The following is a 55,224-nucleotide window of genomic DNA, read 5'->3' as shown; positions in this document are numbered from 1 at the left end:
AGGAAGCGACCGCCTCCGCATCGGCCCGCGCTGTCGCAAGTCCGCGCCGCCGACACCATTGGTCCCAGATCTTCAGATCCGACAGGAAGGCGCGGATCGTGTTCGTCGACCAGGCCCGCGCGGCCGCGGCGACGAGCTGCGGATCGGCGAGCCGGCGGGCCGGCGCCAGCGCCTCGACCTGCGAGACGATCTCGCTGATCGGGGCCGCTTCGGCACGGTGGAGCGCAGGTTCAGCCATGGTTGCGCGCGAAGCGCAGCGTCTCGTCTGTGCGCACAAGCTGCACGGCTCGCCAGGGAGCCGAGGCCAGCGCATGCCGGGATTTGATCGCCCCTACCCGCTCGAGATAGCAGATGGCGCTGTTGATCCGGCGCGGTTCCCATCCGAGCGCTTCGGCAAGCCGCTTGGTGTCGGCGGCCCGCTCCTCGCCCGTCACCATCCGGTTCGCCAGCGTCCGTCCATCCTCGCTGGGGCTGAACGGCATGAACGCCTCGTCAAAGTCCACGAACAGCGCCGGCTGCGGAGCATAGTGCCCGCTCACGTTCAACTCGCGCAGGTAACCGCCGTCCTTCAGATCGAGCAGCGCGATCCTGAGATCATCCGCCGCGATGTCGAGCTCGGCCGTGAGGTCCTCGAGGGTCACCACGGGGTCGACGGCCAGCGCATGCGCGCTGGTCTCGACGACGTGCTTGCCGACCGCGACCGCCGCCGGCGACCAGCCCTCCAGCCCGCTCGGCGCCGTCTGGACGTAGCGGGGCGCGGCGCCGAGCGCCGGCTTGCGGCTCACGCCGTGCAGGCGGTCCACCAGCCCCTTGAGGTCCGCCTCGCTTGCGGGATCGACCTTAAGGAACAGCATCGCCTGCAGGAAGGGCGACAGCTTTGCGGGATCGAGATCGACGACGAGCGGCACGAACCGGCTCTTGCCACCGACCTGCTGGACGAGGCCGACGTCGATCTCCTTTGCGACCCAAGGCTTGGCGATCGACTTGTCGGTCAGCACCACGACGAAATGGGTCATGGCGCCGAGGCCCTCCTCCATCTTCTGCCGAAGGCTGTCGCCGGCCTCGATCTCCCATTCGTCGAACCAGACGTCGACGCCATTCGCCATCAGATACTCTGCGATCGGACGCACCCGATCCTTGTCCTCGCTCGCATGCGCCAGATAGACTTTGGGGTGCGGGGCGCCGTCGGCGGCATTCATGACTTGAACCTTTCCCGGGTCGACCCCCAGACGCTTTTCGAGAAGCCGCGCGAAAGCCGGCGAGCCGGTGGTGCGGATCGCCACCCGATTGCCCGACAGCCGATCGACGAAGACGTCGGCATTGTGGCCGGTCTCGGGGTCGACGATCGACGCGGCGGCGCCCCTCGCCTTCTCCTCGAGCGCCTGCATGCCGAGCGCGATCGCCTTGGCCTCAATTTCGGCGGCAAACCTGCTGGCGTCAAACGGCCGGCCATTGTGGGTGAACCTGATCATTGGCTGGTGCGCTGAACATATCGGCGCAGCTCGACCAGATCCTCGTCGGCGAGCAGGATCCCCATCGTCGGGTAGTCGTCCTGCAGCGACTTGCGCACGCGGCCGTCGTGAACGCATGGGATCAGCAGCGCGAAGGCGGGGTTGAAGCGGCGGCGCTCCCAGCCCGCGGCCTCCTCGAGCTTCCTGGCGTTCCCGCCCAGTTCGGGCTGGTCGAGCAGCAACCGGGCGAGCACGACCGAATCCTCGACCGGGTCGTGCCCGGTGATCGCCGGATCGCTGGCGATGAACAGCTCTACCGTTGTGCGCACCCGCGGCAGGTGCGGCCCCAGCACGTGCGAGAGCGTCACGAGCCCGTCGGCCTCGAGCTCGGCCAGCGCCAATCCCAACGTCTTGCGGCTCTCCTGCGGAAAGGCCTCTAGCAGCTCGTCGCCAAAATGCGTGGGCAGGCCCTTGGGGCTATGCTCGGCCATGTGGCGGCCGAGCCGCTGCGCAAGGTCACTCAGATGCTCGTACACGCCTCGTCTTCCCTGTTACGCCCCGGTGTCGAGGCCCGCCGGCGTACGGACAGCCGGCTCCTAATCCTTACCGGCATATAGAAGCTTCAACAATGGGGGTGTTGATAAGGGTCCATTATCAACACTAGGCGTGACTCCACGCTATACTCAAAGGGCGATCTCGGGATATGCTTGGGGATGGCTCGCCGCTCTTCCGCGCTGACATCGCTGCCGTGGAGCGACGGTCTCGCCGCGGCGCTCGAGCAGGCGAGCGCCGCCGTCGGGCGGCTCGATGCGCGGACTTCCGCCACTTCGGGTGCTCGCGCGTGGCAATTGCGCGCCGCCTGGACCGGCTACGCCGCCGCGCTCCAGCTCCAGGGCCACGAGATAGACGAAATCGATGTTTTTTCGTGGGGCTGCGCCCTCCCCGTCCCCGGCCGGCCACGGATCGCGACGCTCGACGATCCCTTCGAAGGCTTCGCCAGATGGCAGGCCCAGTTCGCCGGAAACACCCGGCGCCACTGGCGCGAGGACCTGGGCGCGCGGGTCGAACCCGACCCGAGCTACGCCGGCCCCCGGCTGATCCGCGCGCTCGAGGCTCTGCGGCAGATCAGCATCGCCGAGAAATCGAAGTGCAGCATACGCACGGCGGCTGTGCAGCGCATCGGCATGGGTCCAGAAAGCGCGGCTTAGCTCTATACTGGGTGCGATCTCGGGTGCAGTCATTCTCTTTCGCCGGAAAACCGGTGAAGGGGCCGTTCCTGGTAATGATCGTCGCAGGCGAGTATCCGGAAGCGCACGGCTACGCACCATTGCGCGCATTTGCCCAACCGATTTATTCGAGCCGTCGCTTCATCCCGGTCAATTCCGAGTTCGAGCGAGACGTTCTGCGCGCGCTTCTGGAAGCGAGGCGCGAGCTAGCCGAGGAGGGCCTTGATATCTTTGTCGAGAAGCCCGTCTTTGATCACCTCACTCCCGCCGGCCCCTGCCGCCCCGACTTCCTGATCGAAGCGCGTTCAGGCACGACCGGCGAGATCAGGCAATGGATCTTGGAGGTGCTGGAGTTCGGCGAGCCCGAGGTCCACCAACGCGAAAGGCTTCGGCGAGTAGCGCCACTGTTGACTGTCACCCCGGCCGACCGCAACGCGGCGCACCTGGTAGCCCGACTCTCAGACGCCTTCGCCCTTTAAACGATCAGCTCCACCTCAACGTGAATCCGAACGAACTGACGATCGCGAGCGTCACGGGCGTCGAAAGCAGATAAAGCTTCTGCCACCGCCACCAGGATTTGGGGAGGAACAGCGCCACATCCTTGGCGCTGCGAAGCTGCGCCCAGGCCTTCTCGCGCCAGAGGCGACAGGCGAGAACAAGGATCGCCAAGGCCATTGCGATCGCGCAGCACAGAGCGGTCGCAGTATAAAGCGCCATCCAGTTGATCATTTCAGCATCGCTCAGATGCGCCATGGTCTACCCCATCGCTGCCAAACGAAGTCTCGCCTGTTCAACTGCGTTCCAACCCGCCGCGCGACTTATCACTTTTCTTTATCATCATGCTTCTCCGGTTTCTGCCGGTCCGCTAGCCTGACGCGCTTGACCGACGCCGCTTCGGCCAACGCATGCAAAGAAGCACGGCCCCGCCAAGCCAAAGTCCGAGGCCGCCGAGCGCAAACCCTAGAAGCCATGGCGTGTTGAAGTCCTCGTGATTCTTCCAATCCATGATGTGAAGGCTCCAGAAGAAGTCATAAAGCCGCCACGTGCCTGTCCTCACCGCCGCAATCCGGCCGGTATCGGCCGCCACGAAGATCCGAGTGGAGTCCGGATCGGCGAACGTCACACGCCAGGCGGGAAGCGTGCCGCGATATTCGGGACTGGCGCGATCGATCAGTTCCACGTTCACACTTGGGTGATCGTTGCTCCGCCAGGCGGCCCTCGCTACCGCTTGGGCTTGCGCCGCAGTTGGGGCGGGCAACAGTGCGCCCGTTCTCGCGTCGAACAGCCGCGTCCCTCGGGCCGTTGTCGCCTCAGCGACCGGGCGGCCAAGCCACATGCGATAGCTCACGGTCTCGATCCGCGTCCCGGTCGCCGCGACGATCACTGATGGTGGGACGAGCGCCACGCCGCGAGGCAAGGGCGCCACGGCTTTGCGGTCCACAAGGTGATCGCCATGCACTCGATCGATGGGCAAGAAGCTCATCAACGCGCCGCTCGCGAACCACAAAAGAAGCTGCGCGCCGACAATGATCGCGAGCCACTTGTGAGTGCGGCTCGCGAGAAGGTGCAGCCGAAGTTTGGTGCTTCTCAGGGTCGAATCTCCATCCTTGCGTGTCTCATTTCGTGCCTGCCAGATTCTTCATCATCCCGCGTGGCCGACAGGTGCGCCCGCGACCAGCGCTTGTACGGCTCAGCCGTCATCCCCGAGAGTTAGCGCACGAACGCCACCGTGTCCCAGACAGGGGATCCGGTGCGTCTTGCCCCCCGCCGGCTCGGCCGTCAGCTTACACCATGCTTGATAATCCAGGGCTGCTGAGCGGGCGTGAGGCATTGCGCCACCCCTCGCCAGTTCGGGGCTTGCCATTAAGGGCCTTGGCTCACCTCCGATTCCTCCGCGCCGGGGCGATAGATGACAGCCGCTGCACATCTCTCCGTAGAGGCCGACACCGACTGACACCCGTTGCGCCGACGCAAAATCCGGCCGCGCCCTTGGCAATCAGCCCGCTGGCACGGCGGTCGAACAGGTCAGTTGCTTGTCCGGCTTACAGATAGCGCCCGATCGCACTGCCCGGGCTCGGTCACGTCCTGAACTTCGGTGACGTTCAGGACGTGGCTGCGATCTCGATCGGTGGGCGGCCCAGCTTTTCGAGGGCGATCGCGTGACGGGCTAACCAACGACGGGATCTTTGACCCACCCCAAGGCATCGTGCAGCTCTGATATGTCGGCGTCGATGATCGCGTACAGGTCTTTATCTTCCTCGCGAAAGAACATGCGCGCCTTCGCTTCGTCTTCGGCAGGGGGAAGCATCGCTCCCAGGCGCTCCGGCCATTTCGCGTCTATGAATCTCATGAGCCGCTTCCAGGCCGCGGATCGGGTCTGATGGAGGCTCAGGAAGGGAACGCCGTTTACTACAATCGCAAGGATCGTCACCTGCATGGTCACATACGCCCCCTCGATTTCGTCATGTTCGTGATGATCTTGCGGAGGAGGACAACGTCTAACCTCCTGGCAGCATGTTGTCGTGTTCTCGAGAACCCTCGCTAACCGGCCCGTCCGTCTGATGGCCTGCCATTCGAGCATTTCCTGTGAAGGCCAGTCCTGCAATCTCCCGCTTCCAACGCAAGCTGGGGAAGAAGGCGGGAACATGGGCCATGTACTGGCGGTAGCTATCGCCGTAGGTCGCGAGCGCGTATCTCTCCTCATGCTTAGCCAAACGAATGTACATCACCACCAGCACCGGAAACATGGCAAGCGTCAGAAGCGTCGGCCATTGTAGCAAGAAACCGAGCATGACGAGGATGAACCCTACGTATTGAGGGTGCCGCACCCGGGCGTAGACCCCCGTCATTGCCAATTCGTGTTTGCGCTGACTCGTGTGAAGCGCCATCCACGCGATCGAGATTAGCCAAAAGCCTACACCAATCAGCACAAAGCTGGCGATGTGGAACGGGCCGAAATGCGGATTGATGCGCCAGCCGAACATCATTTCCAGGATGTGGCCAGCATCGTGGCTCCACCAGTCGACGCCGGGGAAATGCGACTGGAGCCACCCCGACAGCAGGAAGATGGTGAGCGGGAAGCCATACATTTCGGCGAAGAGCGCGACGATGAACGCACTGAACGCGCCGAAGCTGCGCCAGTCGCGCCGCGTTGCCGGCTTGAAGAAGCTGAACGCAAAGAGGATGAAAACGGCGGCATTGACCAGCGCGAGCCCCCACAGACCATAGCCATAGTCGGCGTGCGTCATCGCGACTCTCCTTCGATGCGGCCGTTGGGATTGGCCGGCAAGCCGGCGGGTGCCTGGCCGGGCTCATGGCCATGCTGATGCCCACCTTGGCCGTGGTGCATGAACAGGTGCATGAGCGGGCAGGCGAGCAGGATGAGATAGGGCAGCACACCCAGGAAGTGCGCGGTATGCTCGGTAATGAGGAAGAAGCTGGCGACGAGCAGGAAGCCGATCAGAACGATCTTGCCGCGCTTGCGCATGCGATGGTCATGTTCGCCCATATGCCGTTCTCTTCTAGTCAACCTCCAGCCTGCATAGGCTCGAGTCCAAGGAGCAAGGTATAAGTAGAGAGCGAAGTCCGAAGGGCATCGCGCAAGCATGGGTAAGGTGATCGATCGGATCGGCCACCGGTGTTCGCGCGACGCAACTGTCGGGAGCAGCAGTCGTGCTGCGGCTTTTGCGTATAGGCGTGCGGCGTCCGCGAATCAAAGCTGCGCTCACGAACATAATCGTGAGAGGCAGGCCCGCGTCCATGCACAAGAGAAAGAAACGGCACCATTCCCGCAACCAGTCCGGCGTGACCGTCCTCGAGCGCGAAGCAAGGATCGATCTGGCTAAGCGCCCGGCCGATGGTCTCGGCGTCGCCTTTCTCGGCGCATCGGGAACGGTCACAGGGTCGCGTTATCTGGTGGACGATGGTGAAACTCAGATCGTTGTCGATTCCGGCCTGTTTCAAGGACCCAGGGATCTGCGCCGCCTTAATTGGGCGCCAATTCCACCCGAAGTCGCCGATGTCGGCCAAGTCCTGCTGACCCACGCTCATCTCGATCACTCGGGCGCGCTACCGCGCATGGCGCGCCTGGGCTGGGACGGTACCGTCCTTGCCACCCGGGCGACCGCGGCCCTGTGCGAGCTCCTTCTTCCCGACAGCGGTCATCTGCAGGAAAAGGATGCGGAGTTCGCCAACCGGCACGGCTTCTCCAGGCACCAGCCGGCGCTGCCGCTCTACACCCAGGCTGACGCGCGTCTGGCATTGCAGCTCTTCCGGCCGATCGAGTTCGGAGCGTGGCATGCAGTCACGGACGGCATCAGGGTGCGCTATCATCGCGCCGGCCACATCCTCGGCGCGGCGTCGATCGAGATCGACTGGAAGGGGCGGACAATCCTCTTCTCAGGCGACATCGGCCGTTACGGCGATTCGGTGATGAAAGATCCCGAGCCGCCCGCGCGCGCCGACTATGTCCTGGTGGAATCGACCTATGGCGATCGGCGCCACGAGCAGGTCGATCCGACAAAGACGCTTGGAGATCATGTCGAACGATGCGTCGAGAGAGGAGGGACGGTGGTGATCCCGGCCTTCGCCGTGGGACGGGTCCAGTCGCTTCTCTATCATTTCTCGCGTCTGCGCGCGCAGGGACGCCTCCGCGACATCCCGATCTTCCTCGACAGCCCGATGGCGATCAACGCGAGCGGGCTGATGTGCGATTTCATGGACGAGCATCGCCTGGCCCGCGCCGAGTGCGAAGCGGCGTGCAGCGTCGCGCACTATGTGCGCGAAGTGGAGGAATCCAAGGAACTCACCGCCAACCCCGCCCCAAAGGTCATCATCTCGGCCAGCGGAATGGCAACGGGCGGCCGCGTGCTCCACCATCTCAAGCGCTTCGCGCCGGATGGGAAGAACCTCATCCTCTTCTCGGGCTTCCAGGCGGCGGGCACCCGCGGCGCCGCCATGATCGGCGGCGCCCGGACGATCAAGATCCACGGCGAGTATATCCCGGTCGAAGCCGAGGTCGCCAACCTGACGATGCTCTCGGCGCATGCCGACAGCGACGAGCTCATGCGCTGGCTCGGCTCGCTGCACGAGGCCCCGCGCCACGTCTATGTCACCCATGGCGAGCCGACCGGCGCCCACGTCCTGGCGAAGCGTGTCTCGGAGGAACTGGGCTGGGCATGCAGCGTACCGGCGCTGGGTAGCTGGGGCATGCTCGCGTGAAGCCCGGGATCATCGAGAACGCCGAAGCAGAGTCTGTCGCGACGACGCTGCGGGCACGCCGCATCGGCCTGTCGGGTGCCGGTAGCGATCTGATTGCGGTCATGCGCCACGACTGTCCCGTCTGCCGCTCGGAAGGTCTTGCGTCCCGCGCGCAGGTCGCGCTGCGCGCCGGCGGGCGGGAAATCGTCGTCTCGCTGCTGCACAGTTCCGCGGAGGCTCCAGCGCCCGGCGAGATCGGCCTCTCGGAATCCGCATGGCAGCGGCTCGGCGTCAGCGAGGGCGATCCGGTCGAGATCGCGCACGCCCAGCCTCTCGCCTCGCTCGCCGAAGTGCGTCGGCGTATCTATGGCAATCGTCTCAGTGACGGGGCTTTTTCAGCGATCATCACCGACATCGCCGAGCGACGCTATAGCGATGTCCATCTCTCGGCATTCGTCACGGCCTGCTCGGCGGTCCCGCTCGATACGGACGAAACGATCAGCCTGACCAGGGCGATGGTCGATGTCGGCGAGCGATTGCAGTGGCCCGGAACGGTCATCGTCGACAAGCATAGCGTCGGTGGATTGCCGGGCAATCGCACCACGCCGATCATCGTCTCGATCATGGCCGCGGAGGGCCTGATCATGCCCAAGACATCGTCGCGGGCGATCACCTCGCCGGCCGGCACGGCGGACACGATGGAGGTGCTGGCACCTGTCGACCTCGACGTTTCCGCAATCCGCAAGGTGGTCGAGCGCGAAGGCGGCTGCATCGCCTGGGGCGGCGCCGTCAATCTCAGCCCTGCCGACGACGTGATCATCGGCGTGGAGCGCGTGCTCGATATCGATGCCGTCGGGCAGATGGTCGCCTCGGTGCTGTCCAAGAAAGTCGCGGCCGGTGCGACCCATCTGGTCATCGACATCCCGGTCGGGCCGACCGCCAAGGTCCGCGGAGCCGCTGCCGCCGACACCCTCGAGCGCGCGCTGAGCTCGGTCGCCCAAGCCTTCGGGCTTCGCACGCGCGTGATGCGCGGCCCCGGCGCGGAGCCGATCGGACGGGGCATCGGTCCGGCGCTCGAGGCGCAGGATATCCTTGCCGTGCTCCAGGGGCAGCCTGGCGCCGAGGATCTCGCCCACCGGGCCTGCGAGCTGGCGGGAGGACTGCTTGAGCTCGCGGACGCGGCCCCGGCCGGCGAAGGCTATGCGCGTGCGCGGGCGTGCCTCGAAAGCGGCCGGGCCTGGGCCAAGTTCCAACGTATCTGCGAAGCGCAGGGCGGCATGCGGGCTCCACCGGTCGCCCGGTTCCAACAGGATATGATCGCTCCCTATAGCGGCCGCCTGGTGAGTATCGACAATCGCAAGCTCGCGACGGTCGCGAAGCTTGCCGGCGCGCCGATGGCCAAGGCCGCCGGCGTCGCGCTGCAGTGTCGGCTGAACCAGATGGTGGATGCCGGGGCTCCCTTGAGCACCATTCATGCCGAGAGCCCGGGCGAGCTCGATTATGCGGCGGCCTATGCGGTGAGCGACGGGCCGATCTTCGGGATTGAAGCGCTATGAACCGTCCCGTGCTGTTCGCGCTGTCTGGCAGCGAGGCCCTGGCACAGCCGCTATCCGCCGCACTCGATGCAGAGGTCGGCACGATCGAGCATCGTCAGTTTCCCGACGGGGAAACCTATCTCAGGGTCGTAAGCGACATCAGCGACCGCGACGTCATCCTGCTGTGCAGTCTCGATCATCCGGACGCCAAGCTGTTGCCGCTGCTGTTCGCAGCCGACACCGCGCGCGATCTGGGCGCTCGCAGGATCGGGCTCGTCGCCCCCTACCTCGCTTACATGCGCCAGGACATTCGCTTCCATGCCGGCGAGGCGGTGACGTCGCGAACCTTTGCCGCGATCCTGTCCCGCCATCTCGACTGGCTGGTGACGGTCGATCCGCATCTCCACCGCTATCATGCGTTGTCGGAAATCTACCGCATCCCGACCCAGGTTGTTCATGCTGCGCGGCTTCTGGCCTCGTGGATCAAGCGCAATGTCGCTCGTCCGCTGATCATCGGTCCGGACCTGGAAAGCGAACAGTGGGTCTCGCAGGTGGCGGCCGATGCCGATGCTCCGTTTCTCGTGTGCGAGAAAATCCGGTCCGGCGACCGTGACGTCACCATCTCGATTCCGAATGCCCCAGCGTTTCTCGATCGCCAGCCGGTGCTGGTCGACGATATCGTGTCATCCGGCCGGACCCTCGCCGAGGCGGCGCGCCAGCTGGTCGGCATGGGGTTCGCGCGACCGGATTGCGTGGTCGTGCATCCGCTTTTCGCCGGCGATGCAGCGCAAGTCCTGGGTGGGCTCGTCGAGAGGATCGTGAGCACGAACGCTGTTGCGCATACCTCTAATGATATCGACGTGATGCCGGCGATTGCGGAGGCCGTTCGTCACGGAATTTGAACGGTGCGCTGCGCGTCAGTTCTTCAGTACTCAATGCTCAATGCACGATGAAAACGAACGCCCGGCAAACGCCGGGCGCATTCCCATCCATTGACCCTACACGAGCCCGAACCAATCTTCCGGGAACTTCGCTTTCGGAGAAAGTCGCGGCAGGAAAGGAGGATATGTCATGTCGCACACACGCTCTTTCCTTGATCCCTTCATCGTTGCTCGGACCCGCAGCTTGAGCCCGAAGTGAAGCCCGCCATCCTTGCATCCTGGGCGCCCGATCGCTCCGCCGTCGAGGGCCAACCGGCCCTCCGTCGCCCGCCAGCATCCCGGTGCCGGTCGACGATGTGATGGCAGCGCTGCGCTGGCTCGATCGCGCTGAGCACGGCGCAGGCAACCGGCATATATCGCCCGGTTCAGAGACCCGGCAATGAGCCGCGGCGCGTTGCGGCGCTGGCGTCAACGGGGCAGCCGGACCGTCACGGTCTCGCTGGCCTTTGCCGACATCATGGAGATTGCGCTCGCGCTGCTGTCGCTCTCTCCGGATGAACTGGCGCGGCTCGATTGGAGCTTTGCCGATCGCAAGCGCCTGCTCGATCATCTCCTGCAGTCGGGCAAACAGGCGCAGTCAGTGGACCGGGACCAGCTCGACCAGACATTGCTGCGCCTCGCGCTTCCCGCGCGCGACGTGCGACGCCTGAAACGCTTTGCGCAGCGCGAACTGCCAAAAACGGCCACGAACGCGGCTGTGATCGAACGGCTGAGCGCCGTGCTCGAGGCAGCCGATCCGGACAGGATCTAGCGCGGCTGTTCAATGGCGCTACGCCCGCCGCATGTTCCCGGAGCGCGCGCGTGCGTGCGTCATAGGCGCGCGCGAGCTGCGCGTGAACGATGATCGCCTCTGGGATCGCCGCAGCCTCGGCCGCCGCCCATTCCTGAGCCGCGCGCCTCATGCAATAATCCAGATCGTCGTCGACACTGCTCAAACCCGTCCACCTCCCAGAAGGCCCGGATACGCGCCGAGCCGAAATATCAGTCCTGTCGATCGGCAATAGCGCTCGGCCGCACCACGATCTTGAAATCGCAGTTCGACATGGGCAAGCGGATCGCGGCCGCCCGTCCACCCCGTCAACGGATCGATGAAGGGGGGACAGCGCGGCTCGAAGCGGACCCGCCACTGGCCGCGCCGGGCCCGTCCGCCCTGATTGGTCGCGATCGGCATCGGCTCGATGATCGCCACCGCATCGGGCGGGAAGGCGCCGGTGCAAACGGCACAACGCCGGCCATTATCGTTCGGCGGCGTTGACGACCGCCTGCGTGGCCCGGAACGGGTGTTCCGGGCCAGCTCGTCATGCGGCGCCGCCATTGATCGGAATGCGGCGACGATGATCGTCCGGCACCTCCGATCGGGGCAGCGCGACGGTGAGCACGCCGTTCTTGAACGTCGCGGTCGCCTTGTCGCGGTCGATTCCGCGCGGAAGGCCAATGCGGCGCTCGAAGCGGCCGTAGCTCCGCTCGGAATAGCCGCGGTCCTTGTCGTCGACCTCCGCACGCTTTTCGCCGCGGATGGTCAGCGCGCCTTCCTCGATGCTGATGTCGACATCCTTTTCCTCGAGCCCAGGGAGCTCCGCAGTCACGCGAATCTCCCTATCGGTCTCGCCAAGCTCGACATGCGGCCACGCGGCGCCGCGGTCGAAGCCGCCGAAAGCCGGCACGCCAAAACCGCGAAACACGTCATCGAACAGCCGGTTCACGTCGCGATGAAGCGAAAAGAGCGGGTGGGTTGCAGCCTCGCGATCGCGCTCGGCGCCGATGGCTGCGGGAAGCCGGTTCTCCTGCCGGCTCCAGGGGATCAAATCACGGAACGCCATGACGGCTATCTCCTTGTCTGGCTAGAGTTGGGGCATGACCCGCCGGCCACCGCCCCCACGGGGACGGTGCCGGCGAGCCGATTGTGATCGCGATCAGGCCGCTTGGGCGTCCTTGGGTGCCTCGATGCGGTCATTGGCGGCACTGCCGCCGCCGCTGATCTCGATCTTGCGCGGTTTCATCGCTTCGGGAACGACCCGCTTGAGCTGGATCCGCCGCTCGAACGAACGGGTCGCGATGCCGCGATGCAGATAATCGCCCTGATCCTGGTCTTCGGCGCGCTGGCCGGTGACGGTGAGCTGATTCTGCTGGGCAACGACCTCGATATCGTTCGGCCGGAAGCCAGCGACGGCCAGTGTGATGCGATAGCTATCCTCGCCGTCCCTCACGATGTCGAACGGCGGAAAGCCGTCATCCTCGCGCTGGCCCGCTTCGAGCATGTTAAGCAGGCGGTCGAAGCCAACGGTGGAGCGCCGATAGGGCGCAAAGTCAAACGTGCTTCTCATTTCCAAATCCTCCTCAGGAAGCGATCTGGGCATGAGCTGCGCCGGTGCAGGAGAGCCGGCGCCCTCTATGTCCCACCGGACCCGAACACGGCGCCCGGCGAAACCGAGTTAGAAACTCGCGACGCCATTTCAAGAGATGGAAAGACACCAAATGCGCCGGTGAAAACGCCCGTCCATCGGTGCCCTTTGCGGATGCTTTTCATAAAGCCGCACGCGAGCGGAATGGCCATCCGTCCCGGACATCGGCATTATGACGCTGCTGACACAGCATAGCTATCTACCAGCTTCCTGACCTGACAACATCGCGCGTCGGGCTTAGGAGCAAGCAGCGCGCCCATCTCCCAAGAGCACGTGCACACTCCCGGCGGCCGCGTCTCCCGGCGCCTTGCCGCCGGGAGACCAGATGGAAACGTCCGCATCGCATTGGCAAGAGCCGTCATATCGCGACGGTGGGCCGACGAAGGTTGCGATTACCCCCAGCCGTGCATCTGCGCCGCTTGATGTGCTGCGGCATTTCGGCCTTGACCTTGGACCATGGTCCTACCCGTAAGAGGCCTCCCCGATTGCGGTGCCCCGCGGCACGGCGCATCCTGATCGATATCCGGGGACTATGGGTAACAAGCGTGTCGTTCACATCGTCGATGACGAAGAGACAATTCGAAAAGCATTGGGATTCACGTTGCGAACCGCAGGCTTTGTCCTCGAGGTCTACGCTTCGGGGCCGGAATTTCTGTCGGCCCTGGGTGACGCCGAGAAAGGCTGCGTGATCCTCGACATGCACATGCCGGACATGGACGGCCTTCAGGTCCAGGCGGAGCTGACAAGACGCGGCATCGGCATGCCCGTCGTGGTGCTGACCGGAAATGGAGATCCTACGCTCGCCGTCCAGGCCATGAGGGCGGGTGCAGTCGATTTTCTCGCCAAGCCGGTCGAGAAGGCCGCGCTGCTCGGCGCAATCGACCGCGCCTTCAGCCGGCTGGAGAATATAGCCGGCCGTGCCGCCGAACAGGCCGACGCTCTGTCGAAAGCCGCGAGACTGACGCAGCGCGAACGGGCTATCCTGAGAGGGATTGCGCGAGGTCATCCCAACAACCTCATCGCAGATGAACTCGGCATCACGTCCCGCACGGTTGAGCTGGATCGGGCCAGCCTGATGATCAAACTGGGAGCCCAAAGTTTGCCCGACCTGCTACGGATCGCCTTTGCTGTGGATGTAGGCGGTTCGGCCAGTGCCGACCGGCGTTAGGCTTCACGCCCGAGCCATGCCGTATACTATGCGGATCGGGCCAACGCCAGTTCAGCAATGATCGGACAATCCGGCCGCTCGTCGCCGTGACACCGCTCGGCGAGATCGACCAGCGTGTCGCGCAGCGCCGTCAGTGCCGCGGCCTTGCGCTCAAATTCCTCGGCGCGGGCAAGGGCAAGCCGCTTCACCTCCGCGCTCGCGCGACCCATATCCGCCCAAAGGCCGAGCAAGGTGCGGATCTCCTCGATCGGGAAACCCAGATCTCGCGCATTGGCGATGAACCGAAGGCGATGGAGGTCACTCTCGCCATAGTCGCGATAGCCTGCACCCCGGCGCGGCGGCGCCGGGATGAGGCCAATCTTCTCATAATGGCGGATCATCCGCTCCGAGACCCCGCTTTGCTTCGACGCCTCCCCGATGTTCACAGCGCTTTCCGGTTGAGGCGCAGCGCGTTGGTGACCACGCTGACCGAGGAGAGCGCCATGGCGGCGGCCGCGATGATCGGCGAGAGGAGGATGCCGAACAGCGGATAGAGTGCGCCCGCCGCGACCGGCACGCCCGCGACATTGTAGATGAAAGCGAAGACGAGGTTCTGGCGGATGTTCGACATGGTCGCCTGGCTGAGCCGTCGCGCCCGGACGATGCCGGTAAGGTCGCCCTTGAGCAGGGTGACGCCTGCGCTCTCGATCGCGACGTCGGTGCCCGAGCCCATGGCGATGCCGACATCGGCGGCGGCTAGCGCGGGGGCGTCGTTGACACCATCGCCGGCCATGGCGACCACCCGTCCCTCGCGCTTGAACTTCGCGACCACGGCGCTCTTCTGATCGGGCAGCACCTCGGCCTCGACCTCGTCGATGCCCAGGCGCCGGGCGACCGCTTCCGCCGTGGTGCGGTTGTCGCCGGTCAGCATGACCACGCGAATGCCCTCCGCCTTGAGCGCGGCGAGCGCTTCGGGCGTCGTGGCCTTCACCGGATCGGCGATCGCGAAGGCGCCGCCGACCGTGCCGTCGACGCCGATGAAGATCGCGGTGGCGCCATCCCGGCGCAGTGCGTCGGCCTGGCTGGCGAGCGCCTCAGTCGCAACCCCTTCGTCGGCAAGGAACCGCGCATTGCCGAGGACGATGCGCCGCCCTTCGACCGTGCCGAGCGCGCCGCGCCCAGTCGGCGAGTCGAAGTCGATGACGTCGCTCGTGGCGATGCCGCGATCCTTCGCGGCCTCGACGATTGCCAACGCGAGCGGATGCTCGGAGGCCCGCTCGACCGAGGCGGCAAGCCGCAGCAGTTCGGCTTCGTCGAAGCCGGGCGCCGGCACGATCTGGGTGACGGCAGGCCGGCCTTCGGTGAGCGTGCCTGTCTTGTCGACGACGAGCGTGTCGACCTTTTCCATATGCTCGAGCGCTTCGGCGTTCTTGATAAGGACGCCGAGCCCGGCGCCGCGGCCGACGCCGACCATGATCGACATCGGCGTTGCGAGACCCAACGCGCAAGGACAAGCGATGATCAGCACGGCGACCGCCGCCACCAGCCCGTAGGCGAAGCGCGGCTCTGGGCCCCAGATACCCCAGGCGATGAACGCGACCACCGCGACCGCGATGACCACCGGCACGAACCAGCCCGACACCTGATCGGCCATGCGCTGGATCGGCGCGCGCGAGCGCTGCGCCTCGGCGACCATCTGGACGATCCGCGCGAGCATGGTGTCGCGTCCGACCTTGTCGGCGACGATCACCAGCGCTCCGGTCTGGTTGAGCGTGCCGCCGATCACCGTGTCGGCCTTGGCCTTGGTGACGGGCATGGACTCACCGGTGACCATCGACTCGTCGAGCGAGGAGCGGCCGTCCTCGACCACGCCGTCGACCGGCACCTTCTCGCCGGGCCGCACGCGCAGGCGGTCGCCGACCGCGACCAGATCGAGGCTGATTTCCTCTTCGTTGCCATCGGAACCGATGCGGCGCGCGGTCTTGGGCGCGAGATTGAGCAGCGCCTTGATCGCGCCCGAGGTTCGCTCACGCGCGCGCAGTTCGAGCACCTGGCCGAGCAGCACGAGGACAGTGATCACCGCCGCCGCCTCGAAATAGACCGCGACCATGCCGTCTTCACCGCGGAAGGCCGGCGGGAACACCTGAGGCGCGAGCGTCGCGACGACGCTGTAGATCCACGCGACTCCGGTGCCCATCGCGATCAGGGTGAACATGTTGAGGTTGCGGGTCTTGAGCGAGGCCCAGCCACGCTCGAAGAAGGGCCAGCCCGCCCAGAGCACGACGGGTGTCGCCAACACGAACTGGATCCATACCGAGATCGACATCGGTACGAGGCGATGGATCACGGGAAAGAGATGCGCGCCCATCTCGAGGATCAGCACCGGCAGGGCCAGCACCAGGCCGACCCAGAAGCGGCGCGTGAAATCGACCAGTTCGTGGCTGGGGCCGCTGTCGGCGGTTACTGTCGCGGGTTCGAGCGCCATGCCGCAGATCGGACAGGACCCGGGATGATCCTGCCGGATCTCGGGATGCATAGGGCAGGTCCAGATCGTGCCTTCTGGCACCGCGACCGGCGGTGCCGGCGGGCCGAGATAGCGCTCGGGATCGGCGATGAATTTTGCCCGGCAGCCCGCGCTGCAGAAATGATAGCGTTCACCGCCATGCTCGGCTTGATGCGCCGTGGTCGCCGGGTCGACGGTCATGCCGCAGACCGGGTCCTTGACGCCGGTCGCCGCTTTCGCGGCGCTGTGGCCGCCGCAGCAACCGCCGCCATGCGCCGCTCCATGTGTCTCGTTCATCGCCTTGCTCCTTTCGACGCCTGACGATCTAGGGTCTGACACCGTGTCAGGGTCAATACGTAATCGCCTAAGCGGACAAATCGGCGGGGCCCGTTCGCCTGGCCGCCATCAGCCAAGGTCATTGGCAACCGTAAGGCCGTGGTCCTGCGCCGGTCGATGCGCCGTAAACAAGTCGATCGCGCCGGTGATGGTCAAAAGCCGAAACGTCTCGGCCACATGCCTGAAGCCGGCCGCCGCGATCAGGCCGGGGAGCACGCCGTCGGCATTGGGCCGGGTATCATCGATGCCATCGAGCCGCTGCACGGTCAGGCGGAAGGCAAGCCGCATGAAACCCTGCTGGCGGCCATAATCGGCGATCACCAGGCGCCCACCCGGGCGCAGCATGGCGAACATGGCGCGCAGGGTTGCCGCCTTCTCCCTGACCGGCATCTGATGCAGCACGAGACTCGACACGACAGCGTCGGCGGTACCCGGGGCCACGTCCCTGGCAAATCCCTGACGCCAGTCGATATCGGCCCGCCGCACAGCGGCCTTGTGCCGCGCGATGTCGAGCGCCTCGGCATCGGGATCGAGACCGATCACCTGCGTCCTGGGCTCGGCTTGCTTGAGCATCAGCGCGAAGCTGCCGGTGCCACAGCCGACGTCGACGACCGTCTCACCGGCTTTGGGCGCCAGGGCGGCGAGCATGGCGGCACGCCACCGCTTCTCCCGCGTCCACAGGCGGATCGCGCGATCATAGTCTTTCGTCGATCCGGTCCCGAGGGGCGGGGTGTAGGATTGCATAGGCTTCTCCCAACGCGAGGCGTCCGAAACGATAAGCTACATCGACATGGGCGGCGATAGTGTCCCCAGCCAGGCGACGAGCCCGAGAATGACGATCGCAAGACCGCCTTCGACGACAAGGCTCGCGCGCAGCAGCGCCTGCGCCCGTGGCGCGTCCTCTTCCTCGATCGCCTGCGCAAGTGCCGGGGTCAGGCGATAACGGTTGAGCGCGGCCAGGCCCAGCATGCCGGCGAACAGCAGCAGCTTGGCGATGAGCAGCAGGCCGTAGGTCGACTGCCCGAGCGAGGCGATGTTGCCCGGACCGACGAGGAACCAGCCGTTCACCGTCCCGGTCAGGATCAGCAGGGCGACGATGATCGTGCCGACGAGGGAGAAGCCCCGCAACGCTTCCTCGGCGAGCGTGACCCGGTCCATGTCTTGAGCGGCGAGATCGTCGGTTGCGAGCCTGGGAAGTACCAGCGCGAGGAATGCGGCAAGCGCGCCGACCCAGGCGCCGGCGGCGAGCAGATGGATGAGATCGGCCCCCAGTTGCAGCCAGCCCGCCTCGCCTTCGCCAGCCGCGCCATGCCCACTCCAGGCGAGGGTCGCGAGTGCGACCGCGCCTGCCAGAGTGGAGGCGATGAAGGCAGGACCGGATTGCCGGCGATAGAAGGGGATGGAGAGCAGAAGAACGAGGAGCGCGACGAGGCGCGCCTTCAGCGCCGTTCCCATGGACGTGCCGTTGAACAGCTCTGCGACCATGGAAAGATCAGGCTGGGTGAGCGGCAGCCCGGTCATGGCCGCTGCCTGCAACGCGAACCCCAGCGCCGACAGCAGGAGGGCGAGACAGGCGAGACCGGCCACCATTGCTACCATCGGCAGATGCCGCTGTACCATCCGGCCGCCGCCGGGCGCATAGAGCGCGAACAGCGGCAGGCCGAACAACAGGCCGAGATCGACGTAGAGCGCCCAGCGGACGGCGACGAGTGCCACGTCGTTCATGGCGTCACTTGACGGTAAAGGCGAGATTGCCCTGGATGCGGTGCGTGTCGGTCGAGACGACGTGCCAGGCGACCTGATAGCTGCCCGCCATGAGCGGCTTGGCGAGCGTCAGCACGAGCGTCTTGTCGCCTTCGACGGACGTCTTGAAGCCGGTTACCGCCATGCGATGGTTGGGCATGCCGGGCATACCGGTCATCACGATCTCGGCACCCGACAGCCTGGGCATCAGACCTTCGCTGAACGTAAGCGTAATGCGCGAGGGCGCCGAGACGCTGGCATTGGCGGCCGGAGCCGAGGATACAAGCTTGGGATGGGCATAGGCCGGAGCCGAAACACTCAGGCCTACGATGGCGATAGCTGCGAGAGGCGAAAAGAAACGCATTGGAACATTCTCCTGTGGATCCCATGAGACAATACGCAGCCGCGACCTGCACCCCTCGCAATTTTCTTTTTGTTCCCGGACAAGGGTTGCCGGACCATCCTGCGTATTGAGAAGTGAAGACGGAGAAACATCATGGACCACCTCGACGACATGCTCAGCCGGTTGCGGGAAGCGCCGCTCGATCCCCGGCTTGCCGGGCTGGACAGCCGCGTCATGGCCGAGATCGCCCGGCTCCAGGCCATGCCCCGCCTGAGCGCCACGACATTCGGTATCGCCGCGGCAGCAGCCTTGTTCCTGGGAATTGCCGGCTCGGCCGTGCCTGTGCGGTCGACCGAAGCCGGGCCGATATCGCCCTTTGACGCGCGGCTCGCGCTCGCTCCTTCGACGCTGCTGAGTTCACAATGATGCGCGACCGCCGGCTCCTGCTCCTCGTCCTGCTGACCTTTGCCGCGGCGATCGCTGGCGTTGTCATCGGCCGCGTCTATGTGGTTCCAGTACGCCCGGTCGAAAATGAGCTGCACGAGCTGCTCCATCGCGATCTGAAGCTGGATTCCGCGCAACACAGCCGGCTCGAGACAATCGAGAAGAACTACGCCTTACGGCGTCAAGCGCTGGAGGCCGAACTGCGCGCCGACAATGCGCGCCTCGCGGAGGCGATCGAAGCGGAGCATGGCTATGGCCCGCAAGTCGCAGCGGCGGTGGATCGCTCGCACCAGGCCATGGGGGCCCTGCAGAAGGAAACGCTCGAGCACATCTTCGCAATGCGGGCCGTGCTGCGTCCCGATCAGACCGAGAAGTTCGACGACGCCGTAGTGAAAGCGCTGACGGCAAAGTCCAAATGACCGCGAGCCTCCCCGACTGCTCGGACGGGGAGCTTGCGGCTTTGGCGCTTGGCGGGCGGCAAGCGGCTTATGGCGAACTGGTCCGGCGGCATCAAGGTTGGGTTCACCGGCTCGTGCGCAGCCATGTCGGATCTATGGATGAGGCCTTAGATGTCACCCAGGCGAGCTTCGTCGCGGCCTTTGCCGCACTCAACCGCTATGACGTAACCCGACCCTTCCAGGTCTGGATGTCCCGGATCGTCATCAACAAATGCCATGACTGGCGGCGCCGGCGCGCGGTCCGGAACTTCTTCTCCATGGCCCTGCCGCTGGGCGAGGCGGATGACGTCGCCGATGAGGCGCCGCTACCCGACCAGGCAATCGGCGCCGAGCAGCAACTGGCAGAGGCGATGAAAGCGATCGCCGCCCTGCCCGCCTCTCTCAAGGACACGCTCATCCTGCGGACGATCGACGAGAAATCGGAAGCCGAAACCGCCGAGATTCTCGGCATCAGCCCGAAGGCAGTCGAGACCCGCCTCTACCGCGCCCGCGCACGCCTCGCGGAAATGTTGAAGAAAGTTTGAGGGGGATGAGGCCACGCTGCGTATTTCCAATAGGTCCGCCCTCTTTCTTAAAGCTGAGACAACCGAATGATTTCTGCTCTCGACCGCCGCCAGTTCCTCCGCGGCGCGGCCCTCGCCGGCGGCGGCGCAGCATTGTCAGCCTGGCTGCCGGCCTGGGCGCAGACGATCTCGCCGGGGATGCGACCGACGCTGCCGACCGTGTCGGGCGAAGACATCACGCTCACCATCGCCCGGCAGTCGATGACCATCGACGGGCGCAAGTTCCGGGCAATCGGCCTCAACGGCACGGTCCCCGCCCCGCTGATCCGGCTGCGCGAGGGCCAGCGCGTGCGGCTCAACGTCATCAATCAGCTGGAGGAGGACAGCTCGATCCACTGGCACGGGCTGATCCTGCCGGCCAATATGGACGGTGTGCCGGGCGTGTCTTTTCCGGGCATCAAGCCGGGCTCGAACTACCTCTACCAGTTCTCCGTCGTGCAAAGCGGCACCTACTGGTACCACAGCCATTCAGGCCTGCAGGAACAGGAAGGCCATTACGGCCCGATCATCATCGATCCCGCCGGTGCCGATCCGGTCGCCTATGACCGCGAGCATGTCATCGTGCTCGCCGATCACAGCGCGCTCTCGCCGCAGGCGATCTTCCGGCGCCTCAAGGTCAACCCCGGCCATTTCAATTTCCAGCGCCAGACCCTGGCCGGGCTCCTGTCGGGCAAGGATCAGCCGCTCAAGGACCGGCTCGACTGGGGCCAGATGCGGATGGACCCGGCCGACATCTCCGATGTGACCGGATCCACCTACACCTATCTCGTCAACGGCCATGGTCCGAGGGACAACTGGACCGCGCTCTTCACCCCGGGCGAACGGGTGCGGCTGCGGGTCATCAATGCGTCGGCGATGACCACCTTCAACGTCCGCATCCCCGGCCTGCCGCTGACCATCGTCCAGGCCGACGGGCAGAATGTGGTGCCGGTCACCGTCGACGAGTTCCAGATTGGTGTTGCCGAGACCTACGACGTCGTTGTCAGCCCAGGCGATGACAAGGCCTACACCCTTGTCGGCGAGGCGATCGACCGCTCGGGCATGGCGCGTGCCACGCTCGCGCCGCGCGCCGGCATGGCCGGCGAGGTTCCCCCCTTACGCAAACGGCCGCTCGCCGACATGAAGGACATGGGCATGGACATGTCCTCGATGCCGGGCATGGAAGGCATGGACATGTCGGGCGGCGCTATGCGGGGCGTCGATCCGACGGCCGAGAAGAACGCGTCCGCGCGCCTCGCGACCGGCGCGGCGGCAGCGATGGCGACCATGGACAATAGCGCCATGGCAGGCATGGATCATTCGGGGATGGATCATTCCGCGATGAGCGGGATGGACCACGGCGCGATGGGCGCCGATGGCCAGATGGCGGGCATGGACCATGGCGGGCACGCGATGGGGTCGATGAAGATGCGAGACTTCTCGAACGCGCCGCAGGTGAAGCGCGACCCGAGCGTCCAGACCATCTCGCCGATGCCCGTCGACCGCACCGGCGAGCCCGGCCAGGGCCTCGCCGACGTCGGCCACAAGGTGCTTGTCTACAGGGACCTGATGGCGCTCGATCGCAATCCGGACGTGCGCGCGCCGAGCCGCAGCATCGACATTCACCTCACCGGCAACATGGAGCGGTTCATGTGGTCGTTCGACGGCGAAAAAATGTCGGACCATCACGAGCCGATCCCCTTCATCGAAGGCGAGCGGGTGCGCGTCAATCTCATCAACGACACGATGATGGGGCATCCGATCCATATTCACGGGCATTTTTTCGAGCTGGTGACGGGGCATGGCGATCATGCGCCACGCAAGCATACGGTAATCGTCCAGCCCGGCGGCAAGGTGACCTGGGACTTCACCGCCGACGCGGTCGGCGACTGGGCCTTCCACTGTCATCTCCTCTACCACATGCATGCCGGGATGATGCGGGTCGTGAGCGTCCGTCCGAAGGGAGACGCGTAATGACCCGCATCCTCACGCCGCTGGTGAGCGCGATCGCCCTTTTCGCTGCCGCGCCCGCCTTTGCCCAGGATCATTCGATGCACGGCATGCCCGGCATGGCGCCGCCGGGCGAAGTGGCGCCGGCGCAGGAGAAGAAGAAGGACAAGGCCGCCGCCAGGCCGCGCGCTCAGACACCAGCGCCGGACGCCACCTCGGCGATGGACCATTCGCAGCACCAGGCCAGTCCTGCGCCGCAGGGAGATGCGGCCGGTCAGCCGCAACCCGCGTCTCCCGCGATGCCGGAGATGCCGGGTATGGACCATTCGCAGCATGGCCAGACAACGATGCCGGGAATGCCCGCCATGCCCGGCATGCAAATGACCGGCACGGCGCTTCCGGCCGGCAATGCGCCCCCGCCGCCTCCCCCCAGCGACCACTTCGCCGATCGTGATTTTCCCGGCGGCGAGATGGCGCGCTCGCGCGACATCATGATGAAGGATAGCGGCGGCAACAATTTCGGGCAGGTGCTGCTCAACCTGTTCGAGTATCAAGCGCATAGCGGTCGCGATGGCTATCGCTGGGATGGCGAAGGCTTTTACGGCGGCGATATCAACCGGCTCTGGCTCAAGAGCGAGGGCGAAGGCGAGTTCGGCCGCGGCATCGACAGCGCCGAGGTGCAGGTGCTCTACAGCCGGGCCATCGACCCCTATTTCAATCTTCAGGGCGGTATCCGCCAGGACTTCGGCCGCGGGCCCGACCGCACCTACGCGACGATCGGCGTCGAGGGCCTGGCTCCTGGCATGTTCGAGGTCGAAGGCGCGCTGTTCCTCTCGACCAAGGGCGACCTTCTGGGCCGGGTCGAGGGCTATTACGACCAGCGCATCACCCAGCGCCTGATCTTGCAGCCGCGCGCCGAGGTCAATTTCGCCGCACAGGATATTCCGGAGAACGACATCGGTTCGGGGCTGGTCAACATAGAGCTCGGCGCGCGCCTGCGCTACGAATTCAGCCGCCAGTTCGCGCCTTACATCGGCGTTTCCTATCTGCGCAAAGCCGGAGACACGGCGCGGCTGTCGAGGCTTGCGGGCGAGGACGTCCATGCCACCAGCTTCGTCGCCGGCGTTCGCTTCTGGTTTTAGCATCAGGACGGCTGATGGCGGGGGCGAACAAGAGAGCGGGGCGTTACACTCATACCCAGGTCGGCCGGCGCCGAGCGAAGGAGATACGCCATGGACCATTCGTCCCACATGAACACCCGGAAGATGGGCGCCTATTGGAGCCTTGCCGTTCAGACCGTCATCAGCGGCGTCATCATGTATCTGGTGATGTTCGTCATGATCGACGGGCTCGACAGCTTCTACAACAACCTCAACATGCTCTACATGACGCTGATGATGGTCGCGCCGATGGTGGTGCTGATGATCCTCGCCATGCGGCACATGTTCGCGTCGAAGGCCGCCAACATCGCGCTGATCGCCGCGTCGCTGGTCGCCTTCTTCGGCAGCTTTGCACTCATCCGCACCCAGACCACGATCGGCGACACGGCCTTTCTGCGCTCGATGATCCCGCACCATTCCGGGGCGATCCTGATGTGCCAGGAAGCAAAGCTCAGCGATCCGGAAGTCATCCGGCTTTGCGAATCGATCAAGCGCTCGCAGCGGCAGGAAATCGACGAGATGAAGGCCATACTCGCGCGGCGCTGAGTGGCACAGTCGGGCTACGCCCGGATACGTGCGCCCGGCCAGGTATGTGAGCCGGCCGATGGTCGACACGAGGCGCGGGGCGGACGAGATTGCCAGGGAGGTGGTGCGGCTTGCGCCGTTGTTCCTGCGACAGGCTGGCGGCCATGTCCTGACGCTGCTCGATCCTGCCGGGATCGTGCTGAGCTATAATGAAGAAGGCGAGCGTGCCGAATGCTGGCCCCTCGATCGCGTCCTGGGACAGCCCCATGACCTGTTCTACCCGCCCGACGAGATTGCGGCCGGCCGCCCGTGCGCAGACCTGGCGGCCGCCCTTCACGAAGGCACGCTGGAGCGCGAAGCGTGGCGGGTCTGCGAGAACGGAGCGGAGTATCTCGCGCGCCTGACGATCAGCGCCCTGTTCGAAGGCGACGCACATCGAGGCTTTGCCTGCATCAGTCGCGATGTCACCGACGAGGCGGCGGTCCGGGCGTCAATCGAGACCCGCGAGCAGCATCTCCAGTCGATCCTGGCGACCGTCCCCGATGCGATGATCATCATCGACGAGACCGGCGACATCACGTCGTTCAGCGCGGCCGCCCAACGCCTGTTCGGCTATTCGGAAACCGAGCTCGTCGGCCGCAACGTCTCCTGCCTGATGCCCCAGCCCGATCGCGACCGGCATGACGAATATATCGCGCATTATCTCCAGACCGGCGAGCGCCGGATCATCGGCCTCGGCCGCGTCGTGGTCGGCCAGCGCCGCGACGGCTCGACCTTCCCGATGCAGCTGTCGGTTGGCGAGGCCGGTGAAGACGGGCAGCGGTTGTTCACCGGCTTCATCCGGGATCTCACCGCCAAGGAGCAGGATGAGCTCAGGCTCAAGGAACTGCAGGCAGAGCTGGTCCATGTCTCCCGGCTGAGCGCGATGGGCACGATGGCCTCGACCCTCGCGCATGAGCTCAACCAGCCGCTTGCCGCGGTCGCGCTCTATCTCGAGACGATCCGCGACATGCTCGACGAGCGGGACGACGAACCCTTCGTGTCGCTACGGTCGGTGATGGATGATGCGGCACAGGAAACGCTGCGGGCCGGCCATATCGTCCGGCGCCTGCGCGATTTCGTCGCCCGCGGCGAGGTCGACAAGAGCCTCCACGATCTGCCGCAGGTTGTCGCCGAGGCGAGCGAGCTCGCGCTGGTCGGTGCACGCGAGCGCGGCATCCGCAGCTTCTTCGCGGTCGATCCCGCCGCGACGCCGGTTCTCGTCGACAGGGTGCAGATCCAGCAGGTGCTGGTCAACCTGATGCGCAACGCCATCGAGGCGATGGCGGCGTGTCCTGTTCGCGACCTCAAGGTAGCGACCAGGTTGCGCCCTGACGGGCTGATCGAGGTGACCGTGGAGGATACCGGCCCCGGCATCGCCGACGAGGTCCGGGAGCAGCTCTTCACGGCGTTCAAGTCGACAAAGGCCGACGGCATGGGCCTCGGCCTTTCGATCTGCCGGACCATCATCGAAGCGCATGGGGGCCGTATCTGGATGGAGCGCCCCGACCGCGGCGGCGCGCGCTTTCATTTTACCTTGATCCATGCGCGGGCGGAGGAGGAACATGGGGGATAGACGCGTCATCCATCTGGTCGACGACGAGGAGAGCATCCGCAAGGCGGCGAGCTTTGCGCTCAAGACCGCGGGCTACGACGTCGTGACCTATGCCTCGGGCGTGGAGTTTCTCAAGGAGGCGAAGTCGGCGGCCGTCGGCTGCGTCATCCTCGACGTGCGCATGCCCGAGATGGACGGTCTCGAGATTCAGGCCGCCATGGCAGCACGCGGGGTCAATATGCCGGTCATCGTCCTGACCGGCCATGGCGACGTGTCGGTTGCGGTGCAGGCCATGAAAGGCGGCGCGGTCGACTTTCTCGAGAAGCCCTTCGAGAAAGCCGCCCTGCTCGGCGCCGTCAGCCGCGCGTTTCGCGCGTCTCGACGATGTCGACCTTCGCACTCTGGAAACCTCTGAAGCCGGCGTGCGGGTCGCTGCACTGACGCCCCGGGAGCGTGAAGTGCTGGAAGGGCTGGCGAACGGCCTGCCCAATAAGACGATCGCCTATGACCTGGGCTGTTCATCGCGAACGGTCGAGGTCCATCGCGCGAGCCTGATGGCCAAGCTCGAGGTCCGCAATTTGTCCGAAGCCCTGCGGATCGCCTTTGCCGCGGGCATGGGCCGCAAGCCGAAGTGACTGCGACCTCTACGTAGCGACGGGACGAGGCGCGATATGCGATCGATGGTGCAATCGTCACACGGGTGTCCGCTTCTCGCAATGCCATCGGTCCGTTCCACTCAGCATGATGGCAGATACACCATCCTCGTCTCCGACGACGATCCCGGCGTGCGGCGTGGCCTCCAGCTGCTGCTGAGATCGCGCGGCTATGCCGTGTGGGGATATACGACCGGCCACGCGCTGTTGGCCGACCCCCGCGCGAAGGAGGCAGACTGCGTCATCCTCGACTATCGCATGCCCGACATCGACGGATTCGCGATGCTGCGTCACCTTCGCGAGATCGGATGGTCGGGACGCGCGATCATGATCTCAGGCTTTCATGACACGCTGCTGGCCTCGCGGGCCGCTGAGGCGGGCTTCGATCATGTTCTTGCAAAGCCGCTGATCGGCAGGGCTTTGCTCGAAGCGTTGGACCGGCACCGCATCGAGACGCTTCGAAAGCATTGAATTGTGGCGGCCGGCCCCCGGCAGCCTCAGCCCGGCGCGATGTGGAAAGCCGATCTGCGCCGTCAAAGCCAGTGGCTACGTTTGAACCGGATGTAGAGCCCAATGCAGACCGCAGCGATGACGCCGAGGATGACGAAATATCCCCATTGCGTCTTCAGTTCGGGCATATTCTCGAAATTCATGCCGTAGATTCCGGCAATCGCGGTAGGCACCGCGAGGATCGCAGCCCGGGCGGCAAGCTAACGGGTGATCGCACCTTGGCGCTGCTGTTCGAGCAGGTGACTCGCCTCGAACACCGAGATCAGGATGTCGCGGATGCCGGTGATGGCGCTCTCAACCCTGAGCATGTGATCGTCGAGCTTCGAAATCTGGTGGCCGTTGTCGGCACCTTCCATGGCAAGCGGGTGAAGGCCGTAATTCCCGGCGATGTCGGCAAGTTCTGTTTCGCTGGGCTGGGACATTTTGATCCACACGAAGTCATCCTTGCCGACGTGCTCGCACGCCGGATCGATCAGGGTCGCCGGCCGTAGCCGTTTGCCATTGTGACAAAGAACGGCGGCGGCGACCGGAAGCCGTGTGCCTCGCCTATTGAGACGCGCGCACAAACACTCGTCATTCTTCAAGCCCAATCGCAGGAAGAAGAAGGCGGCGCGCAGCAATTCGAGCGAGAGCTTATAGAAAATGCGGCGGAGCGTTGGGTTTCGCAGAAGGCCGCTCCCGTTCATGACGCGCGTGGCTGGGCGGCGCGCTGCCACATCAAGGGCAACGCAGACTGCGAAGGTCTGCGCACCCTTGATTGGGCGACCGCGAGGGTTTTCCTCTCTTGCGATGGTACCAAGCGATTGCCCGTGTGGCGCCTCTGCAATCGTGTCGGATGACTATACCTAAGTATCGGATAACGGCGCTGACGACAGGGTTGCCGGGCCCCGGTGAGGCGCGTCGCACCGCGCGGAGACGAAAGCTGGAAGACGGAAAAGCTCAACTGTCGAAAGCGACCGAGCGCGCGAGCGCTTCCTGGGACTGCAGAAAGGCGAGCCGCGATTGCAGCGCCGCCTGGACAACGCCGAAAGCGTCACCCCCGAGAGTCACGCGCAGCGGCGGATGGTCGCTGGTTGCGACATCAACGATCGCTTGCGCGATCTTTTGCGGGTCGAGCGTGTAGAGCTCGTTTCCGGCGGTCTCGAACATCTTGCGGATATGGCCGGCGGGCGTATCGCGATACGCGGCGATCTCGCTGGCGAATTGCAGATTGTGGCTGAAGCTGGTGCGCGCCCCGCCCGGCTCGATCAGTGTCACGAACAGGTTGAAGGGTTCAAGCTCCTGGCGGAGGCATTCGCTGAAGCCCTCCAGGCCCCATTTGGCCACATGATAGAGACTGCTCGTCGGAAGCGAGCCCTGACCACTAGCGCTGGAGATCTGGATGATCCGGCCGCTCCCGCGCAGCCGCATGGCGGGGACAAAGGCGCGGGTGATGTGGATGGGCGCCATGAGATTGAGCGCGATCTGGCCTTCGACCTCGGCGTCCGACATCTCTTCGGTGGCGCCGATCACGCCGCCGCCGGCGTTGTTGACCAGAATATCGACGGGTCGACGCGCCTGCGCCCGGGCCACGACCGCAGCAATATCGTCCTTGACCGTGACGTCGAGCGCTTCGACGCGCAGCTGGCTCGGATATTTCGCCGCGAGATCATCGAGGCTTTCGGGCTTGCGGGCCGTCGCGGTAAGGTCGTCGCCAGCGGCCAGGATCAGTTCGGCCAGATGGCGGCCGATGCCGCTGGACGCGCCCGTGAGAAACCAGTGATTGGACATATGTTACTCCATATATTACCAACTGGTAGGTAACTTGAAACCTGGAATGCGTCAATGCTTGGAGGTGTGATGAAGCAACGAACCCGGCGGAATGCCGCACAGAGCCGCGAGACGCTCCTGGCTGCAGCGACCGAGGAGTTCGCGTCCCATGGGCTGGCGGGCGCGCGGATCGACCGGATTGCGCAGGCGGCGGGTATCAGCAAGCCGATGCTCTACACCTATTTCGGGGACAAGGAGGCGCTCTTCGATGCCGCGCTGACGCAGGAAGTGATGGACGCGGCGCAGGCCGATCGCTTCGATCCCAATGATCTTGAGGGTTATGCGGGGCGCACCTATGACTTGCTGGTCGAACGCCCGCGCCTGTGGAGGCTGCTGACCTGGCATCATTTGGAGCGTGGCCAGGATGTTCTGATGCTCCCGGCCGGCGAGGTCCTTCTCGGGGAGAAGCTGGACGGGATCGCAGCGGCGCAGGCCGAGGGGCGGATCGTCGCCGACTTCACGCCCCTGGATGTCGTCCGGCTTGTCGCCGCCCTCACCCAGCTCTGGTGCATGACCGGAGCTGCACGCGACGCTGCCGAGCACGCGGCGCGCCGGGCGACGATCATGCGGGCGGTGGGGCGACTGCTGCGCGTGTGATCGTGCGAGGCGCGAGCTGCACGCCCGCGCGCCGACCGGGACACAGCAAGCATTTTTCGCAACCTGCCGTACTGCCCGGCGGCAAAATCAGGGCGGCTCATGCACAAGCCGGCCCGTCGGCTCCGCGGATGCGATCGACGTTCGAGGACTGCGCCGCCACTGCCGAACCGGATTGGATCATCGCCAAGTGACCCAGTGGCCTGCGCGACGATCTCAGGTCGCCGGACTCGTCGCACGACGTTTCGTCAGGAGTCGTTTCATCTGCCTCAAAAGGCGAACCTGCGGCTCAATCCGGAAGAAGGCGCGACACATCCAGGAAACGAGGATCAAATGCGGTCCGCATCGGTATTACTTTCCCTGGCGCGTTGCAAGCTCAGCAAAGGACTAATGTTCCCGGAGCATCTCTAGCGCTATACCTAGGTATATCACGCCGACACCAATAACATGTGATCATGCCGCTTCGCATTCTTGCCGGCCAAATGTCCCGATCATCAAATCGAAGCGTGCGAGGCTGGATTACGATATGATATTCTATCTCCTATCTCAGCAGCTTTGCAAATGAGCGCTCGCAAAAATATCTCTTCAGTCATGAGGGTTCGACGTCTGGCGTGCGTATTATAGCTATATCTATATCTAAATTTCACGAGAATAAGGTATTGGAAAAACAGGAAAAATACTGTTGACCTGTATATACAACTGATGTTGTCTGTGGCTGTTCTAAAACGTCAGGGGGATTGCACATGACCATCAGGATGGCCCTGCTCGGCAGCGCCGCCATCGTCGCGGGCTACGCCGCGCCGGCTCTCGCTCAGGGCCGATCCGACACCGCAGCCAAAAGCACAAGTCCTGGGGGATGACAGCGACATCGTCGTTACCGGCTCACGAATCCGTCGGCAGGATCTGGCCGGGGTTGGACCGGCCACCGTGGTCACCGCCGAGCAGATCCAAAATACCGGCATCGTCAATATCGAAACCGCCTTGCAGCGTTTGCCGGCCAATGCCGGCTTCGCGGGCAACCAGACATCGGCCTACTGGACCAACAACGGTTATGGCACTGCTCAGGTCAATCTGCGCGGCCTCGGCATCAAGCGCACACTCGTGCTCCTCAACGGCCGACGCCTCGTCGCGGGCGGCACCGGCGCCAATTCCTCACCCGATCTCAACATGATCCCGGTCGTGGCGCTGGCACGCACCGATGTCCTCAAGGATGGCGCGTCCGCTATCTACGGGGCCGATGCCATGGCCGGCGTGGTCAACCTTGTCACGCGGCACCGATTATGAAGGCCTGGGTCTCAGCGTCCGACAAGGCATTACCGAGCGCGGCGACGGCTCCGATCTCACCGCGGACCTACTTTGGGGCATTCGCAACGATCGTGGCGGGTTCATGGCAGCAGTCACCTACCAGAAGACCAGCGCCGTCAACATGGCCTCGCGTGCGCCCTGCTCGCTCGCTGAAACGACGCCGGGCTCGCTGAGCTGCGTCAACAGCGCCTCGACGATCGGCGGACGCGCGGTGCTGGCCCAACGGCCAACAGATCAACTTCAACCAGGTACCCGGAGGGAACGGGAACTTCTACGAGCCTTACAGTCCCGCCAAGCACAACTTCAACTCGAACCCGTTTCTCAATGCGGTCAGCCCAGTCGAGCGCGTCAGCACGGCCTTCTTCGCGGACTATGCGCTGACCGACGGTATCCAGGCGTTCGGCGAGTTCCTCTATACGTTCCGCAAGTCGAATCAGATCGCGACACCCGGCACGCTGCGCAATCTCTCGATACCAGCCAGCAATCCGACCAATCCGACCGGCCAGAACCTGGTCCTGGCCCAGCGCCGCCTCGCCGAACCCGGCGCGCGCCACTTCTTCCAGGAGACCGATACCTGGCAAGGCACCTTCGGGCTGCGCGGCAAGCTGGCGAACGACTGGGCCTGGGAAGTCCGCGGGCAGCTTCGGGCGTAACACGGCCGTCGACGGCTCGACCAACATCGCCAATCTCGAGCGCGTCGCGAACACGCTCGACAGGAGCAAAATGCTCCAGCACGGCGGGCGCGGCCATCCCCTGCGGTGACTATCTTGGGTTCGGAGACCTGACACCTCAGGTTCTGGATTATATTCTGTTCACCTCGCGCGATCGCGGAGGCAACGAACTCGGCACGGTCACGGCTGACCTCAACGGCGATCTCTTCTCCCTTCCAGCCGGCGCGGTGTCCTTCGCCACCGGCGTGGTCTATCGGCGCGAAAAAGGCTGGCGCGATCCCGACCCGTTGACGGTGCTCGGCGTGGCGAACGTCAATCAGCAGGATCCTATTTCGGGCTCGAGCACCGCCAAGGAAGCCTATCTCGAGCTATCGGTGCCGGTGCTTGCCAACACAGCTTTCGCCAAGGCGCTCACGCTCGATGGCGCAGTCCGCTACTCAGACTATAATCTCTTCGGGAGCGACTGGAATTACAAGCTCAGTGCCGACTGGGTAGTCAATGACAGCATCCGTCTGCGCGGCACTTATGGGACGGGCTTTCGCATTCCCAACGTGCCGGAGCTTTTCGGCGGCGTCTCGGAAGGCAATCTGACCACGACCGATCCCTGCTCGCGCTACACCTCCAGCGGCAACGTGACCTTGATCGCCAATTGTCAGGCGTCCGGTGTGCCGGCCAACTATACGCAGCTCGGCACCACGATCCTCACCACAGTGGGGCGGTAACCAGAGCCTTCGGCCCGAAAGCTCCACGACCTGGACCGTTGGTACGGTGATATCGCCGCGCGGCATCATCCCAGGGTTGTCGCTGACGGCAGACTGGTTCGACATCAAGATCAAGGACGCGATCCGGGCCATTCCCGGCTCGACCAAGCTCGCAGTCTGCTATGCGAGCCAGAACCTGTCGCACCCGTTCTGCAGCGACTTTACGCGCAGCGCGCTGACCGGCGAGGTCACTTACCTCTCCGCCCAGCCCATCAACACCGGCCGCGAGGAGATGAATGGTCTCGATCTGGGTCTGGTGTACAGTGGTGCGGTGGGCGAGGTGAAGATCTCCTTGGATCTCAACATGACCTATCTCAACAAATATGTCGTAAACCCCTTCCCCGGCGGCGCGCCGATCTATTTCGACGGGTTTATCGGGGGCGGCAATGGCGGCTATCCGAAATGGCGTGGTTATGGCGTGCTGACGGCGGAAAAGGACGGCATCAGCGCGACCTGGTCGACACAATGGATCGGCAAGGCGACCGACTTCAACGCATCGGCCGCGACATCGGCTACCGCACGCCGAACGTCTTCTACCACAATCTTCAGCTTGCCTTCGCGATCGACGAGAAGACACGTTTCCAGATCGGGGCCGATAATCTGTTCGACCGCAAGGCGCCCTATATCCAGAGCTTCACCGATGCCAACACCGACACGATGACCTATGATCTGCTCGGACGGCGCTTCTACGCCGGCTTCCGAACCGCGTTCTGAAGGGCAGCACATGGCAATTCAATGGCCTTTGGTCATCCGCCGGACGCACAAGTGGCTGGCCCTGATCGTCGGCGTCCAGGTTCTGCTCTGGACGCTGACCGGCTTCTATATGGTGGCCGTCCATATCGACATCATCCATGGCGACGATCTGGTCCGCCCACCGGTCGTCGCCCCCCATCGACCTTGCGAGCTTCGTCCCGCCGGCGCGGATTGTTCAATCGGCTCCCGACGCGTCCGAGATCCGCCTGCAACGGTTCATGGATCAGCCCGTCTGGCGCGCGCAAACCTCGGGTGGTCCAAGACTCTTCGATGCAGGTTCGGGACAGCCCATCCCCGATTTGAGCGAGGCACAAATCCGCGCCGCCGCTCGGCGCATCTACAGCGGCACCGGGGACATCGTCGCAGCCCGGCTGCTGACGACGGCGCCACTGGAAATGCAGGCGCGCAAGCCTCCCTATTGGCAGGTCGAATTCGATGCCTGGAACCGGCCAACCCTGTATCTCTCTCCGCAGACCGGTGAGCTGATCTCGCGCCGCCATGCGCTGTGGCGCGTGTTCGATTTCGCGTGGATGCTGCACATCATGGACTATGACGATCGCTCCGACGTCAACAATCCGCTGCTGCGCGTGGCGACCTGGAGTGCCCTTGCCATGGCGCTGGCCGGGGCTTGGCTGCTGCTTTGGTCGTTCCCGCGGCGCAGGAAGAAGAAGGCATGAAGAAAATCCGGTTCACCCCGCTCTTTTTTCGGCGCATCCACAAATGGGTCGGCCTGATCCTGGGCGTGCAGTTTCTCCTTTGGGCTCTGAGCGGCTCGATGATGGCCTTGCTCGATCAGGAGAAGGTCGGCGGACACAGTGCGCAGGCCAGCCATCAGCACGCCCTACCTGCCGGTGACTATATTGCGCCGGCAAAGCTCGCTCTTGATGGTCCCGTGCTCGGCATCGCCTTGCGGTCCCTTGCCACACGCCCCGTCTACGAGCTTCGATCCACCACGGGCACGCGGCTAATCGACGCGACGAGCGGCGCCCCGGTTCGGGTCGACGAGCAGGTCGCGCGCGACGTCGCGACGATGGTGAATGAAGCACCGATCCGCAAGGCAACGTTGCTCGCCGAACCGAATGTGGAAGCGCGCGAGCACGAAGGCACCATGTGGCGACTGGATTTCGCGGACGCAGAGAACAGCAGCGCCTACATCTCCGCCGACACCGGCCGATTCCTGGTCATGCGCGGCGACACATGGCGCACCTGGGATTTCTTCTGGATGCTCCACAATATGGACTATGTGAACCGCACCAGCTTCAATCACCCGCTGATCGTCTTCGTTGCGTTCGGTACTTTGTGGCTGTCGGGGACGGGCTTCTACCTGCTGTTTAAGAGCTTCAGTCGCGCCGACGTGCGATGGTTGCGGCGCAGGCGCAAATCGGCCGTCAAGTTGGGCGCGGGCTGATCGCTAGGTCCCAACAGAAAAAGCCGCCGATAGCTCGAACCGATTGCCCGGGTGCGTGAGCCAAGCGTGCGATACGAGACGTCCGCGACTCCAGGTTCTGCGCGTCATCATTAGCACTGGTTCTCCTTCAGCGAGGCCCAGCATTGTTCGCATGGCTGTATCCGGCATCGCCGCGCACACCCGGTGCTCTACTCGCTCGAGCGGGGCAACACGTGTCAGATATTCATTCGGCGTCGAGGCGCTGAAATCCCTCTCTCCGTAGCGTGGCGCAGCAGATGCCAGCACAAAGCGCTCCTCGACCTGAATTGGGAATTCGGTCTCGTGATGGACGATAAGCGAATGGAAGAGGCGCGTGCCCAAGCCGACTTCCAGCAGAGCTGCCCTTTCCGCATCAGCCCGTATCTCGATATTATAAATGACGCGCGCCGCGATAGGCGTGGCCCCTGCCGCGCACCTCCTCCGCGATGTTGCGGATCTCGATCAGCTGCCCGATCGGCCGGGGCTCGGCGACAAAGCTGCCCCGCCCCGCCCGCCGTACCACGACACCGGCCGATTGCAGTTCCCGCAACGCCCGGTTTGCGGTCATGCGCGAGACTTTGAACGTCTCGACGAGCTCGGCCTCTGACGGCGTCTGGTCGCCGGGCTTCAGGCGACCTTCCCGGATGTCCTCGAAAATGCTGTCTTTGATCGCCACATAGCGAGGTTGCTTCTCCGCACCGGCAGCGTCGACCGCGGGTTCGCCCACAGAAGCAGCTTTCGTCCGGGGAGCGGATGCGCGGCTATGGGGGCGAGCGGGAGCATGCATCAAATGACTATACAGGTGGGGGCGAGCAAGTCCCAGTCATTCAAACAGGAAATCACCAGCGAGAGCCGAGGCGTGCGTGATCAATGCCGCGCGAAGACCTTCTGGCCCGAACTGCCGAACGACACCACCGCATAGGGTTGGCGGGCGGCGCCTGCCACTTCCATGCCCTCCGAGCCGATCGGCATCCCCGCCACCGCAATGCCTCTGACGCCTACGGGACGGGTTGCCAGCAGGCGCTTGATATCGGCGACCGGGACATGGCCCTCGATCAGATAGCCATCAACCATCGCGCTGTGGCAGGATGCCAGCGTGCCCGGCATGCCGGCCCTCCGCTGAAGCGCCCCGCGCGACGCATCGTCGCGCATGACGACCGTGCGGCCCAGCTTCGCGCGAAGCGCCTGGGCCCACTTCTCACAGCATCCACAACCCGGGTCCCGGTGGACGACGACATCATTCGCCGCAAGCGCTGCGCCGGGCAGGGCGAGGAACAGCAAGGCGGCAGAAAGACGGGTCTTCATGAACGGCTCCCGGAAGCATGCGATAGGGTTCCTAATGATCTATACGCATTGATGCCCCCTACCCCTCATCACGCTGAAGATTTCACGATGGCGCGCGGCCTCCAGGCGAGCGGCAAGGACACAAGCAGCGCCAGCGACAGACCACCAATCCCCCACAAGACTAAGTGCTGCGCCCCGGGAGCGACGACGGCGATCGCCAGCGGCGCGAGCGCCTGCCCGATGCTGGCGGCGGAATGCTGGAGACCGAGCTTCAGACCCGAAGGGGCTGCCGCACCGCTGATCCAGAAGCTGGTGACCAATCGAAGGGTTGCCGAGCTCCAGCCGGCAGCAACGATGATCCCACTGAGTTCGGCCATGCTCGCGGCGACAGGGAACAGGAAGAGCGCCGCAGCCAGCAGGCCGAGCGTCAGCCCCGCAAGCCGCCTCGGCATGGTCACCAGCCAATCGAGCCTCGCATGGAAGATCTGTGCTGCCAGCATGCCCAATCCGCAGAGACTGAGCATCCAGGCGATCTCTTCGCGGCTCAGCGAAATGACGCTCCGCGTCACCAGGAGATTGACATGCATCGCCGCCAGCCCGCCGCCCGCGACGATCGTGACGAAAAGCAGGATCAGCGTCGCGCCGAGCGTCGGCGCGGGCAGGTCTCCGCCATCGATGCAAGGTGCACACCAGCGCGGCAGACGCACGGCGCAAAGCGCCGCCCCGACGGCACCGATGCCGAAAGCGAGGATCATGAGGGGAGCGCGGGGCAGGATCGCGGCCGAGACCTCCGCCACCAGCGGACCGGCGAGATCGCCCAGAAACAAGAAGGCGGTCAGCCAGGTGAAGCGCCGCGCCTGGTCCGCGCGCTCGTTTGCGGCAAAGCTCGCGCAGAGCAAGCCCAACGGTATGATGGCGGCCGACGCCATCCCCGCCACCAGGCGCAATGCATAAAGCTCAGGCAGCCCGACGAGGCCGATCGGCGCGGTCACCAGGGCGAGGATGACCAGCGCTGCGCGCAACATCGCCCGATAGTCGACCCGGTCCGCGATCCAGCCCCAGAGCGGCGCCGCCAGCAAGGCTGCCAGGGGATGGACCGCGGTCAGGCTCGCGACATGAAAATCATGAGCGCTTGACGATAGCGCGCCACGAGCCGGGTCGACCAGTGCCGGAAGGAAGGCGAGAATGGCCGTCTGTCCCGCCGACGCCGCAGCCGCCGCGAGCAACAAGACGAAAAAGGAGGCCGGCCAGCGACCGTTGGCTTGCGATCCAGCCTTGTCACGCGGCGCGTTCGCGGTCGCCCCCTCGAGTGGCCATCCGCGGATCACCACCAGGCGCGCAAGCCGATCACCAGCCTGTGTTCGGAAGGCCCTTCCCCGCGCAGGCGACGGAAATCGGCCGTGCCGTCAAATGCGCGCTCCCAGACGAAGCCGATATAGGGCGCGAACTTGCGCGACACCTCGTAGCGCAACCGTCCGCTCAGCTCGACATTGCTGAAGCCGCTGCCGAGCTGCCGATCGCTCGACCGCTTCGAATAGATATTGGTCTCCACCTGCGGCGTAAGGATCAACCGATTGGTGAACAAGACCTCATAGGACGCCTTGGCGCGCGCCGCGAGACGCCCATCGGTTCCTACATAGCCGGTGAGCTGGACGTCGAACCAATAGGGCGCCAGTCCCTCGACGCCGGCGGCCAGCCAGGTGGTCGCACCCTTGCCGAGATCCTGCCTGACCCCGAGCAGCGTGCCCCAGAACGGGTTCTTGCTGTGCCACCACAGCGCCTCGACGCTGCTCTCCGGATCGAGACGTTGGTCGCGGGAGTTCTTGAGCCCCTGGCTGCGCAGCCAGAGCTTGTCATTGTCCTGACCCTTGGTGACGAGCACGGTCCAGCCCACGCCCTGACCCTCGTTGCCGCTGGTGAACTCAAGCTCATCGACAAGTATCTTGGGGATTGAGAGCTTGTCGGCCATCTCATAGCCCGGCAGCGTCGAGTTGCGGTAGCCGTCGGCATAATCGTCCGAGTTGCGCGCGTCCGGCGGGGCCTGGCCGCCCTGCATCGAGCCCATGTCCATCGTGGCGCCGTTACCGGACGCCTTCGTGTCGGTCATATCCATGCCCGGCATGTCCATGCCCGCATGGTCCTGAGAGCCTTGCGCGGAAGGGGTGTGCTGAGCGGGAGTGGCCGTTTGGGCAGGGGTGGCGGCGGGCGACGGGGGCGAGGCATCCTGCGCGAGGGCGGGAGCCGTGATCGCCGGCGCCAGGAAGAGGGCAGCGCCAAGAGCGATGCCGCGCGAGGGGAAAATCCGGATCATGCGACCACCACCTCCCGGAACATGCCGGCCGCCATGTGATAGAGCAGATGGCAGTGGAAGGCCCATCGGCCCATGGCGTCGGCGGTGACGCGGAAGCTCACCCGCTGGGCGGGCTGGACCACGACCGTATGCTTGCGGACCTGGAAGGCGCCGTCCGGGCCTTCGACATCGCTCCACATGCCGTGCAGATGCATCGGATGCGCCATCATCGTGTCGTTGACGAAGGTGACGCGCAGCCGCTCGTTTGGCTTGAAATGAAGCGGCCTGGAATCGTTGAGCTTGATGCCGTCGAGCGACCAGATGAACCGTTCCATATTGCCCGTCAGATGCAGCTCGATGTCGCGCTCGGGCTCGCGCGGGTCGGGATCGCCGCCCGGCGTGCGCAGATCGGCCAGCGTCAGCACGCGCCAGCCGCGCCCGCGCAGCCCGGCGCCGGGATCGTCGAGATTGGTGCGCGGATAGTCGACGCGCATGTCGGTATTGGCGCCATATTCGGTGCGGGCGTGCCGTGCCCTGGCCGGCATCTCGGTCATGCCGTGCCCGGCATGCGCATCGCCTCCCATTGCGCCCATCGTCGCCATCGCGCCCATCATGTCGACCGGCTCGAGCCAGGTCCGGGCATCGAGCGGCGGCACGGCTGCCGCCATGCCCGGGGCCGGTGCGATCGTGCCACGCGCATAGCCGCTCCGATCGATCGCCTGCGCGAAGATGGTGCGGGCGCCGCCCTCGGGCATGGTGAACTCGACGTCGTAGGTCTCGCCCGGGCCGATCCGGAATTCCTCGACCGTGACCGGCTCGACCGGCTGCCCGTCGGTCGATACGACCGTCAGCTCGACCCCGGGGATCCGCACGTCGAAGAACGTCGCCGTCCCCGCGCCGACGAAGCGCAGGCGCACGCGCTCGCCGGGCGCGGCGATACCGGTCCAGTTGCCGGCGGGCGGCGCGCCGTTCATCAGATAGGTGTAGGTCGCGGCAGAGACATCGCTGTAGTCGGTCGGGTTCATCCGCGAGCTGTTCCACATCCGCCGCCGCTCGAGCGCCTTGCCCAAGCCCATGGTGCCGACATCCTTGAGGAAATCGCCGGCGGTCGGCTGCGCAAAATTATAGTAGCTGCTCTGCTTCTTGAGATTGAGGAAGATCTGCAACGGCGGCTCGTCCGACCAGTCGCTGAGCACGATGCAATAGTCGCGATCGGGCGCCCGCGCCGTCGGCACCTGTTTTGGCTCCACGATGATCGCTCCATAGAGTCCCGTCTGCTCGGCGAGCGTGTGAGCGTGATACCAGTAGGTTCCGCTCTGGCGGACCTCGAAGCGATAGGTGAAGGTCTCGCCCGGCGCGATGCCGGCAAAGCTGATGCCGGGCACGCCGTCCATCTCCGCCGGCACGATGATGCCGTGCCAATGGATGCTCGACATCTCCTTGAGGCCGTTGCGTACGCGCAGCGTGACCGTGTCGCCTTCGCGCAGGCGCAGGACCGGCGCGGGCACGCTGCCGTTCACGGCGGTCGCGATACGGCGTTTGCCGGTGAAGTTGACCGGCAGCTCGGCGATCTCGAGGTCGAACTCGGTCCCGCTCAGCTCAGCGGGCAAGGTTGGTGCGGATCGCGCGAGAAGCGCCGGGGCGAAACCGGCGACCGCGCCGCCGATCGCCAGCCCCTGGACGAAACGGCGCCGCGCGATCGGCCGGATATGTAAGGGAGACATGAACTGTACTTTCGCGAAGTCGGCTTCAGGCGAGGTCGAGGACGATCCGGCCCTCGATGTCGCCATGATGCATGCGGGAGAAGACGTCGTTGATGTTCTCGAGCCTGTCCGCATGGACCGTGGCCTTGACCTTGCCCTCGCCGGCGAACGCCAGTGCCTCGAGCAGATCGAGCCGCGTGCCAACGATCGAGCCGCGCACGGTAATGCCGTTCAGCACGGTGTCGAAGATCGACAACGGGAAGTCGCCCGGCGGCAGGCCGTTGAGCGCGACCGTGCCGCCGCGCCGGACCATGCCGAGCGCCTGCTGGAACGCCTTGGGCGAAACGGCGGTCACCAGCGCCCCGTGCGCGCCGCCAATGGCTTTCTTGAGCGCTGCCGAAGGGTCCTCGTTGCGCGCGTTGACCGTCAGTGTGGCGCCAAGGCGTGTAGCGAGGTCGAGCTTGCTATCGTCGATGTCGACCGCGGCCACATTGAGACCCATCGCTCGGGCATATTGCACCGCCATGTGGCCGAGCCCGCCAATGCCGGAGACGACCACCCACTCGCCGGGTCGGGCCTCGGTGGCCTTCAATCCCTTGTAGACGGTGACGCCCGCGCAGAGGATCGGCGCAATGTCGAGGAAGTCGACATTGTCGGGAAGGTGACCAACATAGTTGGGATCGGCGAGGACATATTCGGCAAAGCTGCCATTGACCGAATAGCCGGTGTTCTGCTGTTCGTGGCAAAGCGTCTCCCAGCCACCCAGGCAATGCACGCAGTGCCCGCAGGCGGTGTAGAGCCAGGGCACGCCGACCCGGTCGCCTTCCTTCACATGGGTGACGCCCGCACCGACGGCGGCGACATGCCCGACGCCTTCATGGCCGGGAATGAAGGGCGGGTTGGGCTTGACCGGCCAGTCTCCTTCTGCCGCGTGCAGGTCGGTATGGCACACGCCGGTTGCCGCAATCTTGACCAGGATCTGCCCGGGGCCGACCGTCGGGATCGGCGCCTCCTCGATGACCAGGGGCTTGCCGAATTCGCGGACGACCGCCGCCTTCATGGTTTTCGCCATGTCCGTTTCTCCTTTTGAGCGAGGGGTCAGAACAGGCCGAGCGCGTGCTCGTCATAGGAGACGAGCAGGTTCTTGGTCTGCTGATAATGGTCGAGCATCATCCGGTGATTTTCACGCCCGAAGCCCGACGCCTTGTATCCGCCGAAGGCGGCATGGGCGGGGTACTGATGATAGCAGTTGGTCCAGACCCGCCCGGCCTCGATCGCGCGGCCGAGCCGGTAGGCGGTGTTGCCGCTCCGGGTCCAGACGCCCGCGCCAAGACCGTAGGCGGTGTCGTTGGCAAGTGCGATCGCCTCCTCGACCGTCTTGAACGTGGTGACCGACAGGACGGGACCGAAGATCTCCTCCTGGAAGATGCGCATGTGGTTCTGACCCACGAACACGGTCGGCTGCACGAAATAGCCCTGGTCCAGCGCACCGCCCGGCAGCGCCCTGGCGCCACCGACCAGACACTGCGCGCCCTCGGCCTTGCCGATATCGATATAGCCCAGGATCTTGTGGAGCTGGTCCTCCGACGCCTGCGCGCCGACCTGGACCGAGGGGTCGAGCGGATCGCCCTGGCGGATCGCGGCGACGCGCGCCACGGCGCGCTCGATGAAGCGGTCGAAGATCGACTCATGGATCAGCGCGCGCGACGGGCAGGTGCAGACCTCGCCCTTGTTGAACGCGAACAAAGTAAAGCCTTCGAGCGCCTTGTCGAAGAAGGCATCGTCCTCGTCGAGCACGTCCGCCATGAAGATGTTGGGCGACTTGCCGCCAAGCTCCATCGTCTGGGGGATCAGATGGTCGGCAGCCGCGTGCATGATCTGCTTGCCGGTGACGGTCTCGCCGGTGAACGAGACCTTGGCGATGCGCGGATTGGCGGCGATCGCCTGGCCGACGGTCCGTCCCGGGCCGGTAACGACATTGAGCACGCCGGGCGGCAGGATGTCGGCGGTGAGCTCGGCGAACATCAGCAAGGTGAGCGGCGTCTGGGATGCGGGTTTGATGACGGTGCAGTTGCCCGCCGCCAGCGCCGGGGCGATCTTCCACGCCGCCATCAGCAGCGGGAAGTTCCACGGGATGATCTGGCCGACGACGCCGAGCGGCTCGCGGAAATGATAGGCGATGGTGTCCGCATCGATCGTCGAGATGCCGCCTTCCTCCGCCCGGATGCAGCCGGCGAAGTAGCGGAAATGGTCGATCGCGAGCGGCACGTCGGCAGCGCGCGTCTCGCGGATCGGCTTGCCATTGTCGATCGTCTCGGCAAGTGCCAGCAACTCCAGATTGTCTTCGAGCCGGTCGGCGACGCGATTGAGAATCCTGGCGCGTTCGGCGGGCGCGATCCTTGCCCATTGATCCTTGGCGGCGTGCGCCGCATCGAGCGCGCGCTCGACATCTTCCGGCGTCGACAGCGCGAACTCTGCGATCTGGGCGCCATTGATCGGGCTCGTGTCGGCGAAATACTCGCCGCCCGCAGGAGCGCTCCAGCGGCCTCCGATGAAATTATCATAGCGGTGTCGGAAGGAGGCCGCCGCGTTAATGGTCCCGATCGCCTTCTCGAACATAACCTGACTCCATCTCTATCGATGGCCTGACGGAGTAATCTCTTTGCCCGGGTGGCCTATAAGTAAGTTCCGCAGAAGGTAGTCTGGTATCGGGGTCGCGGGCTTGAGGGTCAGACACGCCAACAGAGCCGATGACTATTCATCGACTCCTGAACGTATTCGCGCACGCCTGATCGGAATTATGCCGAGACAGGCGTTACTCGGCCGAGTCTTCTTTTGGCGAGGGCGGCGCTTGGCATTCCAATTCTGGCGTTACGCCCGGACGCGCTTTAGGCTCACCCAATCGCCTTTCTGAAGCGTCCCGTCCCTCACGCGGAAATGAGCATAATGGTCGTCGAAAATCTGGTCGACTTCGACATGACCGACAAGACGGCGGTGGCGCGGCGTTGCGTGATAGACTTCGAGTATCTGCCCGATGTGCGCGCCATCGGCCTTACCCAGGCAGGCCACTGTGCCGCCCGCATCCATACGGACGATCTTGCCGCGCATGAACAAGCTATGGCCGATACCCTGTGCGAGGAGCGGCGTGCTGCCAAAGAGCAGAAAGCCAACAGCAGCACCGACGCCAAGATGTTTTCGCATCGCTGTTTCCTCTGTCAAGTCAGACGCTCGGACCCGGTTTTGAAAGCTGGGAGCACGGGGCGACGCTGGGCATCGTCAAAGAACTGGCCCGCCGCGGGGGAACGGCGGGCCCTCAGCCCCTGGGGTCTGTTCTCGGGGCTGGAAACCTCACATGTCGCTCATCGGCTTGTCGGCCATGGGCTTGGCGGTCTTCTTCTTCGCCGCCGGCTTGGCCTTCTTCATCGGCATCTTGCAGCAGCCACTCTTCGCCTTACCGGCCATGCCCGAGCCGTTCGATGCAGGCGAGCCGCCGGACATGCCGGCCATCCCCGACATGCCCTGTTGATCCTGCTGGGCCGGTTGCCCCTGCTGCTTCTGCGCGCCGGCCTGATGATCCTTCATCATCTGATCGTGCATCTGCTGCCCGCCATGATCCATGCCCTGCTGGTGGGCATGGGCCGGCGCAGCCTGCGCGGGCGCGGGCGTCGACTGGGCGAGAGCGGTGCCGGCGGCGAAGGTTAGCGTCGCGAAGAGGCTGACGGGCGCCGCGAGAAATGTCGTCTGTCGCATTGAGGGTCTCCGAGTGTTCTTCCTGTTGCCCGATCGACGTTCCGATCCCGGCAATTCCGAAGCTTCAATGCTGCTAGCGAGACGCTGTCTGTATACGTAAGTTACGAATCGAAATCCGATCGGCCGTGTGCCTGCTGGAGCAGGCGCGTAAAATGATGATCCGAGATCGATCAAAAATGTGACCCGGCCTGGTTTTCTCGTCCTGAGACCGGCCAGAAAAGCGATTGGCCCGCCGTGGGAACGGCGGACCAAGGCTTCGGTTGAAAGCGGCCATGATCTTGTCCGTCAACCTTGTCGTCTGATGGAATGATGGCAGGGTCAGCAACCACCGTCCGACCTGTGTGACATGCCGGAGGCGCCGTCCTGGTCCTGCGAATCCCGCATCGCCATTCGATGGCCCTGCATCATCTGGCCGTGCATCTGCTCCTTACCGTGAGCCATGCCCTGCATGTGGGCAGGATCGGGCTGGGCAGGCGCCGGCCTGGCCTTGAGGGTCTCCTCAAGATCGGGCATGCCCGGCGGCATCCCGTCCGCCAGCACCGGTCCGGCACTGACGGCGAGGAAGCCGAGAGCTGCGAGCGAAGCGATCATTGCCGTCTTCTTGCGCAAGTATCCATTCCTTCAAGTCTGGGTTTCCCGTTCGATCGAGCATATGCCCGGTCGATTGTCGCCCCTTCCGGAGCTTGCCCGTGAAATGGTGTCACCTTCCGCCTTGCTGTATACGTAATGTGCGAAGTCCGTCTCTGAGATGGCCATAAATTATCGCACTGGCATCGTTGTTGTGCCGATGTGTAACTATGGTTCGGACTCGAGAGCAGGACAGGTCGGCAACAGTGACTAATCCATGGCGGCCAGCAGACGCTCGAGAGGAATAGTGGCAAAAGTGGTGAAGCTGTCAGCAATGGCATAAGGCAGTACCAGCACCCGATTATGTACCATCGCGCCGCAGCTGTAGGCTACGTTTGGCACATAACCTTCGCGCTCATCCATGTCCGACCGCAAAAGCGGTAGCTTCGTCCGCGCCAGCAGCTTCGAGGGATCGTCACGGTCCAGCAGGCACGCCCCGATGCAATAGTTCCGAACGGCGCCGACTCCATGAGTTACGACCAGCCAGCCTTCGTCGATCTCGATCGGCGATCCGCAATTACCGATCTGGACAAACTCCCAAGGCCAGCGAGGTTCGATGGCTTTCGCTCCGCCACTCCAGTCGTGAATGTCCGCGGACGTCAGGAACCAGATATTTTCGTTATCCTCGCGCCCAAGCATGGCAAAGTGCCCGGCAATGCGTCGGGGGAAAAGCGCCATGCCCTTGCTACCGGTGGCATCCCCACGCAGCGGTCTGAGTTCGAATGTCCGGAAGTCCGGCGTGGACAACAACTCCTGCCGGACGGACTGGCCGCTAAATGCCGTATATGTACCGAAATAGGTGGCTCGGCCATCGTCGTCCAGGAAGCGGACCAAGCGAAGGTCTTCGATGCCACCACGCTGGCTGGGGGTTGTCGGAAAGATCACGATCTCCGAGAGATCGTGGCTGCCATCGCACTTGATCCGAATGCCCGCGTCCGGCCCGTCCTCGCCGGAGATGTTTTCAGTCTCCAGCACGAGCGGCATGGGGCTCGGAGGATTGATTGCTATGGTTCCGTCCGCGGCGCAAAACCCGGTGCGAAAGGTGACGGAGGAGATATGCCCCTCGCCCACGCCTCGCAGGGAAAGAATGAATCGGAGAGAGTTTTCAGGTACAGCAGACTGATCAGGATGCAGGACGATGCTCGGATTGAAAAGCGCTGCTGCCTCATAGGAATATTCGTTGCAAAAATGGGCACCGATCAAGAGCGCCTGTTCATGGGTGACCTCGCAATCACAGACGATGATGCCATCAACCTCGTGGAACCGCCGCAAAAACAGGGACGGAACCTCACGATGCCTTCCCGAGAAATCATCAAGAATGCGTTGCAACTCATCGTGGAGCGATGCTGGGTCGAGCGCCAGGACGCGGTCGGCGATGCGCTGCGCACGTGGCTGATCCGGTACCGCATATTTATAGGTTTCCGTCGACGGCATATAGGGTCTGATCACTACCCTTGCTGGATTGGGGCGGAGCAATTCGGGTAGCCGGTTGACAAATTCGGCGGTTGACACTGACTTCTCCAATACAGATCGACCGTGGAGCGTTCACGCAATCGTAAAGATGGTGCTCGGCATTACCCGACTATCGGGTGGCGGCACGGAAGGCTCCGGCGATGGCGGGTGCGATGATTTCCGCCGTTGCCGGATACTCGGACTTTGTGCCACGTGCCATGATCGCTGTCCTGGCGTAGTTGTCGGACACACAAGCTGTGACCGGGGGCTCTGGCCTGAACGTGACTATGTGGGGCACGTGCGAAGCGCGCCGCTCAGCTCGACATGTCCGCCATCGTTCGGCAGCTCGCCGCGCATTTCTTGCAGGTGGCCGAGCAACGCGCGATCCGCTGGTCCGCGCTATGGCGTCCGCATTCCTCGGCGCAGCGCTCGCAAGCGTCGGCGCAGGCGCGGCAGACGATGCGGTGCAGGGCAGATTCCCGCAGCATCGAGTTGGCGGTCGCCTGGCACAGTTCCGCACAGTCGTTCAGCATGGCGATCAGCGACGCCGTAGCTGACGCGCCGCCTTGCTTCGTCAGCCAAGCGGCGGTTTCCAGGCACATGCGGTGCGAAGCCACGCAATCGTCGATGCAGTCCGTCATCGACATCGCCATCCCTTCCATTCGATGCTGCTGCGCCGCCGCCGGCACAGCCAGCGTTCCGGCGGCGGCAAGGCCGGCGCCGGCCATCAGCAATTCGCGTCTCTCGATCATCATGCACCTCCCATCTGCTATCCCTTGAGCGCTGTGCCGCATCCGGCGGCCTCAGCCGTCGCAGGCGACCCATCCGACGCCGCACGCGCCTTCTCCCGCGCCATCCGGGTTTCCTCCCAGGGCCAGTGGCCGTTGATCTCGACCCCGAGCGAGATGCTCAGGAAGGTCCGCACCAGCACCAGCCCGGCCAGAACGATGAGATCGTCGAGCGTTGGGTTGATCACCAGCGACTTGACGATGTCGCCGGCGACCAGAAATTCCAGGCCGAGCAGGATGCTGCGGCCGAGCGCCGAGCGGAACGCGCTATAGGCCTCGGTTCGGTCGCCCGCCCTCGCCCGCCGCGCAAACAGAAAGGTTGCGAGCCCCGCGCCGACCAGGATGGTCAGCGTGCCCGCCAGTTCCAGGCCGATCACCGCGAGCCGGAAGAAGGCGCTCAGCCAGTCGGCCTCAATGGTGATCATACCAGCCTCGCTTGCGGATATTGTTGAAGCTGTCGGTGGCGTGACAGGCATAGCATTGGTCGACGCGCGCCTTCGATCCGGCTGCGCGCTGCGAGACCATGCTGAAATGCTCCATGAAGTGACTCGGCGGCGCCTTGTGGCACTCGGCGCACTGCGTCGAATTGACCGATGGATGGCGGTAATTGGCGATCTTCCAGCTGTCGGTCTTGTGGCAGCTCGCGCAGTCGGTGCCGAACAGGCCCTGGTGCGGATCGCGGAACGCATGGCAGCTCGCGCAATTGAGCGCGGTCTCGGGGGTCAGGCTTCGAGTGTTTGTCGACATGCCCGCCAAAGGCTGCCGCCACTTCGCCATGTCGAGCAACGCGGCGTGATCCATGCGGATGATGCCGCGCTCTCCCTCATGTTCGACGTGGCAGGAGGTGCACTGCGTCGCTTTCGCGTGGAACTGCGTCGACTGCTTCGTCCCGAAATCGGTGCCCGCATGGCAGGTGAGACAGGTCCGGGTTTCGACGCCCTTGCCCGGCGTGTGGCAGGCCGTGCATTGGCCGGCAAAGGACTGGTGCGCGCTCGAGAGCGGGCCGGGCGAGACGAGCTGCGCCACCAGGCCGGCATCCCTCGGCGCGTCCGATCGCATCCGGATCGCGACCGCGGCGGACCATCACCAGCAGGGCTGCGATGAAGACGGCGTAGGAAAGACGCTGCCAGCTCATAGCCAGCGCAGCCCGTAATAGATCGCCGCGCCGACGTGGAGCGCGAGCAGCGCGAAGATGAGACAGCCCAGCAGGATGTGCAGGAACCGCCACCGCGCGAACAGGGTGTTGGTTGCCTCTTCGGCACGGATCGCGAATTCGGTATCGGCCAGCGCTGCGGCGATCCCCGCCTTGTCCTGGGGGCGCTGGCCCGCGGACGCATCCCCGGCGACGAACAGATAGCGCTTCCAGCCCGACAGCGGCGGGGCTGCGGTATCGGCCTGCGTCGGCGCCGCCGGCTCCTCGAGGAAGGCGGCGCGAAGCGAGGCCAGTTCTGACCTGCGTCCGCGCAGCGCCCGACCAAGCTGGGCAAGCAGGTAGCGGCCGATGAAGCCGGTGATGACCGTCATCAGCAGGAGGACGGTCAGAAGCAGGCCGACCGGGCTTTCGAGCTTGTGCGCGGCGTGGACCAGACCCAGGATCGGCGCCAGCACGCCGGCATAGATGTGGATGGCGAGCAGGGTTGGCTTGCTGACGACCCGGGAGAGCGCCTTGTCGACCCAGGCGATGTGCTTGGCCGCGACATAAGGAAGCGTCAGCAGCATCAGCACGAGCGCTGCGATCCCGATGATCCCGCCGGCCAGGCTACCCGGAAAGCGGGGCGACACATGCACGAGATAGCCGAACGGGAACAGCAGCAGGAACGCGACCAGCAGGCCCACGGCAATGTCGCTGCGTTCGCGCATCAGGCTTCGACCACGAGCGGCGTGCCCGTCCCCTTCGCCTGGCACGCGAGCACATAGCCTTGCGCCTTGTCGGCGGGCGCAAGGCCGGATTCGACCTCCATCGTCACTTCGCCCTGCAGCAGCTTGACCACGCAGGCGCCGCATGTGCCCGCACGGCATGCATAGGGGATCTCGACGCCCGCGCCCTCGGCCGCCTCCAGCACGGTCTCGTCCGCGGGCAAGGCCGCCGACACCCCCGACACGGAGAAGGTCACCGTGCTCGGCGCCACCTCGGCGCTCGGGGCCGGCTTATCCGCTGGCGGGGGCGCGGGCTTGACCTCGAGATCCTCGTGGTCGGCCGGCAGCGAGGCCGGACCGAACGCCTCGGTGTGCAGCTGCGCTTCGGGGACGCCGAGTTCCGCCAGCACGCCGCGCATCGCGCCCATCATCGCCGGCGGGCCGCACATATGGATGCGCCGGCTCGCGATCTCCGGCACCGCGGCCAGGATCATCTCGCGCGTGATCGGCCCTTCGGGGCCCATCCAGACGGTGCCGGGCGCGCGCTGCATCGCGGCGACGACATGGAGGTTGGGAAAACGGCGTTCGAGCCGCTCGAGCTCGTCGCGGAACACGAATTCCTCGGTCGACCGTGCGCCGTAGAAGAAGAAGATATCACCCTTCCACGCGGTGTCGGTGAGATAGCGCAGCACCGACATCATCGGGGTGATGCCGACCCCGCCCGCGATCAGCACGATGCTCTGGGCATCCGTTCCCGTGAAGGTGAAGGCGCCGAACGGTCCGCTGACCTTCAGCAGATCGTCGGCGACGACCTTGTCGTGCAGGTATCGCGAGACCACGCCCTGCTCCTCGCGCTTGACCGTCAGTTCGACATAGGCCCGCTGGGTCGGCGAAGAGGCGATCGTGTAGGAACGGCGCGCGGTCTTGCCCGCTTCGGGCTCTACCTCGACCTGCAGGAACTGGCCCGGCAGGAAGTCGAACGGCAGCCGGTCGGCGGTCGGGTCCGCGAGCCGGAAGGTCAGCACGCTCGGCGTCTCTCGCACGATCTGGACCACGCGCAGCTGCCCCGCCCAGCTTTTGGGCTTGCGCAGCGACGCCCCAGCGGGTGCGGCCGCATTGCTCGGCGCGAGCCCGGCGCTGTCGGCAACGGGTGCAGGCGCGGGCGCAACCCTGGTAGCGGGAGGGGCAGCCTTCGGCTCCGGCTTTGCTGGAACCTTGGCGGTGGCGACACCGCCGGCGATCGCCCCGATCCGCCGCAGGCGGAAGATCTGCAGCGCGATAAGCGTGGCGCTCACCAGCCCCAGGAACAGCATGAGAAGGAGGTGCGAGGGCGAGATGCCGAACCAGTGATCGGCATGGCCGGGCGCGGCCTGGTCGATGTCGAGCTGATCGCGCAGCCAGGCAAGCCCGACCTCCCGGGGCGGCTGCAAGCCCCCGATCGCGCCCTGCGCGGCGGTGCCGGAGCGGAACAGGTCGGTTCCCTCGCGCAGGCGCCGCGCCGCATCGAGCCGGGCCGAGACCGTGGTCGCACGCGCGCCGTCGGCCGAGGCGGCGTTGATCATCGCCAGACCCGTGCTTACCCGTTCGCCGGCCTGCGCAGCGACCCGCTGCCTTGCCGCTTCGTCAAGCGCGGGAAAGGCGAGCAGCTGCGAGATGAAGCCGGTCCGGCGCGATTCGTGGCCGTGCTCATTCTCCCCTTCCCCATTGATCATGCGATCCATCATGGGGTTCATCATCTTCGCCATGTCCGACGACCCCGGCTCTGCCGGTGCGGACATGCCCCCGCCGGCCGGCATGCCTGCGCCATGATGCGCGGCATGATCCTCGCCCTCCTGCGCGCCCGCGCTCGCGGACAGGCTGAGAGCGATTGCGCAGCCGAGGCTCAAGCGTCGAAGGCTGATCCGCCTGGACATCCTCATCCCCTTAGTGTGCGAGCCTACATATCCTTCATCGGCATCGCCGCATTGCCCGGCGCGGGATCGGGTGCCGGCGCGGTCTGGTTGCCGGCCCCGGCGCGCATCGCGTCATGGTCCATCGCCTGACGGTGATGCCGCTCCATCTCGGCCTGGTTGCTCATCGCGTCCATCGGCGCCGCGTCTGCAGCGTTGCCGCTGTCGGTCAGGACCGGGGTGGCGGCGACGCTGTTCGCCGCGGGCGGCACCGTCTGGTCGGCCTGGCGGTCGCAGCCCGAAAGCGCGAGCGCCAGCAACAGGCTTCCGCCGACAAGTGGAAGGGCTTTCTTCGCATGGTCGATCATGGCTTTGCTCCTTGGCTTGAAAACTGTGTCCGGGCGCCATCCCTGGCGTCCGGACCGGCTCATTGCGCGCTGCGCAGAATCCGGAGACACCGGTCGTGCGAGAGGTTCATCGGGTTGCGCCCCTGCCCCTTCATCTCGCCATGATCATGCGGCGTCTGGAGACCCATATTGCCCTCCATCGCCCGGCAACTCTCGACCTGCGCCGAGGTCGGCCGCGTGGTCACACAGGCGCCTAGAAGCAGCGCCGGCGTGAGGACGGCGATCAAACGCATTTTCTTCATGACAAAAACCCCTTTCGCTCGTGGTGATCGTTCGTCCTGCGCTGCCTGATGTTTCTTGTTATGCTGCTGGTCTTTCCGCCGCGCCGTCAGGAAGGCGAGGATCGGGCAATCGGAGACCGGCACTTCGCCCGGGCATTCGTCGGCGAGCATCCGCAGCATGTCGCGGATATCCGACAGGCGCTCGAGCCGGGCTTCGGCGTCCGCGATCTTGGCAAGCGTGATATCGAGCACGGCCTGGGCATGCGCGGTGTCCGACGCCCTGAGCGCCAGCAGCTGCCGGGCCTGTTCGAGTGTGAAACCAAGCTCCTGCGCCGAGCGGATGAAATTGACGCGCTCGAGGTCGGTCGCGTCGTAGAGCCTGTAGCCCGCTGCCGTGCGCGCGGGCTCGCGCAGCAGGCCCATCCGCTCATAATAGCGGATCGTATCCCGCCCCACGCCTGCGGCCGCGGCCAGTTCGCCGATCTTGAAATTGCCCATGTCATCCGCTCGATCATGCCGGTTGGACCATGGTCCAGGGTCAAGCGGTTTCGCTTTGACCCCGAACGGTCTCCTCGTCGCCGGCGGCCCGCTGCCCCGACGCGTCGCAGGGCAGCCCGTGCCGCCGGGCCACCGGCTTGTCAGTTCTTGCGAAGCTCGACGATGTCGTGCCTGGCAGGCGTGCCGTCGGCGACGGACACGTGCGCGAAGTGATCGTCAAAGATATGGTCGATCGTCACATGGCCGACGAGCTGGCGGTGATAGGTCGGCGCCACGCCCTTGGACGGACCCGGATGGGTCACGACGCGATAGACCTCGAGCTTCTGGCCGACCTCGGCGCCATCGGCCTTGCCGATGCAGACGACCGTGCCGTTGCTGCCCGTGTCGACGATCGAGCCGCGCATGAACAGGCTGTGCCCGATGCCCTGGGCCATAGCGGGGACGGCAGCAAGCATCGAAATGCCGGCAAGCGCGACCATGAGAGTTTTTCTGACCATATTCACCTCCTTGGATGGTAAGCCACCGCCCGGACTTTGCCGAGGGGAAGAGCGTCTCTTCAGGCTTGGGACTACGGTCCCGGGTCCAGCCTCGATATACGTAGAGGCCGCAGCCGATCTTCTTCCCCGGGCCGGATCTTTATTGACGCGGAGTTGACGGAATCAGCCGTCAGCACTTCAAAATCCGCGCGGCGCGAGACTTTGGTTGGCTGCGCCCGCGAAACCCGCTAGATATCGAGGCCCGTGAAACGCCTGCTCGCCCTCCTGCTCGTCATCGGAGCGCTGTCCGGTCTCTTCGGAGCCCAGATGGCGGCCGCGCACAGCGTGCCGCAGGCGGCAGGCGCGCCGCTGGCCAAGGGCATGGATGCGGACTGCATGGCGATGATGGCCAAGCAGCAGCCTGCGCCCAGCGAAAAGCCCTGCAAGGGCCTGACGCTCGATTGCATCGCCGCGATGGGGTGCGTGATCCCGCTGGTCGCAGCGGACCTGGCAGGCGGCGTTGCGCCTGCGCGTCTCTACGACGCGCCCAGCTTCTGGACGACCGACACGATATTGACCGGCAAGGCGGTTGCGCCCGAGCCGGATCCTCCCACCAGCCTTGCCTGATTGAACGAGCACGGGCTGCGCGCATCGATCGATGCGTGCGCGCCCGGTTTCCTTCTTTTCAGTCAAAGGTTTTCGTGATGATCAAACTGCTTCCGGCCGCCCTTGTGGCGGCCCTCAGTCTCGCCGCGCCTGCGCTTGCAACCGACGCGAGCCGCACGCCGCAAGGCCATTGGGAATGGCGGTCGGCGCCGCAATATGGTCCGCGGGCGACTGGCCCTGCGCGTGTCCGCATATGGGTGCCCGACAGCCGGGACATGGCCAGCTGCGATTGCGCGATGATGCAGGCAAGCGCCGCCGACTGCATGCGCGGCGCAGTCAGGTCGGACAAGGGCTAAACCCGCTCCGGAGCGGCGCGTCACATCTTGGCGCGCCGCCTCTGTCATGAGGGGATGATATCCATGATCATGATGCCGAGGCGCGCTGTGCGACGCCTGTTGCTCTCTATCGGTGCGACGCTTGCGAGCGCCTGGGCCGTGCCGGTGTCGGCCGGCCCGCTCACCTACGAGCAGGCAGTGAGGCTCGCTGCCGCCAACGCGCCAAGCCTCAAGGCGCGCGCGGCGGCGACAGCCGGCGCCCGCTCTTCGGCGGTCGCGGCCGATCGCCTGCCCGATCCGACGCTCGACCTGGGCCTGCAGAACTTCCCGGTGAGCGGCCCCAATGCCGGCAGCTTCACGCGCGACGATTTCACTATGGCGACGATCGGGTTCAGCCAGACCTTCCCCAATCTCGCCAAGCGCCATGCACGCGCCGCGCGCGCCGCGGCCGATATCGGTATCGCCGAGGCGGGCGAGCTGGTCGAAGGCCGCAACGTGCGGCTCGAGACCGCCCTCGCCTGGGTCGATCTCTATTATGGAGAACGCCGGCTCCGGCAGCTCGACCTGCTCGATGCCAGCCTCGACGACCTGCAGAAGACCGTGACCGCACGCCTGGCGTCGGGCAGCGCGCGCCCGAGCCAGGCGCTCGAGCCCGACCAGCTCCGCGCCGCCATCGCCGATCGCCGCGCCGAGATGGCTGCGGTGGTGGCGCAGGCGCGGGCCCGGCTCGCGCGCTATACCGGCGACCCCGACCCGCAGGCGACGGGCGACCCGCCGATGCTCGATGTCGATCCGATCCGGCTGCGGGCCGAAATCGATGCGCTTCCCGCCCTGCGCGCGCAGGACGCGCGGATCGCAGTCGCCGAAGCGGACGTGCGTCTCGCGCGCGCCGACAAGCGCCCCGACTGGAAGGTCGGCGTCACCTATGGCCGGCGCGATCCCATGTACGGCGACATGGCCTCGGTCGGCGTGTCGATCGACCTGCCGCTGTTCGCCGGCAAGCGCCAGAACCCCAGGATCGCTGCAAGCGAGAGCCTTGCGCAAGGGGGTCGGTTCGACCGCGAGGCGATCCGCCGCGAGCTGGTGGCGCAGCTCGACGCCGATCTCGCAGACCATGCCATGCATCTCTCCCGGTTGCGCAATGCCCGCGAGACGCTGGTGCCACTCGCCAGGCACCGCGCCGAGCTCGACCGCGACAGCTATGGCGCCGGCAAGCTCGACCTTGGCGCCGCGCTGCTCACGACGCTCGGGCTCGCGGAGGCCGAGGTCGAGGCGCTCAACCGCGAAGCCGACGTCGCGCGCGACGCGGTCCGCATCACTATCACCTATGGGGAGGAGCGGCCATGACGCTCGATAAATCCGCGCTGCGCTGGGGCGCATCGATCCTGGCTGTCGCGCTGCTGGCCGGCGGCACAGGCTATTGGGCTGGCCATCGCCAGGCACCGCAATCGGAGGCGACCACGCCCGCCGGGGCAGGCAAAGTCCTTTACTGGTACGATCCGATGTTCCCCAACCAGAAGTTCGACAAGCCCGGCAAGTCGCCCTTCATGGATATGCAGCTCGTGCCGCGATACGCGGACGGAGGAAGCGCCGGCGCGGCCCCCACGGTCGCCGTCGATCCCGCCGCGCGGCAGAGCCTGGGATTGCGGGTCGTCGCGGCGAAGATGGGCAGCCTTGCCTCGGCCCTCGAGGTCACCGGCACGATCGACTTCAACCAGCGCGACGTCGCCGTCATCCAGGCGCGTTCGGGCGGGTTCGTGAGCCGCGTCTATGCGCGAGCGCCCGGGGACGTGGTCCGCGCCGGCGCGCCGATCGCGGACCTGCTCCTGCCCGAATGGGGCGGCGCGCAGACCGAATATCTGAGCGTCAGGCGGCTCGGCAAGCCCGACCTCACCGCGGCCGCGCGCCAGCGACTGCGGCTGATGGGCATGTCCGACGGCCTCATCGCCAGCGTCGAGCGGAGCGGACGCCCGAACGGCGTGGTGACGATCACGACGCCGATCTCGGGCACGATCCAGACGCTCGACGCCCGTGCCGGCGTGACGCTCGCCATGGGCCAGACGCTCGCCCAGGTAAGCGGGCTCGGCACCGTCTGGCTCAATGCCGCGGTGCCCGAAGCGCGCGCGGGCGATGTCCGGGTCGGCCAGAATGCCAGCACCACGCTGGCGGGCTTCCCCGGCGAGCGCTTCGCCGGCCGGGTGATCGCGATCCTGCCGACCACGCAGGCCGACAGCCGCACGCTCACCGTGCGGATCGAGCTGCCCAACCGGGACGGCCGGTTGCGGCCGGGCATGTTCGCCAGCGTCGCGCTTGGCGGCGATGCCAAGCCGGCGCTGCTGGTGCCGAGCGAAGCGGTGATCCGCACGGGCAGGCGCACGCTCGTCATGCTGGCCGCAGGCGACGGGCGCTATCATCCCGCCGAGGTCCGCATCGGCCGCGAGGCAGGCGGCGAGACCGAGATCCTTGCCGGCCTGTCGCCCGGCGAGAACGTCGTCGTCTCGGGGCAGTTCCTGATCGATTCCGAGGCGAGCCTGTCGGGAATCGAGGCGCGGCCGATCGGCGGCGGTGCGGCATCGGCGACCATCGCCGCGCCGGCGTCGAAAGCCACGCTGTACGAGACGACGGGCAAGATCGAGCGGATCACGGCCAATTCGGTGACGCTCAGCCACGAGCCCGTTCCCGCGCTCGACTGGCCGGCGATGACGATGACCTTCGCGCTCGCCAATCCGGGCATCGCGCGCGGCTTCAAGGCGGGTGACCGGGTCCGGTTCGGGTTCGACCGGCCCCCGGCGGGACCGACGCTGCGGCATATGGCGAAGGTGGCGGGCCAGTGATCGCCCATCTCATCCGCTGGTCGGTGAGGAACCGCTTCTTCGTCGTGCTCGGCATGCTCGCGCTGGTCGGCGCGGGCCTGTGGGCGGTGCGCTCGACCCCGATCGACGCGCTGCCCGATCTTTCCGACGTGCAGGTCGTGATCCGCACTTCCTATCCGGGTCAGGCGCCGCAGATCGTCGAGAACCAGATCACCTATCCGCTCACCACCACCATGCTGTCGGTGCC

At 65.2% G+C, this 55,224-nt stretch carries 61 protein-coding genes and 5 pseudogenes (2 of these 66 running past the window's edge); 27 read left to right on the top strand and 39 right to left on the bottom strand.

The window, feature by feature from the left end:
* The 3 genes in view from F1640_RS20885 to F1640_RS20875 are tightly spaced (each overlapping or abutting the next) and all read right to left on the bottom strand, a layout consistent with a single transcriptional unit that may run on beyond the window.
* Positions 1-238 carry the beginning of a tyrosine-type recombinase/integrase gene (locus F1640_RS20885; protein ID WP_194921710.1) on the bottom strand. Its footprint begins 893 nt before the window's first position, so only the first 238 of its 1,131 coding nucleotides appear in the window; the start codon lies at positions 236-238; the stop codon falls past the left edge of the window.
* The gene (locus F1640_RS20880; protein ID WP_194921702.1) at positions 231-1,472 is read right to left on the bottom strand and encodes a toll/interleukin-1 receptor domain-containing protein; all 1,242 of its coding nucleotides are present in this window, start codon (positions 1,470-1,472) and stop codon (positions 231-233) included. Before F1640_RS20880 ends, F1640_RS20885 begins: the two co-directional genes overlap by 8 nt.
* Positions 1,469-1,987: a hypothetical protein gene (locus F1640_RS20875; RefSeq protein WP_194921699.1), complete on the bottom strand. Its 519-nt coding sequence runs from the start codon at positions 1,985-1,987 to the stop codon at positions 1,469-1,471. Before F1640_RS20875 ends, F1640_RS20880 begins: the two co-directional genes overlap by 4 nt.
* Positions 1,988-2,164: 177 nt before the next feature.
* Between F1640_RS20875 and F1640_RS20870 the strand changes: the two genes are divergently transcribed.
* Both F1640_RS20870 and F1640_RS20865 read left to right on the top strand, forming a co-directional pair.
* Entirely contained in the window at positions 2,165-2,659 is a 495-nt protein-coding gene (locus tag F1640_RS20870) for a hypothetical protein (RefSeq protein WP_053000798.1), read from the top strand.
* 53 nt (positions 2,660-2,712) lie between these two features.
* Positions 2,713-3,156, top strand: a complete 444-nt coding sequence (locus tag F1640_RS20865) for a hypothetical protein (protein ID WP_194921697.1) — start codon at positions 2,713-2,715, stop codon at positions 3,154-3,156.
* A 4-nt stretch (positions 3,157-3,160) separates the two neighbouring features.
* Here the strand turns inward: F1640_RS20865 and F1640_RS20860 are convergent, their stop codons facing one another.
* From F1640_RS20860 to F1640_RS20840, 5 genes are all read right to left on the bottom strand, one after another.
* Positions 3,161-3,430, bottom strand: coding sequence for a hypothetical protein (locus F1640_RS20860; RefSeq protein WP_037448046.1), 270 nt, complete (start codon positions 3,428-3,430; stop codon positions 3,161-3,163).
* Positions 3,431-3,542: 112 nt separating this feature from the next.
* The gene (locus tag F1640_RS20855) at positions 3,543-4,247 is read right to left on the bottom strand and encodes a PepSY domain-containing protein (RefSeq protein WP_331386562.1); all 705 of its coding nucleotides are present in this window, start codon (positions 4,245-4,247) and stop codon (positions 3,543-3,545) included.
* A 597-nt stretch (positions 4,248-4,844) separates the two neighbouring features.
* Entirely contained in the window at positions 4,845-5,120 is a 276-nt protein-coding gene (locus F1640_RS20850) for a hypothetical protein (RefSeq protein WP_047100321.1), read from the bottom strand.
* Positions 5,121-5,175: 55 nt separating this feature from the next.
* Positions 5,176-5,925: an isoprenylcysteine carboxylmethyltransferase family protein gene (locus F1640_RS20845; protein WP_084718420.1), complete on the bottom strand. Its 750-nt coding sequence runs from the start codon at positions 5,923-5,925 to the stop codon at positions 5,176-5,178.
* The gene (locus F1640_RS20840) at positions 5,922-6,185 is read right to left on the bottom strand and encodes a DUF2933 domain-containing protein (protein ID WP_013039078.1); all 264 of its coding nucleotides are present in this window, start codon (positions 6,183-6,185) and stop codon (positions 5,922-5,924) included. The genes F1640_RS20845 and F1640_RS20840 overlap by 4 nt, the downstream gene beginning before the upstream one ends.
* A gap of 251 nt (positions 6,186-6,436) precedes the next feature.
* Here F1640_RS20840 and F1640_RS20835 point away from each other — a divergent pair, with 251 nt between their 5' ends.
* The 5 genes and pseudogenes from F1640_RS20835 to F1640_RS20820 all read left to right on the top strand — a co-directional run bounded on the left by F1640_RS20835 (position 6,437) and on the right by F1640_RS20820 (position 11,103).
* On the top strand, positions 6,437-7,897 hold the full coding sequence (locus tag F1640_RS20835; protein WP_021245239.1) for an MBL fold metallo-hydrolase RNA specificity domain-containing protein: 1,461 nt from the start codon (positions 6,437-6,439) through the stop codon (positions 7,895-7,897).
* On the top strand, positions 7,894-9,432 hold the full coding sequence (locus F1640_RS20830; RefSeq protein WP_030541610.1) for a thymidine phosphorylase family protein: 1,539 nt from the start codon (positions 7,894-7,896) through the stop codon (positions 9,430-9,432). The genes F1640_RS20835 and F1640_RS20830 overlap by 4 nt, the downstream gene beginning before the upstream one ends.
* Before the next feature lie 8 nt (positions 9,433-9,440).
* On the top strand, positions 9,441-10,313 hold the full coding sequence (locus F1640_RS20825) for a ribose-phosphate pyrophosphokinase (RefSeq protein WP_309229338.1): 873 nt from the start codon (positions 9,441-9,443) through the stop codon (positions 10,311-10,313).
* Between the two features lie 169 nt (positions 10,314-10,482).
* Positions 10,483-10,735: pseudogene (locus tag F1640_RS26090) on the top strand (hypothetical protein).
* Positions 10,732-11,103, top strand: coding sequence for a hypothetical protein (locus tag F1640_RS20820; protein ID WP_047100325.1), 372 nt, complete (start codon positions 10,732-10,734; stop codon positions 11,101-11,103). Before F1640_RS26090 ends, F1640_RS20820 begins: the two are co-directional and overlap by 4 nt.
* A 180-nt stretch (positions 11,104-11,283) precedes the next feature.
* Here F1640_RS20820 and F1640_RS20815 read toward each other — a convergent pair whose 3' ends face one another.
* The 3 genes from F1640_RS20815 to F1640_RS20805 form a co-directional block, all read right to left on the bottom strand.
* On the bottom strand, positions 11,284-11,541 hold the full coding sequence (locus F1640_RS20815) for an NADH dehydrogenase ubiquinone Fe-S protein 4 (protein ID WP_237241396.1): 258 nt from the start codon (positions 11,539-11,541) through the stop codon (positions 11,284-11,286).
* A 109-nt stretch (positions 11,542-11,650) separates the two neighbouring features.
* Positions 11,651-12,172: an Hsp20/alpha crystallin family protein gene (locus F1640_RS20810; RefSeq protein ID WP_047100326.1), complete on the bottom strand. Its 522-nt coding sequence runs from the start codon at positions 12,170-12,172 to the stop codon at positions 11,651-11,653.
* A gap of 93 nt (positions 12,173-12,265) precedes the next feature.
* Positions 12,266-12,676, bottom strand: coding sequence for an Hsp20 family protein (locus F1640_RS20805; protein WP_047100327.1), 411 nt, complete (start codon positions 12,674-12,676; stop codon positions 12,266-12,268).
* A 610-nt stretch (positions 12,677-13,286) separates the two neighbouring features.
* Between F1640_RS20805 and F1640_RS20800 the strand changes: the two genes are divergently transcribed.
* Positions 13,287-13,922, top strand: coding sequence for a response regulator transcription factor (locus tag F1640_RS20800; protein WP_047100328.1), 636 nt, complete (start codon positions 13,287-13,289; stop codon positions 13,920-13,922).
* Between the two features lie 26 nt (positions 13,923-13,948).
* On the opposite strand, the gene cueR is transcribed toward F1640_RS20800, so the two are convergent.
* The 5 genes from cueR to copC form a co-directional block, all read right to left on the bottom strand.
* On the bottom strand, positions 13,949-14,347 hold the full coding sequence (gene cueR / locus F1640_RS20795; protein ID WP_047100329.1) for a Cu(I)-responsive transcriptional regulator: 399 nt from the start codon (positions 14,345-14,347) through the stop codon (positions 13,949-13,951).
* Complete coding sequence (locus F1640_RS20790) at positions 14,344-16,701, bottom strand: heavy metal translocating P-type ATPase (protein ID WP_194921693.1); 2,358 nt, start codon at positions 16,699-16,701, stop codon at positions 14,344-14,346. The genes cueR and F1640_RS20790 overlap by 4 nt, the downstream gene beginning before the upstream one ends.
* A gap of 108 nt (positions 16,702-16,809) precedes the next feature.
* A complete protein-coding gene (locus F1640_RS20785; protein ID WP_017501308.1) occupies positions 16,810-17,484 on the bottom strand; it encodes a class I SAM-dependent methyltransferase in 675 nt (224 codons plus the stop codon).
* Positions 17,485-17,520: 36 nt separating this feature from the next.
* Positions 17,521-18,465 carry a copper homeostasis membrane protein CopD gene (copD, locus tag F1640_RS20780; protein ID WP_039335445.1) on the bottom strand — a complete coding sequence of 315 codons (945 nt, stop codon included), beginning with the start codon at positions 18,463-18,465 and terminating at the stop codon, positions 17,521-17,523.
* Positions 18,466-18,469: 4 nt separating this feature from the next.
* Positions 18,470-18,847 (bottom strand): copper homeostasis periplasmic binding protein CopC, encoded by a 378-nt coding sequence (gene copC, locus F1640_RS20775; protein ID WP_039335443.1) that lies wholly within the window; start codon positions 18,845-18,847, stop codon positions 18,470-18,472.
* Positions 18,848-18,979: 132 nt separating this feature from the next.
* Here copC and F1640_RS20770 point away from each other — a divergent pair, with 132 nt between their 5' ends.
* The 9 genes and pseudogenes from F1640_RS20770 (at position 18,980) to F1640_RS20730 (ending at position 26,623) form a co-directional block, all read left to right on the top strand.
* On the top strand, positions 18,980-19,252 hold the full coding sequence (locus F1640_RS20770; protein ID WP_007406394.1) for a hypothetical protein: 273 nt from the start codon (positions 18,980-18,982) through the stop codon (positions 19,250-19,252).
* Entirely contained in the window at positions 19,252-19,689 is a 438-nt protein-coding gene (locus F1640_RS20765; protein ID WP_039335535.1) for a periplasmic heavy metal sensor, read from the top strand. The genes F1640_RS20770 and F1640_RS20765 overlap by 1 nt, the downstream gene beginning before the upstream one ends.
* Entirely contained in the window at positions 19,686-20,252 is a 567-nt protein-coding gene (locus F1640_RS20760; protein ID WP_194921692.1) for an RNA polymerase sigma factor, read from the top strand. Before F1640_RS20765 ends, F1640_RS20760 begins: the two co-directional genes overlap by 4 nt.
* A gap of 66 nt (positions 20,253-20,318) precedes the next feature.
* On the top strand, positions 20,319-22,244 hold the full coding sequence (locus F1640_RS20755) for a copper resistance system multicopper oxidase (protein ID WP_194921690.1): 1,926 nt from the start codon (positions 20,319-20,321) through the stop codon (positions 22,242-22,244).
* Complete coding sequence (locus F1640_RS20750) at positions 22,244-23,362, top strand: copper resistance protein B (protein ID WP_194921681.1); 1,119 nt, start codon at positions 22,244-22,246, stop codon at positions 23,360-23,362. The genes F1640_RS20755 and F1640_RS20750 overlap by 1 nt, the downstream gene beginning before the upstream one ends.
* Before the next feature lie 90 nt (positions 23,363-23,452).
* The gene (locus tag F1640_RS20745) at positions 23,453-23,926 is read left to right on the top strand and encodes a DUF305 domain-containing protein (protein ID WP_013039091.1); all 474 of its coding nucleotides are present in this window, start codon (positions 23,453-23,455) and stop codon (positions 23,924-23,926) included.
* Between the two features lie 58 nt (positions 23,927-23,984).
* Positions 23,985-25,520 (top strand): PAS domain S-box protein, encoded by a 1,536-nt coding sequence (locus F1640_RS20740; RefSeq protein WP_030089528.1) that lies wholly within the window; start codon positions 23,985-23,987, stop codon positions 25,518-25,520.
* A pseudogene (locus F1640_RS20735) lies at positions 25,510-26,134 on the top strand (response regulator transcription factor). Before F1640_RS20740 ends, F1640_RS20735 begins: the two are co-directional and overlap by 11 nt.
* Positions 26,135-26,215: 81 nt before the next feature.
* A complete protein-coding gene (locus tag F1640_RS20730; protein ID WP_016743851.1) occupies positions 26,216-26,623 on the top strand; it encodes a response regulator in 408 nt (135 codons plus the stop codon).
* Positions 26,624-26,685: 62 nt separating this feature from the next.
* Here F1640_RS20730 and F1640_RS26085 read toward each other — a convergent pair.
* Positions 26,686-26,976, bottom strand: a pseudogene (locus F1640_RS26085) (CorA family divalent cation transporter); the annotation flags it as partial.
* 625 nt (positions 26,977-27,601) lie between these two features.
* The gene (locus F1640_RS20720) at positions 27,602-28,432 is read right to left on the bottom strand and encodes an SDR family oxidoreductase (RefSeq protein ID WP_037479754.1); all 831 of its coding nucleotides are present in this window, start codon (positions 28,430-28,432) and stop codon (positions 27,602-27,604) included.
* A 69-nt stretch (positions 28,433-28,501) separates the two neighbouring features.
* Here F1640_RS20720 and F1640_RS20715 point away from each other — a divergent pair, with 69 nt between their 5' ends.
* Both F1640_RS20715 and F1640_RS25540 read left to right on the top strand, forming a co-directional pair.
* Positions 28,502-29,068 carry a TetR family transcriptional regulator gene (locus F1640_RS20715; RefSeq protein WP_015449258.1) on the top strand — a complete coding sequence of 189 codons (567 nt, stop codon included), beginning with the start codon at positions 28,502-28,504 and terminating at the stop codon, positions 29,066-29,068.
* A gap of 924 nt (positions 29,069-29,992) precedes the next feature.
* Entirely contained in the window at positions 29,993-30,349 is a 357-nt protein-coding gene (locus tag F1640_RS25540) for a TonB-dependent receptor plug domain-containing protein (protein WP_309229337.1), read from the top strand.
* Positions 30,350-30,549: 200 nt separating this feature from the next.
* Here the strand turns inward: F1640_RS25540 and F1640_RS25535 are convergent, their stop codons facing one another.
* A complete protein-coding gene (locus F1640_RS25535; protein WP_255530783.1) occupies positions 30,550-31,050 on the bottom strand; it encodes a hypothetical protein in 501 nt (166 codons plus the stop codon).
* On the opposite strand from F1640_RS25535, the gene F1640_RS25530 reads away from it, so the two are divergent.
* The 4 genes from F1640_RS25530 to F1640_RS20700 all read left to right on the top strand — a co-directional run bounded on the left by F1640_RS25530 (position 30,945) and on the right by F1640_RS20700 (position 33,963).
* The gene (locus F1640_RS25530) at positions 30,945-31,763 is read left to right on the top strand and encodes a TonB-dependent receptor (RefSeq protein WP_255530729.1); all 819 of its coding nucleotides are present in this window, start codon (positions 30,945-30,947) and stop codon (positions 31,761-31,763) included. The genes F1640_RS25535 and F1640_RS25530 overlap by 106 nt on opposite strands.
* Positions 31,705-32,463: a TonB-dependent receptor domain-containing protein gene (locus tag F1640_RS25525; RefSeq protein WP_375336207.1), complete on the top strand. Its 759-nt coding sequence runs from the start codon at positions 31,705-31,707 to the stop codon at positions 32,461-32,463. Before F1640_RS25530 ends, F1640_RS25525 begins: the two co-directional genes overlap by 59 nt.
* Positions 32,464-32,653: 190 nt before the next feature.
* Positions 32,654-33,232: a hypothetical protein gene (locus F1640_RS20705; protein ID WP_255530652.1), complete on the top strand. Its 579-nt coding sequence runs from the start codon at positions 32,654-32,656 to the stop codon at positions 33,230-33,232.
* Complete coding sequence (locus tag F1640_RS20700; RefSeq protein WP_004213137.1) at positions 33,229-33,963, top strand: PepSY domain-containing protein; 735 nt, start codon at positions 33,229-33,231, stop codon at positions 33,961-33,963. Before F1640_RS20705 ends, F1640_RS20700 begins: the two co-directional genes overlap by 4 nt.
* Before the next feature lie 3 nt (positions 33,964-33,966).
* Here F1640_RS20700 and F1640_RS25520 read toward each other — a convergent pair whose 3' ends face one another.
* The 20 genes and pseudogenes from F1640_RS25520 to F1640_RS20600 form a co-directional block, all read right to left on the bottom strand.
* Positions 33,967-34,335 (bottom strand): UTRA domain-containing protein, encoded by a 369-nt coding sequence (locus F1640_RS25520; protein ID WP_255530728.1) that lies wholly within the window; start codon positions 34,333-34,335, stop codon positions 33,967-33,969.
* 37 nt (positions 34,336-34,372) lie between these two features.
* Positions 34,373-34,708, bottom strand: coding sequence for a GntR family transcriptional regulator (locus tag F1640_RS25515; protein ID WP_309229335.1), 336 nt, complete (start codon positions 34,706-34,708; stop codon positions 34,373-34,375).
* A gap of 140 nt (positions 34,709-34,848) precedes the next feature.
* Positions 34,849-35,286, bottom strand: coding sequence for a DUF411 domain-containing protein (locus tag F1640_RS20690; protein ID WP_004213035.1), 438 nt, complete (start codon positions 35,284-35,286; stop codon positions 34,849-34,851).
* 68 nt (positions 35,287-35,354) lie between these two features.
* Positions 35,355-36,596: an MFS transporter gene (locus F1640_RS20685; protein WP_037491573.1), complete on the bottom strand. Its 1,242-nt coding sequence runs from the start codon at positions 36,594-36,596 to the stop codon at positions 35,355-35,357.
* Positions 36,590-37,576, bottom strand: coding sequence for a copper resistance protein B (locus F1640_RS20680; protein ID WP_015449262.1), 987 nt, complete (start codon positions 37,574-37,576; stop codon positions 36,590-36,592). Before F1640_RS20680 ends, F1640_RS20685 begins: the two co-directional genes overlap by 7 nt.
* Entirely contained in the window at positions 37,573-39,279 is a 1,707-nt protein-coding gene (locus F1640_RS20675; RefSeq protein WP_015449263.1) for a copper resistance system multicopper oxidase, read from the bottom strand. The genes F1640_RS20680 and F1640_RS20675 overlap by 4 nt, the downstream gene beginning before the upstream one ends.
* Before the next feature lie 25 nt (positions 39,280-39,304).
* On the bottom strand, positions 39,305-40,330 hold the full coding sequence (adhP, locus tag F1640_RS20670) for an alcohol dehydrogenase AdhP (RefSeq protein ID WP_037479749.1): 1,026 nt from the start codon (positions 40,328-40,330) through the stop codon (positions 39,305-39,307).
* Positions 40,331-40,356: 26 nt separating this feature from the next.
* The gene (locus F1640_RS20665; protein WP_015449264.1) at positions 40,357-41,877 is read right to left on the bottom strand and encodes an aldehyde dehydrogenase family protein; all 1,521 of its coding nucleotides are present in this window, start codon (positions 41,875-41,877) and stop codon (positions 40,357-40,359) included.
* A gap of 252 nt (positions 41,878-42,129) precedes the next feature.
* Positions 42,130-42,459, bottom strand: a complete 330-nt coding sequence (locus F1640_RS20660) for a hypothetical protein (protein WP_004212674.1) — start codon at positions 42,457-42,459, stop codon at positions 42,130-42,132.
* A gap of 147 nt (positions 42,460-42,606) precedes the next feature.
* A complete protein-coding gene (locus F1640_RS20655; protein WP_015449265.1) occupies positions 42,607-43,008 on the bottom strand; it encodes a hypothetical protein in 402 nt (133 codons plus the stop codon).
* A 318-nt stretch (positions 43,009-43,326) separates the two neighbouring features.
* Positions 43,327-43,617 carry a hypothetical protein gene (locus F1640_RS20650; RefSeq protein ID WP_007406388.1) on the bottom strand — a complete coding sequence of 97 codons (291 nt, stop codon included), beginning with the start codon at positions 43,615-43,617 and terminating at the stop codon, positions 43,327-43,329.
* Between the two features lie 228 nt (positions 43,618-43,845).
* Positions 43,846-45,069 (bottom strand): glycoside hydrolase family 130 protein, encoded by a 1,224-nt coding sequence (locus tag F1640_RS20645; protein WP_016743863.1) that lies wholly within the window; start codon positions 45,067-45,069, stop codon positions 43,846-43,848.
* A 332-nt stretch (positions 45,070-45,401) separates the two neighbouring features.
* Positions 45,402-45,842 carry a four-helix bundle copper-binding protein gene (locus tag F1640_RS20640; RefSeq protein WP_015449267.1) on the bottom strand — a complete coding sequence of 147 codons (441 nt, stop codon included), beginning with the start codon at positions 45,840-45,842 and terminating at the stop codon, positions 45,402-45,404.
* A 14-nt stretch (positions 45,843-45,856) separates the two neighbouring features.
* Complete coding sequence (locus F1640_RS20635) at positions 45,857-46,300, bottom strand: DUF1622 domain-containing protein (RefSeq protein ID WP_007406411.1); 444 nt, start codon at positions 46,298-46,300, stop codon at positions 45,857-45,859.
* Positions 46,287-47,010: pseudogene (locus F1640_RS20630) on the bottom strand (cytochrome C). Before F1640_RS20630 ends, F1640_RS20635 begins: the two are co-directional and overlap by 14 nt.
* Positions 47,007-47,735: a hypothetical protein gene (locus F1640_RS20625; RefSeq protein WP_007406424.1), complete on the bottom strand. Its 729-nt coding sequence runs from the start codon at positions 47,733-47,735 to the stop codon at positions 47,007-47,009. The pseudogene F1640_RS20630 and the gene F1640_RS20625 overlap by 4 nt, the downstream one beginning before the upstream one ends.
* The gene (locus F1640_RS20620; RefSeq protein WP_030089529.1) at positions 47,735-49,645 is read right to left on the bottom strand and encodes a 2Fe-2S iron-sulfur cluster-binding protein; all 1,911 of its coding nucleotides are present in this window, start codon (positions 49,643-49,645) and stop codon (positions 47,735-47,737) included. The genes F1640_RS20625 and F1640_RS20620 overlap by 1 nt, the downstream gene beginning before the upstream one ends.
* Before the next feature lie 23 nt (positions 49,646-49,668).
* Complete coding sequence (locus tag F1640_RS20615; RefSeq protein WP_007406382.1) at positions 49,669-49,989, bottom strand: hypothetical protein; 321 nt, start codon at positions 49,987-49,989, stop codon at positions 49,669-49,671.
* 287 nt (positions 49,990-50,276) lie between these two features.
* A pseudogene (locus F1640_RS20605) lies at positions 50,277-50,747 on the bottom strand (heavy metal-responsive transcriptional regulator); the annotation flags it as partial.
* 140 nt (positions 50,748-50,887) lie between these two features.
* Positions 50,888-51,244, bottom strand: coding sequence for a hypothetical protein (locus F1640_RS20600; RefSeq protein WP_004212653.1), 357 nt, complete (start codon positions 51,242-51,244; stop codon positions 50,888-50,890).
* Between the two features lie 243 nt (positions 51,245-51,487).
* Between F1640_RS20600 and F1640_RS20595 the strand changes: the two genes are divergently transcribed.
* The 4 genes from F1640_RS20595 to F1640_RS20580 form a co-directional block, all read left to right on the top strand.
* Complete coding sequence (locus tag F1640_RS20595) at positions 51,488-51,850, top strand: hypothetical protein (RefSeq protein WP_007406428.1); 363 nt, start codon at positions 51,488-51,490, stop codon at positions 51,848-51,850.
* Between the two features lie 398 nt (positions 51,851-52,248).
* Complete coding sequence (locus F1640_RS20590; protein WP_029548875.1) at positions 52,249-53,511, top strand: TolC family protein; 1,263 nt, start codon at positions 52,249-52,251, stop codon at positions 53,509-53,511.
* Positions 53,508-54,998: an efflux RND transporter periplasmic adaptor subunit gene (locus F1640_RS20585; RefSeq protein WP_007406384.1), complete on the top strand. Its 1,491-nt coding sequence runs from the start codon at positions 53,508-53,510 to the stop codon at positions 54,996-54,998. The genes F1640_RS20590 and F1640_RS20585 overlap by 4 nt, the downstream gene beginning before the upstream one ends.
* Positions 54,995-55,224, top strand: the 5' end (the start) of a protein-coding gene (locus F1640_RS20580) for an efflux RND transporter permease subunit (protein ID WP_194921679.1). Its footprint extends 2,914 nt past the window's final position; only the first 230 of its 3,144 coding nucleotides appear in the window; the start codon lies at positions 54,995-54,997; its stop codon lies beyond the right edge, outside the window. Before F1640_RS20585 ends, F1640_RS20580 begins: the two co-directional genes overlap by 4 nt.

Source organism: Novosphingobium sp. NBM11 (assembly GCF_015390225.1).
Lineage (GTDB): Bacteria > Pseudomonadota > Alphaproteobacteria > Sphingomonadales > Sphingomonadaceae > Novosphingobium.
This window is presented reverse-complemented; position numbering and strand designations above follow the sequence as displayed.

What these genes read in the sequence shown, in the direction of transcription:
- F1640_RS20585 (WP_007406384.1), top strand. Translation starts at nt 53,508, where the DNA reads ATGACGCTCGATAAATCCGCGCTGCGCTGGGGCGCATCGATCCTGGCT.
- F1640_RS20720 (WP_037479754.1), bottom strand. Translation starts at nt 28,432, where the DNA reads ATGTCCAATCACTGGTTTCTCACGGGCGCGTCCAGCGGCATCGGCCGC.
- F1640_RS20880 (WP_194921702.1), bottom strand. Translation starts at nt 1,472, where the DNA reads ATGATCAGGTTCACCCACAATGGCCGGCCGTTTGACGCCAGCAGGTTT.
- F1640_RS20755 (WP_194921690.1), top strand. Translation starts at nt 20,319, where the DNA reads ATGATTTCTGCTCTCGACCGCCGCCAGTTCCTCCGCGGCGCGGCCCTC.
- F1640_RS20665 (WP_015449264.1), bottom strand. Translation starts at nt 41,877, where the DNA reads ATGTTCGAGAAGGCGATCGGGACCATTAACGCGGCGGCCTCCTTCCGA.
- F1640_RS20760 (WP_194921692.1), top strand. Translation starts at nt 19,686, where the DNA reads ATGACCGCGAGCCTCCCCGACTGCTCGGACGGGGAGCTTGCGGCTTTG.
- F1640_RS20635 (WP_007406411.1), bottom strand. Translation starts at nt 46,300, where the DNA reads ATGATCACCATTGAGGCCGACTGGCTGAGCGCCTTCTTCCGGCTCGCG.
- F1640_RS20770 (WP_007406394.1), top strand. Translation starts at nt 18,980, where the DNA reads ATGGACCACCTCGACGACATGCTCAGCCGGTTGCGGGAAGCGCCGCTC.
- F1640_RS20805 (WP_047100327.1), bottom strand. Translation starts at nt 12,676, where the DNA reads ATGAGAAGCACGTTTGACTTTGCGCCCTATCGGCGCTCCACCGTTGGC.
- F1640_RS20785 (WP_017501308.1), bottom strand. Translation starts at nt 17,484, where the DNA reads ATGCAATCCTACACCCCGCCCCTCGGGACCGGATCGACGAAAGACTAT.
- F1640_RS20835 (WP_021245239.1), top strand. Translation starts at nt 6,437, where the DNA reads ATGCACAAGAGAAAGAAACGGCACCATTCCCGCAACCAGTCCGGCGTG.
- F1640_RS20790 (WP_194921693.1), bottom strand. Translation starts at nt 16,701, where the DNA reads ATGAACGAGACACATGGAGCGGCGCATGGCGGCGGTTGCTGCGGCGGC.
- F1640_RS20700 (WP_004213137.1), top strand. Translation starts at nt 33,229, where the DNA reads ATGAAGAAAATCCGGTTCACCCCGCTCTTTTTTCGGCGCATCCACAAA.
- F1640_RS20645 (WP_016743863.1), bottom strand. Translation starts at nt 45,069, where the DNA reads ATGCCGTCGACGGAAACCTATAAATATGCGGTACCGGATCAGCCACGT.
- F1640_RS20730 (WP_016743851.1), top strand. Translation starts at nt 26,216, where the DNA reads ATGCCATCGGTCCGTTCCACTCAGCATGATGGCAGATACACCATCCTC.
- F1640_RS20600 (WP_004212653.1), bottom strand. Translation starts at nt 51,244, where the DNA reads ATGGTCAGAAAAACTCTCATGGTCGCGCTTGCCGGCATTTCGATGCTT.
- F1640_RS25535 (WP_255530783.1), bottom strand. Translation starts at nt 31,050, where the DNA reads ATGTTGGTCGAGCCGTCGACGGCCGTGTTACGCCCGAAGCTGCCCGCG.
- F1640_RS20840 (WP_013039078.1), bottom strand. Translation starts at nt 6,185, where the DNA reads ATGGGCGAACATGACCATCGCATGCGCAAGCGCGGCAAGATCGTTCTG.
- F1640_RS20615 (WP_007406382.1), bottom strand. Translation starts at nt 49,989, where the DNA reads ATGATCGACCATGCGAAGAAAGCCCTTCCACTTGTCGGCGGAAGCCTG.
- F1640_RS20690 (WP_004213035.1), bottom strand. Translation starts at nt 35,286, where the DNA reads ATGAAGACCCGTCTTTCTGCCGCCTTGCTGTTCCTCGCCCTGCCCGGC.
- F1640_RS20680 (WP_015449262.1), bottom strand. Translation starts at nt 37,576, where the DNA reads ATGATCCGGATTTTCCCCTCGCGCGGCATCGCTCTTGGCGCTGCCCTC.
- F1640_RS20705 (WP_255530652.1), top strand. Translation starts at nt 32,654, where the DNA reads ATGGCGACGATCTGGTCCGCCCACCGGTCGTCGCCCCCCATCGACCTT.
- F1640_RS20870 (WP_053000798.1), top strand. Translation starts at nt 2,165, where the DNA reads ATGGCTCGCCGCTCTTCCGCGCTGACATCGCTGCCGTGGAGCGACGGT.
- F1640_RS20660 (WP_004212674.1), bottom strand. Translation starts at nt 42,459, where the DNA reads ATGCGAAAACATCTTGGCGTCGGTGCTGCTGTTGGCTTTCTGCTCTTT.
- copD (WP_039335445.1), bottom strand. Translation starts at nt 18,465, where the DNA reads ATGAACGACGTGGCACTCGTCGCCGTCCGCTGGGCGCTCTACGTCGAT.
- copC (WP_039335443.1), bottom strand. Translation starts at nt 18,847, where the DNA reads ATGCGTTTCTTTTCGCCTCTCGCAGCTATCGCCATCGTAGGCCTGAGT.
- F1640_RS20740 (WP_030089528.1), top strand. Translation starts at nt 23,985, where the DNA reads ATGGTCGACACGAGGCGCGGGGCGGACGAGATTGCCAGGGAGGTGGTG.
- F1640_RS20620 (WP_030089529.1), bottom strand. Translation starts at nt 49,645, where the DNA reads ATGTCCAGGCGGATCAGCCTTCGACGCTTGAGCCTCGGCTGCGCAATC.
- F1640_RS20640 (WP_015449267.1), bottom strand. Translation starts at nt 45,842, where the DNA reads ATGATGATCGAGAGACGCGAATTGCTGATGGCCGGCGCCGGCCTTGCC.
- F1640_RS20590 (WP_029548875.1), top strand. Translation starts at nt 52,249, where the DNA reads ATGATCATGATGCCGAGGCGCGCTGTGCGACGCCTGTTGCTCTCTATC.
- F1640_RS20625 (WP_007406424.1), bottom strand. Translation starts at nt 47,735, where the DNA reads ATGCGCGAACGCAGCGACATTGCCGTGGGCCTGCTGGTCGCGTTCCTG.
- F1640_RS20745 (WP_013039091.1), top strand. Translation starts at nt 23,453, where the DNA reads ATGGACCATTCGTCCCACATGAACACCCGGAAGATGGGCGCCTATTGG.
- F1640_RS20860 (WP_037448046.1), bottom strand. Translation starts at nt 3,430, where the DNA reads ATGGCGCATCTGAGCGATGCTGAAATGATCAACTGGATGGCGCTTTAT.
- F1640_RS20675 (WP_015449263.1), bottom strand. Translation starts at nt 39,279, where the DNA reads ATGTCTCCCTTACATATCCGGCCGATCGCGCGGCGCCGTTTCGTCCAG.
- F1640_RS20810 (WP_047100326.1), bottom strand. Translation starts at nt 12,172, where the DNA reads ATGGCGTTCCGTGATTTGATCCCCTGGAGCCGGCAGGAGAACCGGCTT.
- adhP (WP_037479749.1), bottom strand. Translation starts at nt 40,330, where the DNA reads ATGGCGAAAACCATGAAGGCGGCGGTCGTCCGCGAATTCGGCAAGCCC.
- F1640_RS20655 (WP_015449265.1), bottom strand. Translation starts at nt 43,008, where the DNA reads ATGCGACAGACGACATTTCTCGCGGCGCCCGTCAGCCTCTTCGCGACG.
- F1640_RS20845 (WP_084718420.1), bottom strand. Translation starts at nt 5,925, where the DNA reads ATGACGCACGCCGACTATGGCTATGGTCTGTGGGGGCTCGCGCTGGTC.
- F1640_RS20715 (WP_015449258.1), top strand. Translation starts at nt 28,502, where the DNA reads ATGAAGCAACGAACCCGGCGGAATGCCGCACAGAGCCGCGAGACGCTC.
- F1640_RS20820 (WP_047100325.1), top strand. Translation starts at nt 10,732, where the DNA reads ATGAGCCGCGGCGCGTTGCGGCGCTGGCGTCAACGGGGCAGCCGGACC.
- F1640_RS20750 (WP_194921681.1), top strand. Translation starts at nt 22,244, where the DNA reads ATGACCCGCATCCTCACGCCGCTGGTGAGCGCGATCGCCCTTTTCGCT.
- F1640_RS20800 (WP_047100328.1), top strand. Translation starts at nt 13,287, where the DNA reads ATGGGTAACAAGCGTGTCGTTCACATCGTCGATGACGAAGAGACAATT.
- F1640_RS20765 (WP_039335535.1), top strand. Translation starts at nt 19,252, where the DNA reads ATGCGCGACCGCCGGCTCCTGCTCCTCGTCCTGCTGACCTTTGCCGCG.